The organism is Bacillus cereus group sp. BcHK124, assembly GCF_027712065.1.
Lineage (GTDB): Bacteria > Bacillota > Bacilli > Bacillales > Bacillaceae_G > Bacillus_A > Bacillus_A pacificus.
This window is the reverse complement of sequence record NZ_JAQFPJ010000026.1, coordinates 1-54,538: the sequence shown is the minus strand read 5'-3', so window position 1 is coordinate 54,538 and position 54,538 is coordinate 1. Positions and strand designations below refer to the sequence as shown.

Genomic DNA, 54,538 nt, shown 5'->3' with positions numbered 1-54,538 from the left:
GAAGCCATTAGGCTTCTGTACTTAGGAATCTCCCACTTCAAACAGTCCGTAAGGACGTTAAGTGGTGAGTAGTTCAAATTTGGTAATCCACTAAACTATAAATTTATAGAAAAAGATACCAGTGATTACCTTCATACTATAAAAGGTTATAAACAAGAAGATATACAAAGTATCACCGGAAAATATACTCCCCTTTATAATATCGGCTATTATGCAACAGTAGTATATAAAGACGAACCTTATTTTACATACTCTTATACATACGATAATAATAAAAAAATAATACAAGACAACGGCATTTTAGGAAGACATACTGAATCATTTGAGCATCTCAATTTAAACTGGTCACTGCTCGATCAACTAATACAAGCGATTCATACAAACTTACAAGAAAGAGGTTTAAGTGAAAAAAGGGATTATTCTATACGACACGTTCATTTCATTGATATAGATGATGATAAAAACGGTGCAGAAGCATACGTTGACTTTAAGAAAGATGAAAAATCAGATTATTCATACCGTATGAATAATGAAGGAAAAGCTTATCAATATAGTTGCAGTAATGGGAAATGTATTTTTAAAGAAAAATAGCGTTAGAAGGTTCCCCTTCTAACACTATTCCTCTTCATAATTCGGAATACGTACAATAAATTCCGTACCACTCCCTTCCTCACTCTCAACTTTTATTTCTCCTCGATGAAGATCGAGTACTTTTTTCACAATCGCTAAACCTAAGCCACTTCCTCCATAAACACGATTTCGTGAAGAATCCGCTTTATAAAAGCGCTCAAAAATATGTTGCTTCTGTTCTTTTGATATACCAATTCCTGAATCGCGAATACGTACTTCCACTACTTTCTCATATTCTTTTAACTGAATTGTAATCGTGCCACCATTTGGCGTAAATTTAATACTATTATGAATTAAATTTATCCAAACTTGACTCATACTTTCTTGGTCAGCAGTAATGTGCACTTTCTCTAAATTAAGTTCCAATTCAATTTCTTTTTCAGCCCAGAGCGGTTCACTATTTAACACAATTTGCTTTAACTGTTGATCTAATCGATAAGTCGCTCTTTCTGGTGTATATTCTTCCGACTCTAAAAGGGTAAGCTTCAGTAAATTTTGACTTAGTTTAGATAATCTCGTCGTTTCCGTTTCAATAATGGTAAGGTAATGCTCTCTCTTTTCCTCGGAAAGATTGTTATCTTGTAGCGCTCTAGCAAATCCTTTTATAGAAGTTAATGGTGACTGTATTTCATGAGAAACATTCGATACAAATTCCTGGCGCATTTTCTCCATCGCATTTAGTTCATCTGTCATATCATTTATACTTTTTACGAGCACACCAATTTCTCCATCATATTTCTCTTCATTTCGTATTTTTACGGAGAAGTCCCCTTTTGCAATTTTTTGTATCGGTTCAATAATAGTCCAAATCATCGCCTCTCGCTTCGGTCTCATTAATACCCCAATCAATACCCAAATAAGAACAATAAATACAAAGCCGACCATATCACTAATTAAAAAAGTAACAAAAGGTGATACTTGTATTTCAAGAGCATTTATTACACTTGATGATACATAAAAGGCTATAGACCAAATTATTGTGAGAAAAGAAAAGAGAGCTAGTACCGCTCCAATTATTTTCAATATCTTCACCTTATTCATTCGCTCTCTTCTTCTCATTTACTTACCTCTAAGCGATATCCTAAGCCTCTTATCGTTTTAATACTAAATTTCGACTTCTCTTCTTGGAACTTCTCACGTAACCGATTTATATGAACGTCTAGTGTACGCTCATTCCCTTCAAAATCATATCCCCATACATCTTCAATTAATTGCTCTCTCGAACAAGTCCTTCCCGCTTTAGAACCTAAAGTAAAGAGCAATTCGAATTCTTTTAGTGGTAACGTAACCGTTTGTTCTCCGGTTATAACTTCAAATGTTTTACGGTTTAACAGTACATTTCCAACTTGAATTGATTGCGACACAGTAATTTGATAACGTTTCAATAACGCCTTTACCCTCACTACTAGTTCTATCGGATCAAATGGTTTTACAAGATAATCATCCGTACCAAGATGAAACCCTTTTACTTTTTGAGATGTTTCTCCTTTAGCAGTTAGCATCAAAATAGGGATATCATAGTATTTTCTTAATTCAAAACATACATCAAATCCATCCATATTCGGCATCATGATATCAAGAATAACCATATCAACTTTCACTTCATTTATTTTTTGAAGTGCATCTAGACCATCAATTGCTTCATATGTTTGAAATCCTTCCCGCTCTAAAAATACAGAAACAAGTTCTCTAATATGTGGATCGTCATCTACTATTAAAATTTTTGGTAGCAAAGAAAACCTCTCCTTTCTACGTAGCATCTTTTATATAACTTGTAAAAATGAATCATCAGCGGAGTATAAGCCCCACTGATGATTCATTTTATAATACGCCCTCTTTAATTTTCAATTGTTGCGTTGCAAATTCACGATACATGTCATGTGTGCGTAACAATTCATCATGTGTACCGCTTCCTGTAAGATTCCCTTTTTCTATAAAAATAATTTTATCTGCATCTACTACAGTAGAAAGTCTATGTGCAATAACTAACGTTGTTCTGCCTTTCATTAAGTTATTTAATGCCTTTTGAACGACAGACTCTGATTTACTATCTAAACTAGAAGTTGCTTCATCTAACATAAGAATTTGTGGATTTCGAAGTAACGCTCGGGCAATGGCAATTCGCTGTCTTTGTCCTCCAGAAAGTTTCACACCACGTTCTCCAACTTCTGTTGCATATCCATTTGGCAAATCATGAATAAATGCATCAACGTATGCCATCGCCGCTACTTTTTCAATTTCTTCATCTGTCACTTCTCCCTCAACGCCGTAACAAATGTTATCCCGAATCGTTCCATCAATTAACGGACTATCTTGTGAAACGTAACCAATTTGACGTCGCCATGATTGTAATGAATAGTTCGTAATTGCATCTTTCCCTAATTTAATAGCACCGCTAGTTGGCTCATAAAAACGTTCTAATAGTGAAAATAATGTCGTTTTCCCGCTACCACTTGGCCCTACGATCGCTGTTACTTTTCCTGATTCAATTGTGAAATCAATATTCTTTAACACTTGCTCTTCTTCGTTATACTCGAAATATACATTTTCAAGAACAATTGGTTGCTTAGCATTTGTGACTTTCACACCAGTTTCATGGTCTTCTACTTCATATTCTAAAATAGTATTAATTCTTTCCGTTGCACCAATTGCCTTTTGGAATTGTGTAAAGAACATAGATAATTGACTCATCGGCATTATAATTTGAACTAAATATAAAATAAACGCTACTAGTTCCCCAGTTGTTAATGCACCGCTAGAAACTCGCATCCCGCCATATCCTACGATAATAACAAGCAATGCCATTAAAACAAACGACATAACTGGTGAAATTAACGCTTGCACTTTTCCCTCTTTCAAACCAAATTGCAATAACTTCTCGATACCTTTATTTCCAGTTTCATATTCTCTTTTTTCTGTGTTCGAAGATTTCACTAAACGAATTTCTGATAATACTTGCGTTAGCACACTTGTAAAAGAAGCTGTTTCATCTTGAAGTGCTTTTGAAATCTTATACATTTTTCGTCCTAGTGGAACTAAGATCAGTACTGATAATGGAATAACCGTTAAAAGTAAAAGTGTCATTTTCCAATCTAAAACAAATAATACAATTAATGATCCGACAATTGAAATACCGCCTGTTAATAAATTTGACAAATGCTCAGAAATTAATGTCTTCACAACACCTGTATCATTTGTCATTCGGCTAATTGTATCGCCTGTTCTATTTTGATCATAATAAGATACTGGCAATATAAGTACCTTTTTCCACAAACGTTCTCTCAGTCCGGCTACAATCTTCTGCCCGATATAATTTAGTAAATATATAGATAATCCTGCAGCTATAGTTTGCATAATAAAGAATGCAACTAGCCCAACAATTTGTCCTGTACTAATTGACGAAAGTGAAAAATTATCTACTAATCCTTTTGTTAACATCGGAATAAATAAACTCGCTCCCGTAGAAAGCAAACTCATGAATAACGCAAAAACAAGAATCCCTTTCGAAGGATTTGTATCTTGAATAAGGCGTAAAAACTGCCTCCAACTCCCTTTTTTCTTTATTTCATTTCTAACTTCCATTTCTGTCATCTCCTCGTGTTAAACAAAACTGTTCTTTCTAAAAATAGAATACAATACAAATGTAAACTGAATGTAAACACACTTTTTCTGTTTTTACAAAATATACATAAAAACTCATCTTTACAACAGATATAAACATCTGATATTATTACCTGGTACTTAATATTGTTCTATGTGAATGATAGATAACCAATTTACAATACTATATAAATCTCCAGTTATTGAAAGGAGTATCCTTTTTGCAAACAAATATACATTCTAAAAAGGAAACAATTATTTTTATTCATGGTTTAGTCGGCAATCGTCGTGCTTTCAAAAAAGAGCATAAACGATTTTCCGCCTCTTACAACATTATTACTTATGACTTATTAGGTCACGGCGATGATAAAGGAGAAGCTATCGAATTTTCATTACAGCGTCTCGTTGATCAATTATTGAATTTATACGAAAAAGAAGGCATTCAAAAGGCTCACATTTGCGCTTTAAGCTACGGCTGTTATATCTCTACCATTTTTGCACAAATGCATCCAGAAAAAGTTTTGAGCATTTGTCATATTGGTGGACATTATAATAACCCTTCCCTTTTATATAACGTATTTCAAAAGTTTTGGGAGAAGCGAGGAGACGATTACTCTAAATGGCTCTCTCAATACGCAAATACCATTTTTCCAAGTGGCATACTAAAGGCAAATCCGTTCGCAGTCATTTCAAGAAATATTTATTATCGGTTCGGATTGCAATTACATTCATCAATTATTGCTCAATCATTACGTCACCGGTTAGAATTCGATTTAAAATCTAAATTAAAATCACTTCCCCACCCTATTCTATGGGTAATGGGCGAACATGATCATCTCTATAAATCTTGTCTTTTTGATTTAAAGTCCATTCTTCCTAACGTTTTATATAAAGAAATACCGTTAGCAGGACATGCAGCAAACTTATTCCGCCCCAACTACTTTCATGATCTATACGCTCGATTTTTAAACGGGAAGTTACAGTAAAAACTATTACCTTCCAATTTATTAAACTATAAAAAGGCTTCCCAAGTTTCCCTGGAAAGCCTTTTCTCTATACGAAAAGTATATAATCTACTTTTTCTTAGTATGCTTTTGTGTAACCTAATAGGTGCTTGCTCCAGTAAGAGTTACTTACAGAACTAATACGTACACCAGTTGCATCAGTTTCTGCACTAATGAACTGACCGTTTCCTAAGTAAACACCCATGTGAGAAGGACCTGATTTATAAGTGTTTTGGAAGTATACTAAATCACCTGGTTGTGGATTGCTAGTTTTTGTTTTAGAGCTCCAGTATCCAGCAACTGTTTGACGAGCGCCTTTATGACCAGTTTGATTTAATACGTAGTGAATGAATCCACTGCAATCAAAACCAGCAGGTGTTGTACCAGCTGTTCTGTATGGTGAACCATTTAATGATCTAGCGAATCCAGCGATTGAAGATGTATCTCCACCAGTTGTTGGCTTTTGTACGTCTTTACCTGGTTGTTGAACGTTATTTGTAACGTTATTGTTATTTGTAACGTTGTTTACTCCGCCTTTTACAAACTTAACGAAGTCTGCACTTACGTAACCTGTGCGGCCGTTATGGTTAATTTTGTACCAACCATTTTCAGCGCCAGTAACGTTTAATACTGTACCGTTTGTTACACCACCGATTACAGCGTTGTATGTAGCTGGGCCTGTACGTACTTTTAAAGCACCAGTGTTAACAACATAAGAACCACCAGTTTGAACTGTAGTAGTATTGTTGTTTGTAGTTGGTTGTTGTGTTTGGTTAGATACAGCAGAACCACCTTTTGTTACGAAGTCTTTGCTTACGTATCCAGTTCCACCATTGAAGTTGATTTTAAACCAATCTTGTACTTCACCAACAACTTGTACTGTTTTACCTTTATTTACAGAGCCTAATACTGTATGAGATGTACTTGGGCCTGTACGTACGTTAAGTGAAGAAACGTTTACTGTGTAAGTACCAGTTCCTTGTTGAACAGTAGTTCCTGTTTTACCACCAGTCGTTACGAAGTCACCACTTACATAACCAGTTTGACCGTTTACAGTTACTTTGAACCAACCGTTTTCTTGTCCAATTACTTGTAGTACTTGACCTTGTTTTACTTTAGAAATAACGCTATGTCCTGTACCAGCACCTGAACGAACATTTAATACATCAGCAGTTACTGTGTATTTTAAGTCAGATTTTGTTTCTACAGTTTTTGTTTCAGTTACAGTCGTTTGTGTTTGAGTTTGTCCATTAATTTCTTTTAGCGCTTCGTTTGAAACTTGTGCATGAGCAGAATCCATACCTGGAACTGCAACACCTGCTACTGAAGCTGCTGCTAAACCTGCAATTACTTTTTTCATAAGTTGTCTTTACTTCCTTTCCCTACTATCCTCTTTAAAAAAACTTATAAACTTAATACTTTACAATATTATCAAAGTAAAATATTCATTAAGTTCCATTTTTTAACAAGAGTTTTATTTTTCACACAGAGTTCATTTTAAACGAGCGAAGTGAAATCCGTGTGAACTTCATGTGAACTTTACCATTAAACTTACTGTTTTTGCAATGCTTTTTTCATATTTCTTATGTATTTCATTGAAAATTCGACATACCATTCATTATCTTAGTATATATTTTTCTATCCACTCGAAAAATTCTATTCATCTAACACAATGCAAAGAATGTATTTCTTAGTATAGTTCCTCCCATGAAGTATACTCTTATCATGACAAAAAACACTTTTTTTATCAATAGTATAATATTTTTAGAAAACTATTTTTGATACTATCTATCGCTTTTAAAAGATTTGACGATTTGTAAGATTTAACTTCAAAAATTCTGTTCTAATTTGACGAAAGTACACATTCCGCTACCCATTTTTAACTGTCTATGGAATTTATAGGGTATTTATATTATCATATATATATAGTAGCGTTTTAAGCTATACACATTTTATTTACCCTACACGGAAAGCAATTGAATTTTAAGATGAGCGTTTTATTGCTTGCAAATAGTGGAATCAAAAGGGAGGTATATTTATGAAAAACATAATAGATGATCCTATAAATAAAAATATAGAACTGTACTATGCTTTTTTTCAATTCGTTTCAATTATTACCTTACAAAAAATATCAACTATTGAAACACGTAAAAACGAATTAAAAAATCAGATGAAAAATTCCTATCAAAAAAATCCTTACTACTTATAAAAAGGTGAACAGGTTGTATCCCTGTTCACCTTTTTATAAGTAGCAAAACCCCGATTGGTTCAAATAATAATTAGTGGGGGATAAACAATTCCCCCACTCGTTCCTACATTATTTATAAATCTTCACACGGTTTTCTAAAGGCTGGTATTCTTTTTCACCAGCATGTACTACCGGTTTACCAAATGGCATTTGCGCAATAAGCTTCCAATTTTCTGGAACCCCCCATTCTTTTCTCACTTCTTCATCAATTAATGGATTGTAATGTTGCAATGTAGCACCAAACCCTTCAATTTCCAAAGCTGTCCAAATTGCAAATTGTAACATTCCAGAGGATTGCTGAGACCAAATTGGAAAGTTCTCTTTGTATAATGCAAATTTTTCTTGCAGTTCTTCCACCACTTCACTATCTTCGAAGTATAAAACTGTTCCATAACCACTTTTAAATGCATTCATTTTTTCTTCCGTAGAAGCGAAGTTATTTTCAGGTACAATTTTTCGTAACGTTTCTTTCGTAATATCCCATAACTTATCGTGTTGTTCTCCAAGCAAGACGACAACGCGAGCACTCTGAGAGTTAAAAGCTGAAGGTGTATGTTTTACAGCATGATAAATCACTTCTTGAATTTTTTCATCAGAAACTACTTGTTCTTTACTAATTGCGTAAATAGATCTTCTGTCTTCAATCGCTGAGTAAAAATCTTTTACCATCATAATTCCCTCCAATTTTCATTTGAGGCTTTTTCCTATGTACACATCATATGCCCCTCAAAACTTATCATTAATAAGTTTCTAACTTTATAATATAAACAAACAATAATAAACTCAAATAATAACACTCACATTTTTTACCTTTTTACTTTATTAGTGCTAAAAAATAAAAGGCAATTTGTTGTTACCGATAGTACGTAACAACAAATTGCCTTTCTTATATGATGATCCAACTCAGTATTTCACTTAATTAACTAAGCCAAATGCATAAGACATTAGCTTATTCGTCTCTGTAAAACGCTTTGTTTTACCTTTTGTTCCCATAACAACTGTAATAATACGAGTATCACCTTGTTTTGCTGTACCCGTAAAACAATACCCTGCGCTATCTGTAAATCCTGTTTTTAATCCGTCTATTCCTTCTATATATAAAGCTTTATTATTTTTGTTTAACATATCATTTGTACTTATAACATTAATATTATTAAATGCTAACTGACTTTGACGTAAGTGAGTCACTTCTAATATTTCTGGGTAATCTTTTATAAGATGATACGCCAAGTTTGCTACATCACCAGCCGTCATTTTTGTTTCACTTCCATCTGGCTCTTGTAATCCAGAAGCATTTGCAAATTTAGCATGTTCCGACATTTTTAACTGTTTCGCTTTTGCATTCATAAGCTGAACGAAATCTTTCTCCGATTTTGCCATATGTTCTGCTAAAGCCACAGCTGAATTATTAGCTGACTCAATCATTAATGCATGATATAAATCTTTAACAGTTAATGTGTCATTAACTTGTACTGGGATTCTCGCTCCCTCTGTTTGTGCCGCTTTCGCACTCATTTTCACCGGATCTTCCCAGCGAACTTTCCCATTATGTACATTTTCTAATAGAAGATATGCTGTCATCATCTTAGACATACTTGCTGGCGCAAAAGCCTCATTTTCATTATGTTGATAAATAATATCTCCATTACTCGCATCAATAATCATAGCTGCTTTTGCATCAATTTCCGGTGGTATGTACTTTGGTGGGACTACTTTTTCAACTAATTCTGTTTTAGGTAGTTCTGCCACTTGTAAAGGTTGTCCCTCTATACTTGTTGCACTCTTTTGAGTTACTTGGAATAAGAACCAACATATCCCTAAAACAATGACTAATAGGACTGTCAGCCTTCCCCATTTTAACCGCTTCATTTCAAAACTCCTTTAACAAACCTTTTATACACTCACATTTAACCATAACAATTTTCCCTTTATATCGTCAAGGTAAAAAGCATATTTATTCATCTACAGTAATTATTATTTCAATGCATGTATGTTACAATAACAATACTGAAATATAAGAATATTCAATGATAAATCCTTATGAATAAAACTATTAATAGAAAGGATTCATACAAACGCCACTTCCAAAATCATTAAAATACGGAGACACAATTGGGATTTACTCACCTTCTTCTCCAGTAACCTACACTTCTCCTAAAAGATTTGAACGAGCGAAATCTTACTTACAACAGAAAGGATTTCATATATTAGAAGGTTCACTAACAGGTCGATATGATTATTATCGTTCGGGTAGTATACAAGAGCGTGCTGAGGAACTAAATGCTTTAATAAGAAATCCTAATGTTTCTTGTATCATGTCAACAATTGGTGGCATGAATTCAAATTCCTTATTACCTTATATTGATTATGATGCTTTTCTAAATAACCCTAAAATAATGATTGGGTATTCAGATGCAACTGCTTTATTACTAGGAATTTACACCAAAACAGGAATCCCTACATTTTATGGACCAGCTCTCGTCCCTTCTTTTGGCGAATTTGAACCTTTTGTTGATTGCACATACAAATATTTTGCTGAAACTTTACTACATGATCATTCTCTTCCTTATCATATAAAACAACCATTATTTTGGTCAGATGAATTTATTAATTGGGAAGAAAAGACGAAGGAGAAAGAACTTCGACCAAACGATTGGATTTCAGTAATTGACGGAAAAGCTACTGGACGTATTATTGGCGGGAATTTAAACACGATTCAAGGAATTTGGGGTAGCCCTTATATGCCACATATTCAAGAGGGTGACATTCTCTTTATTGAGGACAGTTCAAAAGATTCAGCTACTATTGAAAGAAGCTTTTCATTCCTTAAAATTAACGGTGTATTCGATAAAATTTCAGGTATCATTCTTGGAAAACATGAGCAATTTGATCATTGTGGTACAAATCGAAAACCTTTTGAAATACTATTAGAAGTACTTCAAAATCAAAGAATTCCTTTTCTAGCAGACTTCGATTGTTGCCATACACATCCAATGATTACCATACCTATTGGTGTTCAAGTAGAGTTGGATGCAACAAATAAAACGATACATATTATAGAATCTTGGAAAAAATGAATACACGGCTTTTATTGTTTTACAATAAAAGCCATGTTACTATATAATTTGGAATGTGAAAGATTAAACTAAATACGTTTCAATATCTATCATTAGAAAAATTAGGTATAAATATATATTTATATGCAAAAGAGAGTGAATAAATGAAACCAACTATTAAAAATTACTTATTTTTACATGTAGCTTTTTTGATATATTCTATCATTATGGTTTACATGAAATGGGCGGCTAAATTTCCCATTGCTTCCATCTCATTTTTTATTGCTTATTTCGGACTAGTTATACTTTTATTTGGATATGCAATTTTATGGCAACAAGTAATTAAACATTTCGAAATATCAAAAGCATATTCACATCGCGGGATTATTATACTATGGTCAATGCTTTGGTCAGTATTTCTATTTGGAGATACGATTCAGTGGAATCATTTACTTGGTGCAGCTATTATTATCGTCGGAATTGTGGTGGTGACAAAAGATGAATAGTTATATGTTATTATTTATTTTCGGGATAATTTTAGCTAATTACTCACAAATATTATTAAAAAAAGCTACTTTGCAACAATACGATTCTAGAATAAAAGAATATGTGAATCCTTATGTTATTATTGGCTACTCTTTATTTGTAATTAACGCTGGATTAAATGTTATCGCCATGAAGGGAATGGCATTAAAACAAGCATCAGCATTAGAATCCTTAAGTTATATCATCATATTAATTTTCGGTTGGTATTTCCTAGGGGAAAAAATAACGAAACGTAAACTCATCGGCAACATGATTATTATCGTTGGTGTAATCGTTTATTGTATCCAATAGTAAAAGGCTCCGTTTGTGATAAACGGAGCCTTTTACTATTGACCTAAATTTTGCACCTTATCTTTCAAATCTCGAACTTGATCTACCGTCTGCATAAGCTCAGAGTTTTTAAACTCTTCTACATTCACTTTCCCTTCTTCTATCTTTGTCATCGCCGTATCAATTAACATATTTAACTTTTCGTTATATCCGACGATTTGCTGATGAAGATCCTTTGCTACATCAGGCGGTGTTAATTCATTAAAAACGGGTATATCTTGTTTAATTTCACTAAGCTTCGCTTCTAATTCTTTTCGAGCTTCACTATCATTAACAGCCTTTTCAGCTAATGCTGGTGCATCATTTGCAAATGCACTTATTTCATTTACATAATCTGTCGCTTTTTGAGCATAATCTATGGAGTTCTTTCCTTGTTCAACGAGTGAACATCCCATCAAACCAATTGTAACTATAAATACTAATAAAATTGATTTTACTTTCATTTTAGGCTCCCTTCGTCTTTATAATTGTCTGTAAGTTTCTCTATCCTAACTTCTAGCTACATTACTTATAACCTTTTTTCAAATAGCTATTTACCCTCTTACATGCCCGATTACCGTTACAACATCTACTTCTATATGTACGCTAATAATATCTTCAATTATATCCGTATATCCTTGTCCTATAGCTGTTCCATAGTGTAATGTAAGCCCCTTCTTTTCATACACTGACTTTGGTACTGAAAAAATAAATCTCCTCAAATTTCTTTCATCAGCCGGTTCCATAATTAAAACAATCCCATCCTCATCAAACATATACGCTCGCCCTCCAACTTTACATTCACTATAGCTCAGTATTGCCTTGGTCAGCAAAATTTAAAACATAATACGTTTATATACACACTCTGCTGCACCATAAAAATAAAAAACATTCCTTCTTTTTGTTAAGAAGGAATGTTTTTTAAAAAATCAATTTCTAACTCTAGCATCTTTCTTTGACGAGGTTTTATTTTTCTTACGGGAACTCCAGCATAAATATACCAATCTTCTAAACTCTTTTTCACCATACTCATCGCACCTACTGCCGTGCCTTCTCCTATAGTTACATTTGGAAAAAGAATAGAATTAGCACCAATAATCGCATGTTTTTTTAAAATAACTTTTTCTGTTTTCACATTCCTATATTGATTCGGGACGGTTGGCCCCATTAATGTATTCCCACTGAAATCATCTAGTACTGCATATACTAAGGTTTTAGCTGAGATATTTGCAAAGTCATGCATTTCAATTCCAACTTCCCCTCCATATAACGCTGTATACGCTGATATATGCGAATAACTTCCAATTGTGATTTTGCCACTTAAAATGCAAAAATCATCAATTCTTACATGATTACCAACTGATATAACACCTGGATTATATATACTTGCTTTTTTACTAATCAATACATTTTTCCCAACAGATAAAAATCCAATTTTCTTTAGCTCTTCTTGACTATAAAAACTATTCATCTGCCGACACCACCCTTCTGTCCTAAACAGATTACAATTTGTTCTACTATTTCTTTCGTCATTCCTTCCCATAAAGGCAAACTTACTATTCGTTTTGCTATTTTATTCGTTCTTGTTAAATCTGTAGACTTATAGTTTCTAAAAAGAACTTGTTGGTGGCAAGAGGGCGAAAAGTATAATCTAGCTTCTATTTTCTGTTTTTTCAGTTCTTCTATTACTTGTTTGTTGCGAACTTCTTCCGGACAAAGAATAGGCATAAATTGCTGAACAACTGCTTCTGTCTTTTGGAGTTGCCACCCTTTTTTCATTAACCCATTACTTTGTAACAATTGTTTATACCATTCAGAAATACGGGTGCGTTCTTTTAATTTGTCATCCCATTTTTTCATAGTTGCAATCCCAATCGCGGCTGCGTATTCAGACATTTTACAATTAAACCCCATCATCGTACATTCACGATTTGTATCAAATCCGAAATTCCCCATTCTTTTAATACGTTGTATATCTTCTTCATTTTTACTATATATGAGCCCTCCTTCACCAATTCCGAAAGGCTTTGTTGCATGAAAGCTATATATGATCATTCCACTAAAATCTTGACCGTAATGCATCCCTCCATTCATTAATCCAAATCCCGGTGCCGCATCTACGACAACCGGAACACCTTTTTTCTCTAATTCTTCATATTCTTCTAAGTTCATCCATGAGCCAAAAGTTGCGTACGGGACAACAATCGCAACCTCTTCTTTTAATTCTTCAATCTTATCCCAGAGTACTGTTTTATCCATATACCAATCATCTATTGAAATATCAATAAAATAAGGTTCCAACCCACACCAAATAGCCGCTAATGGAGTTGCAGGGAATGTAAAACTAGGCATGAGGGCATACTTTCCTTTTTTTCTTTTCTTAAGTTGAATGGCCGCCATTAACCCTAACGTTGCGTTTGCTACTGTTGTAACAGCTCCCCTGTTCTGAAAAAATCCCGACATAATTGTTTGTTCAAAACGTTGATTTAAAGGTCCATAATTCGTATATATGTGCGATGCATCAATTTCCTTCAATTCATCTAAATACTCAATTACTGGTACAGTTGAAGCACGTAAAAAAGGAATATTCTCCATATCTATTTATTCCTTCCTATCATTTTCGGACAATATAGAGCATATCTGTTTCAGATAATCCAAATTTCCTCGCACTTTTCATTCCTTGTCTTTCAGCTATGTTATATAATTCCACCTTAAATCCTGCATTCGTTAATCGTTGAATGAATCCCGATTGATTATAAATTCTCACATGATCTTCTTGACCAAAAGCTAATTTTCTCAATTGTGGTGTTACAATTAATTTATTCTCTATAATAGAATCTACATTCATTACGATTGGTACTTGAATAATTCCCCATCCATTTGGTTTTAAAACCCTATATAACTCTCGCATTGCTTTATCATCGTCAAGAACGTGTTCTAATACATGGCTACACAAAATTACATCAAACGTATTACTATCATATGTAATACTTGTAACATCAATTTCCTTCATTAATGGATCCTTTGGTTCTATATCCCCACATACATACGTAATATTTTTATACTCGTTAAACCAATCCCTTAAATTCGCTTCAGGTGCAATATGAAGCATAGTATATTTTCTACTTAACAAGTCCGTTTCCGTTTCAATGTACGCACGATACAATCTTTCACGATCCATTGAACTACAAACTGGACATATCCCTGTATCTTTATTCCACATCTCAAATTTATATTTCGGAAAATCATAATCTGCTGGCCAAGGTAAAAATTTTTCAAATTGTTGATTGCAATATTGACAATAACAAGGTTCTTTCTCAAACATATGAGCAACTAGCTTGTTTAATCCTTTTTTAATCTTTTCATTATAAATTTGATCTAGTTCTCCATTTTTTACTGCATCCTTAACTATAAATCCCGCATTTTCTAAACAATAAGATAGGCTCTCCTTATAATCCCTCTCAGAACTTAAAAACCCACTATTATATGCATCTATAATTAATTCAATCCACTCTTCAATTGTCATTAAAATAAAATGCATTTGTTTTTGATTTTGTCCACTATGTTGTCTAAAATAACTAAGAGGCTCTTTTATATAAACTACTTTCCCTTTCCTCATCATATCTAACCAAGTTGCAATGTCATTAATAGCAGAATAAGCCTTCCCTTTAAAATACCCAAACTTCCCTTCAAACAAGTTCCGATTAAACAGAACAGTTGTCGGCTCACCCACTATATTTTTTAAATTTTTCAATATGTAATTCCCTAATTCTTTTCCTTCAAAAAGTGTAGTTTCTTTCGCAATTTTCATATTCAAAGTTGAAGGTGGTAATATCTCACCGTTCTCATCAATCAGTTCACGATAAGACGTCACAAATGAAATATTTTCTAACGTCAAAAAGTATTTCATCATTCTCTCGATCTTTTCATGATGAAATAAGTCATCATCTAATAAAAAGTTTATATAATCCCCGTTCGCAAGTTCTATACACTTATTAAAGTTTTCAGCAACTAACGGAGTTTCATTTTTAACATATGTAATACACTCATATTCACGTAAATACGGTTGAATCATAGCATTGACTTCATTATTTGTACTGTCGTCAGAAATAATAATTTCAATATTTTCATATGTTTGATTCAGAGCGCTGTTAAGCGCCAATTCCAAGTAATACGGCCTATTGTACGCAGGAATAAGTATACTTACTTTCGGTAAAGGCGAATTATTATTTATATGTTGTTTTTTCTTTTCTATGTTTATTTTCTTTTCTTTAATTTTTTGATAATAGTCTAATGTATATAATATTGATGGTGGAACTATCCTTCTTGCATAATCTAGAAAATTAGTTATCGCTTTATCTAACTCTTTTTCGTTAGATAAGAAACCATATTTTTCTCCTACTAAAATACTATGTGAAAAATCTTCTAATCCATCCATCATTTTATTAGATTCATTTAACTGTTGATCTGGATGTAATCGAAAGTAACTCAGTGTCTCTGCTATATATACTGCTTTTCCTTTACTTAATAAAGATAACCATGAAGCTATATCTACGTTACAAAGATACCTCCTCTTATCAAAAATCCCATACGGTTCTTGTAAATCATTTTTACGAAATAAAACTGTTGTCGGTTCTCCAATATAATTTTTTTGATCGACAATTACCCTATTTGCTAATTCTGTTCCCTCTATAATCGTATCCTCTTTAAATAAACGGACAGTTGAATAAATATGTCGTAGTTCTTTCCCTTTTTCATCAATTACTTGACGATGGGATGTTACAAGCTTAATTTCATTAGCTAGATCATTGAAAAAATACTTCATCATTTTTTCAATTTTATCCACATGAAAGATATCATCGTCCATTAAAAAATTTATATACTCACCGCTCGCTTCATTAAATAACATTAGAGCATTTTCAAACTGCCCGAGAGTTGACCTGTTTTTTATATAAGTAATATTTGAATGATCACATAAGTATTTTTGTAACACCTTTTCTGTTTCATCATTCGTACTATCATCTCCAACTATAATTTCTATATTAGGGTACGTTTGTTCCAACACACTACATAACGCCTCTTCAAAGTAGCGTGGACGATTATATGTAGGAATTAATACACTTACCAACGGAAGTTGATCTACCACCTCTTCATTTCTTTCAATACGAGTTCTCATTTTACTCTCTCACCTCTTCGCATATTATTTATATACGCGACACAAAAATCACATTATTGTAAACGAATGGAGCCTATATACTTTTATGCAGACATGAAACGAAATATCATACTTTTCGTTCCTGAATAAACATATTTAATAACACGGACATTTTATTTGCACCTTTTTTATTCATATGATCACTATCATAAAAATCATCATCGCAAAATAATGGCGAATCAAATAAATCTATAATTTGAAAAGAATATTGAGATTGAAAATCTTTTATAACGTTATAAAAATCTTCTTTTAATTTCTTACTACTACAATTGAAATAATGTGAAGTAACAGGAAATACAACAATTAGTGGTTTTATATCATGTTTTAACAATAGTTCTAAATATTTTTTGAAAATCGTTTTATTTTCAACTAAAGTATGAGGATATGACAATTTAGCATGTGAAGCTGCTCTTATTTTCCCGTGTTCTTCAAAAGGAATGTGAGGAGGAGTGGTATTCCATTCAGCGTGTATCCAGGGCAGTATCAATGATTCATCTTTTAGTTCATCTAATAAAATATACTCAAAATGCATGTTAAAAATAGAAAAAAGCGGTTTCGGCGTATCTAGGTGTGAGAACCCATCAGTGGGTAGATGAGAATGAACGACAGTATGATGACCGTCCTGAAACAATGGATAATATACTTTGTGAATTCTATATGATTCAGATGATAACGACATGTCGAAATAAAACGAGAAATAAGCTATTCCTATTAAACAATATTGAAAGGAATGATTGTTTGATAGAAGTTGTGATGCTATTAAATAATCATAGTATAAATCTTGCGATGGAAGTGTTAGTTTTATTGACTTTTTTGAGAGGAGCTCCGTACTTATGCCACAATGCGGATAAGATAAGCCCGTCGCAAATAATTCATACGTCGGATCACCCTTTGCTTTTTTCATAGAAATGTATAAAGACATAAGATCCGGATTTATTTGATAGATAGAAATTAATTTATTCCTCCATTCATACATGTATTTTGTTAAATTAATAATTTTTGTACTTTGCACGCCCCTATTTATCAATTCATTTGTAATTTTTTCTGCATCCATTCTCCAAATGACTATATATTGAAAAGAATTTTCTATTTGAACAATAGCTGACACGTCTACAAGATGAACGATTGTTTTACATTTATTTTTGTCTAATGTATTTTGAATCTTCTCCTTTGATAATTCATCACTTAAAACAATAATTTTATACTGCTCCTTCACGTATATCCCCTCCATTATATGTATAATATGAAATTCATTTTTCATTCGTAACGATCATATACATTTGCCATCCATCAAAAAAAGAATAGAATATTTATTTCAAAACAAAAAATAGCTCCACCATTAGGCGTAGCTATTTTTCCATTACATACTTAATAAAGTGAAGCTTTAATCAGTGGGGGGGTTCTTCATCCCCCACTGATTATTAGTTGAACCAATCGGACTTTTATGGGCAGTTGATCCCCCACCTAACTTCTTTGCTTTCACTGCATTTTAAGGTGGGGGTCTTACTGCCCATTAAAGTCGGATAAAATTATATTCCTTTGTCTAACTCATAAAGCATACGATACTTCTCATTTTCTTTCAGAAGTTGTTCATGACTACCTTGCATCACAATTTGACCACGATCAAGGAATATTACTTCATCAACATGCTCCATTCCTACAAGATGGTGCGTAATCCAAATTACTGTCTTTTCTTCCGTTGCAGAAAACATCGTTTCTATTAAAGATAATTCTGTCTTTGGATCTAAGCCGATTGTAGGTTCATCTAGTACAATGATTGGTGCTTCTTGCATTAGCGTTCTTGCAAAAGCAACCCGTTGTCTTTCCCCACCAGAAAATCTTTTTCCCATCTCATGCATTTTTGTTTGTAATCCATCTGGAAGAGAAACAATATGAGAAGCTAATTGTGCTTTCTCTAAAGCTTTCCATATCTCTTCATCTGTTGCCTCTGGTTTGCCGATTCGCACATTATTTCCAATTGTCGTATCGAATAAATGCGGCTTTTGATTCAATACAGAAATATATTTTGATAAAAGATTCGTGTGAGCATGTTCACTATTCAATAAAACTTCACCATGTAACGGGCTTAGCGCACCTGTTAACAATTTTAACAAAGTAGATTTTCCGGTTCCGCTTCTTCCTAAAATGGCAATTTTCTTTCCTGCTTTTATTTGTAATGATACGTCTTTCAATATCATTTCATTACTATGTGGGTAACTATACGATACATGATTTAATTCAATGTCTATATGTTTAGATGCAATATAATCTTTATCTACATGTAATTCCTTTTCATCCTGTAAAACACCATTACCTTCTACTTGATTGAGACGATGGGCAGATTCTACATATGATGGAATTCGATCGATAGCATCTGACAGAGGAATTAACGCGTTTGTGACAGATAACGTCATTAAGACGAAAGCCGCAATAACGGTAGGAGCAATCTGTTCACTCGCAGCCTCATTTCCAGTCCATATAATCATTGAAATAACTACAATACCCACTACTAATTGAATAATACTGTCCCGAATATGATTCCAACGCTTCATTCTTTTTTCCGTTTTTAACAACTGATCATTTCGCTCTACATACTTATCAATGAATTCATCTTTTCTACCACTTGCTTGCCAATCAGATAATCCAAAAACAGCATCTGTTAGTTGTTGATACAAACGATTTCTTCCTTGTTTTAAAGTAACATGATGTCGCTTCATTAAAAGTAACGATACAAATGGAAGCAGAAAAACGATAATAGCTAGCATACCCCCTGCAATAAGTGCAAACACTACGTCAAATGTACCGATAACAAGTACGAATATGCTATATACAACTAATGCTAATATGCTAGGAAATATTGTACGTAAATATAGGTTTTGTAAATGCTCTATATCTTCAGATAATACGCCTAACATATCGCCCGTTTGAAATCGTGAACGGAAAAATAACGCCTGTGGTTCTACTATCCCATATAGTTTCGTTCTCATCTTTTCTAATATGCGTAATACAACATCGTGTCCAACTAAACGCTCTACATAATGAAATACCGCTTGTCCTATACTAAACGCACGTGTTGCAACGATAGGAACATATACAGCCATTACATTTTCTGGTCTAAGAGCAGATTTAGAGATTAAATAACCTGAAATGAAAAGTAGCATCGCACCTGAACTAACTCCAAGAAGACCAAGGAAAATAGTTACAGTCATTCTACCTTTATTTTGCTGTATATACGGTTTAATCCAGTTACTCATCTCTATCCCCTCTCTTTCCTGTGAACATGTAATGCCTCATTCTTTACAAGTTCTTCATACGTTCCACTTTCTATCATTTTCCCTTTATTTAAAATAAGAATATGATCCATTTGTTTCATCCAGTGAAGACGATGTGTTGCAAGAAATACTAACTTACCTTCAAACAGACGTAACATCGCTTGCTTTATTTCAAATTCAGTTTCAATATCAAGATGTGCCGTAGGCTCGTCTAATAAAATAATTGGCTTTTTGCTTAAAAGGGCTCGCGCCATTGCGACACGTTGTTCTTGTCCGCCACTCAGCATACGCCCACCTTCTCCAATTCTTTCATACATTCCATTTGGAAGCGATGTAACAAGTGAACGAAGACCGACTTCATTCATAACTCTTTCCACTTCTTCATCAGTTGTATTTGTTTCATAGAAACAAATGTTATCTTTTAATGAAAGCGGAAAAATATAAGGTTGCTGTGGAATATAAGCAATATTCTTTTGCCACTCTTCACGAGTAGATCCATCAATTTCCACACCATTTACAATCATCTTTCCAGCTGAAGGAGTTAAAAATCCTGCTAATACGTCGATTAACGTTGATTTCCCTGCCCCACTTTCACCAATTACACCTATGGCGCCAGTGCCTTTCCAAGTAAAGTCCATTCCCTCTAATATAGCTTTTTCAGATTCATTACTATTTACTTTTACATCATGTAATTTCAAGCTACTAGTTGAATTCCATATTAAGTCTACATTAGATTCTTTCTTTCCTATTTCTTTTTGTTGCTGTAAAATCTCTTCTATTTGCTCCATTGCCAATTGTCCATCTAATGTAGCATGATAATTCGCTCCAACTTGTTTAATCGGTAAGAAGTATTCCGGAGCTAAAATTAAAATCGTAAGGGCCGGCAATAGGACAATCGTCCCGTCTATTAAACGTATCCCTAATCCGACTGCCACAAATGCGATTGATAAACTCGTAAAGAAATCTAATGCAAAAGAAGAAAGAAAAGCAACTCGCAAAGTACGCATCGTTGCTTTTCTATATCTTTTACTTACTTTTTCAATCTTTCCTTCGTGCTGTTCACTTTTACCTAAATACTTTAATGTTTCTAACCCTTTTAACGTATCTACAAAATGATTAGAAAGTACACGATATGTCTCATACTGACTATCCGCCATTTTCTGCGCTGCTAATCCTAGTAGGATCATAAAAATAATTACGATAGGAATCGTTACAACTAAAATGATTCCAGACTCAATATCTAGTGTAAAAACATATAGTACAATTAGTCCTGGTACGATACTACTTCTAATCATTTTAGGAATTGTTAATTCAATATATGTTTTAAATTTCTCAATACCCTCTATCGATAAGGTAACCAGATGACCTGTTCCAACAGTTTGAACATATCGTGGACCTAATGTGAAATACGCCTCTATTAATTGTTTTCTCAGTAGCGATCCTGTTTTTTCAGCGAAACGTTCCACTAATATTTGTGACATTCGAACTAGCAAGTGACGTACTGCAAACGTGATTCCGAAATAAACTGTTTCATTTAACACAGATTGCACTGCTTCTCCCTGAAATAAAAACGTAATAGCTCGCGCTAAAAACACCGTTTGTGCAATAATACTAAAAGCTTCTAACATGCTAATGATTGTTAACACTACATATAAAACTCGGCTACCAGGATACGACGGAAGTCCTCTTTTTCTTTTCATTAGTACTCCAAATCTTTATCTGACTTAACAGGTTGTCTAAACACATAGAAACTCCATATTTGACTTCCCAAAACAAATGGCAATATAGCAATTGAAAAATACGTCATCAGTTTTAGTGCATAATCTCCCGATGCTGCATTATAAATTGTCAAATCGTATATTGACCCTAACGAGCTAATTAAGACACGTGGGAACATGCCAGCAAACACACTCGCACTTAGTAAAATGATTGTTAAACTTGTCATAAAGAAAGCCCAACCATCTCTTCTTCTTTTATTTAATAATGTTGACGCACATAACGCTACAAAAGCTCCGATTGGAACCATAATCCACTCTGTACCATGACCAGTGAAAATATCTGTTTTCCATAATCCTACACCGGCAAAAATAAGAAGTGCTATAATTGCGAGTGGTGCAATTTTCAACGCGGCAATACGTGCACGTTCTCTTAACTTACCTGTTGTACGTATAGTAAGGAATTGCAATCCATGAACAATACATAACAGAAGGAACATAACTCCTCCAAGTAATGCAAATGGATGAAGTAATTGTAAGAATCCACCTACAGCATTTTTCGTCTCATCAATTGGAATACCTACCATAAAGTTAGCAATGGCAACTCCCCAAAGGATAGGCGGTAGTAAACTTCCTAAAAACATACCCCAATCCCAAAAGCCTTTCCATTTATGATTATCTATTTTCGCACGGAATTTAAAGGAAACACCTCTAATAATTAAAGCAAGAAGCATAAATACAAACGGAATGTAAAACCCACTAAATAAAGTTGCATACCAATGCGGGAATGCCGCAAACATAGCGCCACCTGCACAAACAAGCCATACTTCATTCGCGTGCCAAAATGGACCAATTGTATTTAAATATATTCTTTTCTCTAAATCGTTTTCCCCCAAAAACCTTGAAACTATACCTACACCGAAATCGAAACCTTCAAGTACAAAGAAGCCAACGAATAAAACTGCAATAATAATAAACCACAACTCATTAAGAGATAACATACTCATCCTCCTTATCAAATGGATCATGGCTTTGAGAATCCTGTTTCGCTTTCTTATTCTCATGTCCTTTAATAATACGAACGAATAAGTAAACTGTAATTCCACCTATAATTAAATATAATGATGTGAACGAAACTAAAGAGAATAGCACTTCTCCGAACGTAACATTTGGAGATACAGCATCTTCCGTTTTCATAACACCGAAAACTACCCAAGGTTGACGTCCCATTTCAGTCATAATCCATCCTACTGTATTACCGATAAACGGTAGTGAAATTGCATACACCATTAATTTTAAATACCAAGTTTTTTCAGCTAAACGATCTTTTCTTGATAAGAACCATCCGTACGCTCCTAGAAGAAGCATAAATGTTCCACTCATTACCATCGCTCTAAAGCTCCAGAACATCGTGTGTACTGGTGGAATATAATCTCCAGGCCCATATTTTTCTTCATATTGCTTTTGAATTTGATTCATCCCTTCTACTTGGCCGCTAAATTTATCATATGATAATAGACTTAGCATATACGGGATTTGAATTTCAAACGAATTTTCTTTCTTCTCCGCATCAATTTTCGCAAATACTGTAAATGGCGCTGGATCTTCGCTCGTATTCCATAACGCTTCAGCTGCTGCCATTTTCATTGGGTGTGTCTTAATTAATTGTTGTGCTTGCGCATGACCGAAGAATAATACTAGCGCGGTTGTAAGTGTTCCAACAATGATAGAAATGCGGAATGATTTTTTAAACACTTCAGTTTCTTGTGCTTTCGTTATTTTCCATGCACTCACACCGGCAATAAAGAATGCACCGGTTGCAATTGCCGCTGTAATGGTATGCGGGAATTGTACCCATAATTGTGGATTTTGAATAATTGCTAAGAAATCATTCATTTGTGCACGTCCATCTGCTGCCATTTCATATCCTACTGGCGATTGCATAAATGCACTTGCAGTTAAAATCCAAAATGCTGATAACATTGTTCCAATTGAAAGGAGCCAAATACATAAAAGATGAATGCGCTTCGGTAATTTATCCTCACCGAATACCCATAAACCTAAAAATGTAGACTCAATGAAAAATGCTAATAAACCTTCAATCGCAAGTGATGGACCAAACACATCGCCTACGAAACGTGAATAGGTTGACCAGTTCATGCCAAACTGGAATTCTTGTAGAATACCAGTTACTACACCTACTGCAAAGTTAACAAGGAATATTTGCGTCCAAAACTTTGTCATCTTCTTATAAATTTCTTGTCCCTTTACCACATATAACGTTTGCATTAACGCAATGATAAAAGCTAAACCAATAGACAGCGGAACAAAAAAGTAATGGAAAATCGTTGTTGATGCGAATTGTATTCGTGCCAATTCGAGCGTTTCCATACTACAATCACTTCCTTCATAGTTTTTATAATAAAAGTTAATTGAGCAATCTTATCAAACTCAATTATTAAGAAATACGAAAAGACAAAAACATTTTGTATGTATTGTCGAAAAATATGAAGTTTCAGTTTTTCAAACTATTGTAATGCTATTTTTTACCTTTTCACTATTTCTGTAGTGTTTTATTCGTTAATCGAATTGTATAATATACCTGCATAGTAAATTCAGCTGATTTTTGACGTATTATTGACATCATTTTGTCTGAAATATGTCTTTTGGTATTTTTTTGAATTATATTTTCCTCATCGATAAAATGTGTTTTTTTAATATGAGACTTATCTTTGCATCAATAAAATAATCGTTTTTCTCTTTATACACTTGACTTTTCTACGAAAAAATGTCCTATTAACCAATGGATAAATTCGTTATTTTTTTGTCAAGAGAAAAATGTATTTCTAAAATTCAAACACGAAACAATGTTATTCAAAAATAGAAAATACACTCCCTCTTTCTAGACTAAAAATTCATTTTATTGTCATTTTTCTAAACTAAATTCATACATAAAAAAATACCGAGAATCGATTAGACTCTCGGTATTTTTTAAGTTATTTTGCTGTATGTTTTCTAATAGCCGGTAAAATTTCAGTAGCAATTAATTCGATGTTTTTCTCAATTTTATCAAATGGTACACCACCAAAATCAATTTCTGCCATAAAACGTTGTTGCCCAAACAATTCATATTGGTAAAGCATTTTTTCGATAATTTGTTGCGGGCTACCAACCATTAACGCGTCACGGTAATCTATTGCATTTGTAAATTGTTGTTTCGGATACCCACCACCGCGTAGCGTAAGCATACCAGCATTAATGTGAGGATAGTATTCACTAAGTGCATCTTGTGAATTTTTTGCTGTGTAAAATAAACTCGTTGTTGCAACTGGCAAACTCGCTGGATTAAATCCACTTTGCGCAGCCGCCTCACGGTAAGCATCTACTGATCCTTTAAAGTTAATAGCTGGGCCACCTAGTGTTGTTATCATCATTGGTACACCTGCACGTCCTGCTTTAATCGCACTAGCTGGTGGGCCACCAACTGCACGCCAAATTGGTAAGTTATTATTTTTAGCTCTTGGAATAACCGATGCATGCGCAAGCGGTGCCCTGAACTGTCCATTCCATGTTACATGTTCCTCTTTATTAATTTTTAATAAAAGATCCATCTTCTCTTCAAATAACTCTTCATAATCATTCACATCATAACCAAGTAAACTATATCCCCCAATACGAGACCCACGACCAGCCACAATTTCTGCACGTCCATTAGAAATCAAATCAAGTGTAGCAAAGTCCTCGTATACTCGTACCGGATCAGATGTACTTATTATCGTTGCTGAACTTGCAATTTTTATATTTTTCGTAGCTTGCGCAATCGCTCCTAAAATAACTGTATGAGCTTGCGTTGTAAAGTGCGTTTGATGACTTTCACCGACAGCAAATACATCAAGTCCAGCTTCATCCGCTAACTTTGCTGTTTTAATTAATTCATGAATTCTTTGTTCAGCACTAATTTTCTCTCCGTTATGTGGATTTAAAACATGATCCCCAATTGAATATAATCCAAACTCCATTCCTTTACTTGTATTCATACGGTATTTTTCCATCATTGCTCTCTCCTTTGATGAGGTGTTATTATTTTCTCTTTTAAAAACATTTGTAAGTCAAATGTTTTTCCCTATTGCTTACACCATCACTTGATTAGTCAATTGATAGTGTAAAAAAAATTACTCTTGCGGTAATTCTTTTTTTTCACTATGCTTATGAACTTTCGTCATTAGCTCGTATAACATTTTCTGCTCTTCTTCATTTAATACATCATCAAAAAACGATGATTGAAATGCAAGCTGCTCTGGCAGTGCTCTCTCTAAGGCCGCTTCCCCTTGCTCTGTCAGACTAATTGTTTTCGTTTTCCAATCTTGTTTTCGTACAATATATCCTTCTTTTTCAAGACGTGTTAACATTCGAGAAATACCGCCTTGTGTAACAGTTACCTTTTCAGCTAACTCCATTTGTGTTAGTGGTTGATACGTACGTATTTGCAAAAGCACATCAAATTGAGCAGTCGTTAAATCAAAGCGTTTTAAAAACTCATTTGACATCTGATTACTTTGGTTCGTAAATCGTATTAAACGTAACCATATTAATGATCCTATTGTATTATCACGCATGTTTGATCACTTCCTATCGTGAATCTTACTATCACTTTACTACGCAAGTGATAAAAAAGCAAGAGAAACCGTGAAAAATATCTCATTAAAGTATTGCATACATAACGATAAGAAAGAATTCATGTTTAAACGAATTCTTTCTTATCGTTATTCTTAACTTTCCATTTCATTCATTACTATATGTAAAGTTCCCGCTGCTTTGGGCCAACCAACATAAAAAGCCATATGTGTTATTAATGCAACCAACTCATTCTCCATAATCGCATTTTGTTTAGCTAGCTTCAGATGAAATGGTAATTGTTCTGTATTACCAAGACTGATTAGTGCTGACACAGTACATAAACTTCTTTCTCGTAATGTTAAAGTGTCATCTCGCCACACTTCCCCGAACAGTATCTCTTCACTATAATGTGCAAATACAGGTGCCATTTCTCTCATTTTCTCTTGAATACAATATTCAATGGATTCATTCATCATTTCACTCCCCCTTCACTTTTACCAATTGTGCCATTCCTTGACCAAATGACCAATTTTCTGCAGATGTCTCATTTACCGTAATAAAAATATTTGCACTTTTTATACTAGAACATTCAGAAACCTTCGAGGATATCGACTGATATAGATCACTTTTCTGTTTTATCGTTCTTCCCGGTCCACATGTGATAGAAACATACATCATATTCTCTGTTCTCTTTTCTCCTCTTTCTAATAAATAATATGGATTATATAAAAAGTGATTTTGTTGATAGGGTAAAAACATTTGAAAGAAATCATTTTCAGGGATGTTAAAATGTTCAATTAATGAAAGATGAATACATTCACCTATCTTTTTAATTTCTTCTTTATTTAATTTATTTTCATGATAATAAACGTTCACAAAGGGCATACATTGTCATTCCTTTTTCTTAATTTAACTTCAACAAGTTTTCATCGTGAAATGTGCAAAATCTCATATACTGTAACACCTTTATTCGCTGTAATATCAGGCTTCTCTTCATAAAAATTAAACTGGCTATATCCCCATTTATCTGGATTATATACTATTACATTTCCTAAACAATTTTCTACCTTTTGATCCACAATGATAGATTGAATCCCACTCAATGATTCACTTGGAGAAATACTTCCTTCATATTCCACAACATATCTACATTTCTTAAAATCACCCTTTACATTAACAACTAATGGAACACCTATATTTATTTGTTGCCATCCAAAAGATTGTAAAATATTATCGTAATACCCTTCAAAGATAAATTTGTTCATTCCTTCATGACCATTCCAAATATATAAAGGTGCATAACAGTTATAGAAATTTCCGTCCTTATCTGCCTCAGTAATTAAATAAGCTTTAAAATTCAGGTCTTGAAAACCATCCGTTTTATACCCATTATCCTTTACCCTTTTCTTAATAATCTCCATATCATAATCTTTCGAAAAAATGACCTTATATTGCATTCCAATCATGTTTATCACTCACTTTCCATCTTATATACACAATGATAAACCGATGATTGACTAACGTAAAATAGGTATAAATTATGTTTGGTATCATTTATAATGATATCGTATAAGGGGCTGTGATAAATGGAAATAAATGATCTTATTATATTCAAAACTGTGGCTAGCGAAGGCTCTATTAGTAAAGCTGCGAAAGAGTTAGGGTATGTTCAACCGAACATAACTGAGCGAATTAAAAAATTAGAACAAGAGTTAGAAACTCCTTTACTACATAGAGATAACAAAGGCGTTTCTTTATTACCTTCTGGTGACATTTTATTAGACTACACAAATCAAATATTAACGCTAGTAGAAGAAGCAAAAGATAAAATTAAAACGAGTGGGTCTTCTTATATAATCGCAACGTCACAATCTATTTTGACTAATTATGTAAGCAAGCGCATTAAAGAAAATTTTAGGAGTTATCAAATATATGTAGAAAATAGTAGTCATTTGCAAAAATTACTGCAGCAACAAAAAGTTGATATGGTCATTACTTATGAGGATTACCCAGACATATCGTTCAAAAAAGTATTTTCCACTTCAATTTCTATCGGCTTATTAAAACCGAAAGAAAAGTGTACCATTGACTTTTCAAAGGGACTCTTCTTCGTTAGTAATGACAAAAAGTGCCCTTTTAGGAATAAGACGATACAATTTCTAAAAGAAAATAATTTATCTCAGCGTCAACTTCAACAATTAGATTCTTATTCGCTTATAGAAGAGTTTATTCAGGACGGAAAAGGAATAGCCTTTTTACCGATTAAAAATGATAAATTAGTACCAATTGAAAATGTTCCAATTGAGAAATTAGCTGTTCATTTCTTTACGAATCAAAATTCTTTCAAACAAATCCCTGATGAACTATTTGATTAATATAATAGCTATAAACGAACTAAATTTACATACAGCAATAAAAATCCCTCCTTTCCGAATCTAAAAGAGGGATTTTCATATTCTATACAATTGATTTTTCACACATTTTGCTCCACTTCTGCACTTTTCTCCTTCTTATTCCGTTTCATATTCTTCAGTCCCTTAACCGTGCCAACTAATCCTTTCGGGAAAACTAGCAATACGATAATGTACAATACACCAAGAATAATCGTCCATCGTTCAAAGATCGGATACTCTGTAGCTAGTTCTGATAAATAATATTTTAGGGATTCAATAATTCCAGCTCCTGCAATGGCTCCTATTAACGTTCCAACGCCTCCAATCATAGTCATCAATAATGCATTTAATGTCATTTCAATTGAAAATACAGTTGTATTAACAAAACGTAAAGTGATAACAAATAAACCACCGCTAATTGCAGCTACTACTCCTGCAACAATGCTAGCAATAATTTTATAATGAAGAACTTTATATCCTAGTGCTTCAACACGTTGCTCATTTTGTGAAATTGCCTTTAATACTTTTCCAATAGAAGATTTGGTGAAAAGACGTAACAGAACAAAAATGATAAGTAAACATATAAGTGTTACATAATAAAACGTAAAACGATCACGGAATACTTCTGGTACACCAAATGTAAAACCATCTCCTCCGTGAGTGAGCCCACGCCATTTTTCAGCAAGTACGAAAAACAACTGTGAAATAGCAAGTGTTAACATCGCATAAAAATGACTTTTCAGCCGTAAAGAAAGCAAACCAATTATATAACTAACAATGGCTGAAATGATAATTGCAGCTACTATCCCTATTAAAAAGTTCGTTATGGATACTCCTTGTCGATCAAATAAAAGTGCTACGCCATATGCTCCGATTCCAAAGAACATACAATGGCCGAACGATACAATTCCGGTATATCCAAGCAATACATCAAAACTCATTGCAAAAATAGCAAAGATGAAGATTTGAGTGAACAAAATTAACAAGCTCCGTGAATCATTTACGAATGGAAATACACTTAAACAAATGAGCATACATACTCCGAAGTATACTTTAATTCGATTTGATGTGCTGTTCACCATTTCACCCCTTTTCACCAACAAGTCCATTTGGCTTCACGATTAAGAAAAATAGTAACATTAACATATTGATTGCAAGTGATAAATCCGGTATAAAATACGCTGTAAAAGCACCAGCTAATCCGACAATTAAAGAAGCGATGGCTGAACCTTGTACGCTTCCTAGCCCTCCAATGATTACTACTATGAAAGCTAAAATCGCATACTGCATACCCATCTCAGCGAAAATAACGCCTGAGTATGGTGCTAATAAGAAGCCACCTAAGGCAGCCATCCCTGCTCCTAATAAAAAGACGAAAGAAAATATCGCTTTTACGTTAATACCGAGCGCTTGAACCATCTCTTTATCCATTACACCTGCGCGTATCATAAGACCTATCTTTGTTTTTTTGAGCAATAATAGTAAGGCGATGTATATGATAATCCCAATTATAATAACGAACAGACGATATTTAATTAAGATAACGCCTCCGAATGTAAAACTTCCTTGTAGCCATAATGGTAATTTTGCACCAATTGGATTAGGGCCCCAAAATACTTTAATGCATTCACTTAGTACAAGCATTCCTCCAAGTGTCACAAGAAGCTGGCGAACATGATTTCCATACACCGGTCTAATAAGGAATCTTTCTAAAACGAAGCCAAGAAACATCCCCATAGCTATTGCTCCAATTAAAGCTAACACATAACTCCCTGTCATATTAAATAGCCAAACACCTGTAAATGCTCCCCACGCAAATAAACCACCATGTGCGAAGTTTAGAACACTCATTAAACCGAAAATAAGTGAAAGACCTGATGCTAATAAAAAAATGAGCATCCCTGTTGAAATCCCATTTACAAATAAATTGATTAACACATCCATCCTTCTCACCCCGGATTCATGTTAAGAGATTCCTAAATATTTGTGACACATTTCCTTATCCTCTTTTAATTCATGCATAAAACCGTTATGAACAATTTTTCCGTTATCCATAATATAAAAATAATCACCAATTTGACTAGCCATCATAAAATTTTGTTCAACGAGTAAAACTGTTGTTTTCTCCTTCATTTTCAAAATAGCTATCATTAATTTTTCTATCATAATAGGAGACAAGCCTTTACTCGGCTCATCAATAAGTAATAAACCATCACTATTAATAAATGCTCTTGAAATTGCTAACATTTGCTTTTGTCCCCCGCTTAAGAGTCCACTTTTTTTGTGCCAAAATTGCTTTAAATCTGGAAATAGTTCAAGCATCCATTCTATTTTTTCTTCCGCTTCTTCGCCCTTACCTCTAGCAAGAGCGAATGTTTCTTCTACTGTCAGATCGTGAAAAATACCTTGATTTTCTGGTACATACCCTATCCCTTTCCTTGAAATTAAATGTGTAGATAATCCATTTACTTGTGTACGATCATAATAAATTTCACCATGTGCGATATGGTGAAACCCCATAACCGAACGTAACGTCGTAGTCTTCCCTGCCCCATTTCTTCCAAACAGTACAGTAATCGTTCCTTTCTCAACAGTAAGAGATACCCCTTGTAAAATATGAAACTGATCTAAATACGTCTCTATATTATTCACTTGTAATAGTGCCACTATATAATCCCCCTAAATAAGCACTTTGTACACGCTCATCTTTCATAATTTCTTCGGGTAAACCTTCAGCCAATAACTCTCCATGAAATAAAACGATTAGATGGTCTGACAAACCTAGTACCATATCCATTTTGTGTTCAATAAGTACAATTGTACTATCTGGATGTTTCTTAATATTTTCAATCACTTGTAATATAGCTGGGACTTCCTCAACCGAAATACCTGCCGTCGGCTCATCAAGTAATAACACATCCGTTTTTAAAGCTAATAACATCGCAAGTTCTAGCTTTCTTTTCTCTCCATGTGCCAAATCTTTTGCTAATACATTCTCTTTCTCCTGAAGTAATACTGTTTTTAAGAAACGTCTCGCCTCTCCAACTTGTTGCTTTAATTTTGCTGGACTCGGGAAAAAACTATAGTAATCTTGTACGAATGATTGAACACTTAAACGGACATTTTCAAGTACCGTTAATTCTGGGAATATGTTTGTAAGCTGAAAAGAGCGACCGATTCCTAAGCGTGTTCGATCTGAAATCGATAGTTTTGTAATATCTTGCCCTTTAAAATACACTTCACCTGTTGTGGGTGAAATCTGTCCACTTAGTAAATTAAATAATGTTGTCTTACCCGCACCATTTGGCCCGATAATAGAAATGAGTTTTCCTTTTTGTACAGTTAAATTTACATCTTTAATAACATGATGCTCGCCAAAAGATACACTAAGATTTTTCGTTTCTAGCAAATGTGTCATGAAATCCCCCCTTTAAAGCTTTCAGTATGAAAAAAATACGTACAAAGAGGGGATCCCCTCTTTATACAAAAGCAACAGAAAATTCAGTCTATTTATTCTGAACTGGTGGCTCTGTTTCTTTCATCGTTAATTCTCGCTCTAATACTGGCACTGGATAGTCAACACCATCTTGCTTTTTCAACGTGATAGAATAAAGCGTCTGCATCGCTTGGTGATCCTTTTCTCTAAACTTCATCTTTCCTTTCGGTGTATCAAATTCCATTCCTTCCATTTTCTTAATTAATGTATCTACATCTGTATCACCTTTTGTTTTCTTTAACGCTTCTACAATAGAAATTGCCGCTGACATTCCCCCTGCTGTAAATAAATCTGGCACCGCACCATTAAATCGTTTTTTATGTTCTTCTACTAACCAATCATTCACCTTATTTTTCGGGAGTGTATGATAATATACCGAAAACCCTTGCATTCCTACTAACGCATCCATCGTTTTTAATGCCGGAATATCTGGTGCACCAGTAGAAATTTTAATACCTTGCGCTTCCACATTCATATCTTTCAACTGTTTCCAAGGTGAATTTGCCCCTGCCCAAACAATAAATAAATAATCTGGTTTTGAGCTAATGATATTTTGAATATTTGCAGTGAAGTCAGTCGAATTTGTATCAGCATATTGCTCGTTCACAATATTTGCACCTAATTTCTTCGCTCCAGCTTTAAATGCAGCAATCCCTTCACGGCCAAATGCATTATCCGGGGCAAATGTCGCAATCTTTACATCTTTTTTTGCAATTGCAGCTGCTCCTGCAATTGCATCTTGCGAAGAGCTTCTTCCTGTTCTAAAAACATACTTATTCCAATTCTTTCCGGTAATACTATCAGCAACTGCCGGTTCTACGACCATTATTTTTTCATATTCTTCAGCTAATGGTAAAACTGCTAATGTATCACTTGAGCTAGACGATCCGACTAAAAAATCGACTTTCTCTTCTTCTAATAACTTCGTAGCTTTTTTAACGGCTACCTCTGCTTTTGTTTCCGTATCTTCTACAACAAACTTAATCTTCTTCCCTTCCACTTTCCCAGTTCCACCGGTTGCATAGTCTAATCCTAATTCAAATCCGTTCACTGTTTGTTTTCCATATGATTCTAATGGACCTGTTAATGAAGCAAGAACCCCTACTTTAATCGTCTTTTCATCTTCTGTACTTGCCTTCTTTCCTGAACAAGCTGCCGTTATGAATAACGATCCTAAAACACAACCAGTAGCCATCATTCTTAGCCATTTACGTTTTTTCATCGACATTGTGATCCTCCCCATATTTTACTTTCTGATAGAATCAAACACGCCAAAGTCCCCTGTCCGTAATCATGACTAACTATAAGATAGGTAATGGAAAACTCTTGTAGTATCCTCTACATTCGGCACAAATCTATAATCACCTTCCTATTTAATGGAAACGGACATACAATCAATATATATTCTACTTTCCAATTGAAAATACTGTTTCGTTGCAGTATTAATCATGAAAAAAGCTACAATAATTAACTTAAGTTCTTAAGTCAATTATTGCAGCCTATGTAAAAAACACTTAATTATTTTCCACTTCCTCTAACCCTTCAGCCAATTGCTTCTTATCTAGCCCTTCCCCTATTACTACTAAGTTCGTTGGGAAACCGAAGTCTTGTTCCAGTAAAGTCGGTACTCCGAACGAGTATTGGAATAAGTGAGGATATTTGTCCCCATGAAATTTCACAAAACCTTTTACGCGATAAATACTATCTGGTAAATTTGAAAGCCATTCGTATAATTTATCTTGATCAATCGATTTCGTAAATTGATACGTCATCGTTTGTATATGTAAATGCTGTTTTACATGTAGTGTCTCATGTTCCGCGTTATTCGTAAATTCAGCTTCTTCTATGTCTTCTAAAGATATATTACAATATTTTGTTTCAAACAATTTCGCATGATTATTTATCACTTTCACTTCTTCTATTACTTTGTTCTTATCCGCACCTGTTAGTAAATCTGATTTATTAATTAAAATGTGACTACCAAACTTCAGTTGCTCATGCAATAATTGCTGAACGTTTGCACTTAATACACTTCGATTTAACCATCTTACTGCATCTAAAACGACTACAATGGATTTCACTTCTAAGAAAGGTGCTAAAATTGGTGATACACATGCATCTAACACTTCAATTGGATGCGCAACACCTGTCGTTTCTATATAAATGACATCTGGGCTTTCTTGCTGATATAACGAATGCAACTGTATTTCAAGCTCTTCTTTTAACGTACAACAAATACATCCTTTCAGAAGTTCCCTTAAAACATTCTCTTTTCCAATAATATCGGTATCTACCGAGTATTCACCAATTTCATTCATCAATACTGCAACTTTTCTATTCTTCTTTTTCTCCGCTAACAATAAATTTTGTAATAGCGTTGATTTTCCACTACCTAAAAAGCCACCTAATATATGAATTTCTACTTTATTCATTTGATCGACCATCCATTTCTTTATTTCAAACGTATTCAAAGCGTAATAATTACGATTTATATTTATTATTTTATTAAAAGAGTCGTGATTTGTAAATATATCTTCACTGTTCGTTTACTTCATACGCAACTCTAATTCCAGACTCTATTGCTCCTTGCATCCATCCATGTGTTAATGTCGTATGCTCTCCTGCAAAATGTACTTTCCCAGATGGTGGTGTAATATACGGAAATAACTCGAGCTCTTGGCCCGGTTCGAACGCTGTAAATGCGCCGCAAGAATACGGATTTTGACTCCAGCTAAAAGAGGTTCCAGTGACAAACTCACTATAGACGATGTCACCGTATATTTCCGCTAAATTTTTTAATGCGTAACGAATACGATCTCTTTGCGAGAGACTATCCCATGTTAATGCCTCATCTGCCCACGTATAACTTGCTATAACGATAGCTGGTCCTGGAGTATGAATGCCATAGCTCGGATAGTATGTAAAACGTATAGGTAAATCTGTAATAGATTTACCACCACACTGTCCCGCTTTCTCCCAAAATCTACTTTTAAACTCTATCGCAATTTTCGTTGCAGCAATATAATTTAATTCACGAATTGCTCTTCTTTTAAAATAAGAGAATAAATAATATGGCCGAACTTCTACAAATCGTAACGCTGAAAATGGAATTGTAATAATAGCAAAATCACTTGTTATTGTAAATTGCTCTAACGTTTGTTCATGATTTCCTTGTAACATTACTTTATTATCTTCTTGTATGATTTTATCAACCTTATACGGCATTAAAATATGTTCTCTTAATTGTGGTAAGAATGCATTCGATAACTTATCCATTCCACCAGTTATTTCATAATATTTCGTTGTTGAAGTAAAGAAAATCATTTCACGTAATACTTCAATTAAGGACATTCCCATATAAGCTTCCATATCAAGAAGTACCCCAATCATATCTATTGCACCATCTGAATAATACTCCATTAAAAATGAACCAAGCGAATACGTTTTATACTTTTTTTCAACGATAAGCCAATTTTTATCAGGATCCTTCTTAATGTAATTTAGTATTGGTTCTAATACCTCAAGCATTAGCTCTTCTGCCGTTTTTCCTCTTTCCTTATCCAAAACCGGATATTCAAGTACACTTGGATCATTTTCAAACACATTCAATCTTGTTTGAATGTTATTCGTGTAAATGATATCTGCAAAAGTTTTATTTATAAAAAGGTTTAAAGGTAGTTTAAATTTATGAATATACGCTAAGGTTAACTTATGGGTATCAGGGATTCTCATCGGTCCAGCATTAAAATATAAACCCACACTAAATGGTTCCCGAATTGTATACACCCTGCCACCTATTCTGTTATTTGCTTCTATAATCGTTACTTCATGCCCAGCCTCTTTTAATAAAGAACCTGCAACTAATCCAGAAATCCCTGCACCGGCAATCGTAATTCTTTTTGGGTTATTCTTTTTAACAAGCCCTGCATGAATAATATGAAGCATTTCTTCCATTGCTAATGGGTTTCCCATGCCATTTCCCCTTTTACAAAGGATTTTACTGAATTATATTCGGTTCACTTACTTCCTATGTTTCATGCAAAGAATTGCACGGATACATTTTCAATTACTTGAATATCTTTTATAAAATGTAATAAACTAGATATGACTCTATAGAAGTAAGACGTATTATCTTACATAATAAAATCAATGAAATTGCGAGGAATTTTGAAATGAAAAAAGGGATTAACCGTGTTGTATTAGTAGGAACAGGAGCAGTGGGATGTAGTTATGCTTACTGCATGATTAACCAAGCTGTGGCTGAAGAATTTGTTTTAGTTGATGTAAACGAGGCAAAAGCTGAAGGAGAAGCAATGGATTTAAGTCATGCAGTTCCATTTGCTCCAGCACCAACTAGAGTATGGAAAGGTAGCTATGAAGATTGTAAAGATGCTGACCTTGTAGTCATTACGGCTGGATTACCACAAAAGCCAGGTGAAACACGTTTAGATTTAGTTGAGAAAAACGCTAAAATCTTTAAACAAATCGTTCGCAGTATTATGGATAGCGGGTTTGATGGCATCTTCTTAATCGCGACAAATCCTGTAGATATTTTAACTTACGTAACTTGGAAAGAATCTGGTTTACCGAAAGAACGTGTAATCGGTTCTGGTACAACGCTTGATTCTGCTCGTTTCCGCTATATGTTAGGTGAGTACTTCGATATTGGCCCACACAACATTCACGCCTATATTATCGGAGAACATGGCGATACTGAACTTCCAGTTTGGAGCCACGTTTCCGTTGGTATCCAAAAACTACAGACACTGCTTGAAAAAGACAACACGTATAATCAAGAAGATTTAGACAAAATTTTCATAAACGTTCGTGATGCAGCTTACCATATTATCGAGCGAAAAGGTGCAACTTACTACGGTATCGGTATGTCACTTCTACGTGTTACTAAAGCGATTTTAAATGATGAAAATAGTGTATTAACTGTATCAGCTTACTTAGAAGGTCAATACGGTCAAAAAGATGTGTATATCGGTGTACCTGCTGTTTTAAATCGCGGCGGTGTTCGTGAAATTTTAGAAGTAGAATTAAGTGAAGACGAAGAATTAAAATTCGATCACTCTGTTCAAGTGTTGAAAGAAACAATGGCTCCGGTTCTTTAATTAAGATAAAAAGCAATCCAATTTATTTTGGATTGCTTTTTGCTTTATTTTCTATTTTTTAGCCAATTCCTCATTATTTACATCAAGTACATCTAATAAAAAGATGAAGATCGGTATCCCGATAATAAGTCCCCATATTCCAAGGAAATGTTCTGAAAAGATGAGAATCATAAATGTATAAAAGATTGGTAAATTCGTTTTCGCAGACATAAACTTCGGGTTTAAGAAATAACTTTCAAGAGCATGGATTACTGTAATGAAAATAAGTATGTATACCACGTACATAACTCCGCCTACGTTATATGCAATAATACAAAGTGGAAACAAGGAAATAATTACCCCCGCAACAGGAATTAATCCAAGTAAAAAAATCATAACAGCTAATACGAGAAGCTGCGGAAATCCTAAAACAATTAATGCAATGACAGTAAGAATACAATTTACAACCGCAATCAAAAACTGCGCTTCAATTACTTTACCGAACGATCTTGCAAACCTTTCGCCAAAATATGCAATCTCCTCATAAAAAATCTTTAGCTTACTCTCTTTAAATTTAGAAGTAAATGTAATAATACGCTCTTTTTCTAATAAGAAAAATAAGCTTAATATGAGAGACAATAATATTTGTAAACTTACCTTCCCTATATTTGCTATCGATTGATAGATGACATCTACACCTTGTTCTATATACTTTGATACTTCCATTCCGTTAATTGTCGAAAGTGCATATCTAATGATTTCATTATCAGGCGGGTTTTGAAAAAACAATTTAAATTGATAAATCAATTGCGAAATTTGTATCGTTAACACAGGTAAATATTTATACAACGTCGTGCCAATAAAGGAAACTAATATGATATACAAACAGGCAATAACAATTTTCCGGTTCACTTTCAATTTCTTTGAAATAAAACGTTGAAATCGATCCATTAAAAATGTCAGTATAAACGTAATTAATATTAAATTGATCATACTTTTTAATCCATATAATACTAACGCTACTATTATTAAAACGAGAAACCGTTGAAACCCTCTACTTCGAAAGAAATTTTTCACTTCATTCATTAAAATTTAACCTCCCCCTTCAATGGATGGAAATTGAATATATTACATTTTATGAACTTCTATAGACAATCTTTCTTACTAATTAGGAAGAATCCTTTTTTTCTTTTTATATTGTTAAATTCTATTTATATTAGCCTACTTACTTCAGTTGAGCTCTTTTTTTCGTTTAACCTTTTACAATTTAGGTGATTTTCTATTTCTAGACTGCTGCTCATACGCATATCCAATATTGAACAGTTCCTTCTCACCGCATTGCTTCCCGACAAACACTGCACCTACTGGCTCTCCATTGTTATCATATCCTGCTGGCACCGCTAATTCTGGATAGCCAGCTACAGCGGATAGAAGAACTTCATCGTTATTAATCATAACTAGAGCATCCAAACCTTTTTCTACTAAATATCTATCTAGCTCTTTTCTTGCATTTTCTTGACTCGTTTGCACTACTTTTTCAAACTCATCTTTCGTTATAGCAGATTTTTCAGATCCCTCAATTAATGTTTGTCCATATTTTATTCGTCTATTACTATCCTTTTTATTAAACGCTATAATCTCTTCTAACGATTTTACCGGTACATTTTTTTGCTTTGAAAGAAAATCGTTAACATTATGTTTGAATTCATATTCTAATGTTTGTAGATTATCTACACCCTCAGCGTTTAACTGAATATCATCGGTCAATATTGCACCTGCATCTTGAAGGTCTTTTCTTATCTTTTGCGCTACTTCTTTTCTATTGTCATCTTGTCGATCTATTGAAAATAGTACTCCTACTTTTTTCCCTTTCAAACCGTCTATTGATAAGTCTTTCGTATAATCCATTCTTTCTTTATCTTTCATTTTTTCTGTCATTGCATCTTTTTCATCATAACTTACCATTATGTTAAATAACGTTGCAGCATCCTTTACCGTTCTTGCCATCGGTCCTGCTGTATCAAGTGTTTCAGCTAATGGAATAATGCCTGATCTACTCACCATACCTAGTGATGGACGTAACCCAACTACTGATTGCTGCGCCGCTGGTGCAACAATCGATCCTGTCGTTTCTGTTCCGACTGCAAGCGGTGCAAAATCTGCTGCAACTACTGTAGCAGATCCAGAGCTTGATCCTGATGTATCAAACGTAATCGGACCATACGGATTCAAATTTTGTCCTTTTTTCCCGCTATATCCGCTAGGCATTGTAAAGGATAAATAATTTGCCCACTCAGACATATTCGCTTTTCCTAAAACAAAAGCACCTTCTTCTTTCAACTTTTTCACAATCGTCGCATCCTCATCTGCAATCCAATCTTTTAACACATACGTTCCTGCACTAGTCGGCATCACTTTTTCCGTCTGTACATTATCTTTTACAATGACAGGAATACCATATAAATTCGATTTTTTATTTCTACCTCGCTCTTGATCTAACTTTCTTGCTTCCTCCATCGCATTAGGGTTTATCTCTGTAACAGCATTTAATGTTATTCCATTTTGATCATGTTCTTGTATTCTAAAAAGATAAATACTCGTTAATTCTTCATATGACAACTTTCCATCATCAATCATTTTTTGAAGCTCATCTATAGTCGCATTTACGACTTCTTTTTCTTTTATCTTTACATTTTCTATGTTAATTCCTTTTAACTGGTTATGTATCGGTTTTAACACTCTATCTTTATCATATACGATACGCTCAGGTTCCTTTGGAAAATAATTTTTATATACGTAATATCCGCCAGCACACGCTAATAAGACAATGCCTCCAGCGATAGACAGCGTTACCTTTACCCATTTCTTCATGTTGCTTCCTCCACTCTATAAGATGCTTAGCTATAAGAAAAAGAGAGTTACCTTTTACTTAACTCTCTCCAATCAAAATGCTAAATGAAAAAATGAAAGATTTCAATCTAATTACTTCTTTTTTTGCATTTGCTTTGCTAACATTTCTTTTACTTGATTATACGTTAACCCTGAATTTTTATTTAAACGCTTTACTTCCTCAACATCAGTACCTACTACTGTATATTTTTTCTTATCATTCATTTTTCTAATTCCTTTCTCAACGGATTATTTCTTATATTTCTTCCCTAAATGCATATAAATTAACATCACTACAAAAAAAGAAGCTGTTTTTAAGCACAGCTTCCTTCTCGTTATATATTGGATTTCTTAATAAAATTTCACTACATCTTCAGTAGGCAAGAACGTTCTTTCTGCTGGTTGTTCGTTTGGTTCACCAAATGGCATTTGTCCTACTAAGCTCCACTCAGCTGGAATATTCCAAGTTTCTTTCACTTCAGCATCTACGATTGGATTGTAATGTTGTAATGAAGCTCCAATTCCTTCAGCTGATAATAACATCCACACAGTATGTTGTAACATCGCATTTCCTTGATGAGACCAGAATGGGAACTGATCTTTATATAATGGTGCATTTTCTTGCATTTTTTCTACAGTTGCTTGATCTTCAAAGAATAGTACAGTCCCTACACCTGCATGAAAACCTTTTAGTCTTTCTACAGTTGCTTCAAAGTTTTCTGCTGGTACGTGGGCTCTTAGTGTTTCTTTCACAATATCCCAAAACTTTTCATGCTCTCCATCCATTAATACAACCATACGACCACTTTGCATATTGAAAGATGTTGGTGCATGTAAAGCTGTTTTTAACACTTCTTCAATTCTTTCTTTCGTAATTGCATCGTTTTTTGTTACTTTACGAATCGAACGGCGGTTCACGATTGCTTCTTTTAAGTTTGTTGTAGTTGCTGACATTTTCATTCCTCCAAATGTTTGTTTTATAATTTATTTTGTTATTTCATAACAAGCGAATTAGCAATATCCATCGGTATTACATTGCATACCTTCAAATGAATTTGTTTTATCCTTTTCAATTTCTTTATCAATGACTCTTTGTAGCGTTTCTTTACTAGCAAGCCCTTGAATAACTTCCTCTCCAATCATGACAGTTGGAACAGCCATAATATTCGCTTCCTCATATGCGTGCTGAATTGCTTCTTCATGCTTTTCTTTATATTTACGAGTTACTAAAGCATCTTTAAATTCGGCTTCAGGAAGACCTACTTCTACCGCTAATTTTGTTAAAACATCAATATCTTCAATGTTTTGTTCTTCTTGGAAAAATGCTGTGAATACGCGGTGATGATACTCATTTCCAAGTCCACGTTCTTTCGCAAATTGACACCCTTCGAAAGCTAAATGTGTATATGGGTGCGGGGAAACACGTGGTAAACGCATATCAATTCCTAATTTCTTCGCAGTTGGAAGAATGAAAGCATCCCATGAACCTAATTTTTCTGGCTCATTCCATGGATCTATTTTTGAATATGGACTTGGACGTAATTCAAATGGCATCCATTCGATCTCTACATCATTCTCTTTCGCTACCTCATCTAATGGACCTTTTGCTAAAAAACAAAATGGACATATAAAATCTGAGTATACTTTCATTTTTACAGTCATAACTTTTACACCTTACCTTTATAGTTGTAATCAAATCAGTTACATTAATGATAAAAAAATATAAATATGATTTAAGCATTCATTTTTTCTTGCAAAGTTTCAAACAACTTCTTCCATCGCAGATTGTGCTTGTATTAATATAACTTCTAATACCGCTTGAATATTTGCTCCAATTGGACAATCTGGATTCGGTTGTTCATGAATATGAAATAGCTTGTCTTCTTCCACTACATTTACTGCATGATACACATCTAACAATGTGATTTCATGTAAATCCTTTAGTAATCCCGCGCCACCCGGTCCACGATTTACGTAAACAAAGCCAGCTTGTTTCAAGTACGACATCATTTTACGAATGACTACCGGATTCGTATTTACACTTTCAGCCATATAGTCTGAAGTACAAAGTGAAGATGGATTGTTTTTCAAAATAGATAAAATATGAACAGCTATGGAAAAGCGGCTACTAATTTTCATCGTAATCACCACCTCGATGTAATCATTATAGTTACAACCAAAAAATAAGTCAATCCTTTTCACAGATTTTTTATAAACAAATTAAAAAGTGTCCCATTATAATATACGAGACACCTCTTTTTATTCTGCAAATAGCGCCTGAAATTCTTCAATAAATAGCTGCACAGCGATTGAAGAATCCCTTAATGAAGGAACAGCTAAAGCAATTTCTCTCCATACTTGCGGTTCTAATTCTCTCGTTTGCACATTTTTTGGTAAATTCGTTAAAGATAATTCAGCTAATATTGCAATGCCTAACCCTTCTTGAATCATATTTAAAGCGGTAGTAACGGTCGAAATTACATACTCAGCCCGAAGTGGTACGTTGGCTTGTTTAAACATATCAATGATGGGTGGTTCGTATCCGCCCTTACATAATATGATCGGTTCATTCTCTAAATCACTAATTGCAATAGAGTCCTTCTTACAAAGAGGATGATCCTCTCTTAAGATAGCAACCATTTTTCCCTTCATTAATGGGACAATCTCCATCTCTTTATTAGGCAAAATTACAATTCCTATATCAACAACCCTCGATATTAACCAATCTTCAACTTCTTTAATTGTTCCTTCGCAAAGAACGACCTCTAAGCTCGGATACTTCTCCTTAAAATGGTTGATCATTTTCGGTAAGAAATGTGCAGAAGCACTCGGAAAACTCCCAATTCGAATCGTCCCCATTTCGTGTCCTTTCTCCATCGCAACTTCTTGTTCAATCTTCTCTACACCGTTCAAAATCTCTCTAATATGTACAAGAATTCTGTTTCCTACATCCGTAACGAGTAATCCTTGTCGTTTATCACGTATAAGAATCGTAATTCCTAACTCTGACTCAATACTTGAAATGGCATGACTTACAGCTGGCTGTGTCATATTTAACACCCTGGCAGCCTTCGTAAAACTACCTAACTCAACGGTTTTTATTAATACTTGTAGTTGTGTAATGGTCATAACTAATCACTTATACTCCTTATAAAAAAGATTCATTTTATTTATTACATTCGATATCATATCATAGTGAAATGAATAACAACAAGGAGGTCTTACCGTGACACAGCTTTCTCGAACTAAGACGGCCATAATCCTTACCTTCCTCGTTTTTATGTGGGGAATCAATTGGCCTTTATCTAAGTTTGCCCTGCATTATACACCACCCGTTTTATTTGCAGGCGTTCGAACTTTAATTGGAGGATTCATTTTACTCCTTTTCGCTCTACCCAAATATAAAGAATTACATTTAAAAGAAACGTGGCATTTATACGTTATTTCTTCTTTACTTAACATCATTATATTTTACGGGTTACAAACTGTTGGTCTTCAATATATGCCTGCTGGTCTATTTTCCGCTATCGTATTTTTACAACCTGTTTTACTTGGTATTTTCTCATGGATATGGCTTGAAGAAGCAATGTACGGTTTAAAAATTTTCGGGCTTGTACTCGGATTTATTGGTGTAGGTGTTATTAGCTCTAGTAGTTTAACTGGACATATTTCTGTCATTGGCATTCTTCTTGCATTAGGATGTGCGATTGGCTGGGCACTTGGAACAGTATTTATTAAGAAAACTGGTCACCGTGTGAATGCCATTTGGATGGTAACAATTCAGCTTCTTATCGGTGGTCTTTGTTTAGTCGGATTTGGCTCAGAATTTGAAAGTTGGTCTAGTATTGCTTGGAGTATGCCATTTGTTAGTGTACTACTCTTTATTTCATTCTTTGTTATTGCAATGGGGTGGCTTGCATACTTCACGCTTGTTGGAGCTGGTGAAGCAAGTAAAGTTGGGGCTTATACATTTCTTATTCCACTAATCGCTATTATTGTAAGTTCAATTTTCTTACATGAAGCCATTACGATTAGCTTATTCATCGGACTATTATTTATTGTAGTGAGTATTTGTTTCGTAAATATAAAGCCAAAAGCACTTGCTGTAGGGCAGCGGGTTGAAGTGAAATAAATATGAAAAAGAGCCTACTGTTTGTAGGCTCTTTCTTATATCTTACTTTTTACGACGTACTACAAAAACACACGCACCTACCGACGATACAATCGCTAAAATAGATAAGACTATCGCTATTACTTGTATTTTACTAGTACCTTCATTCTTTTCTACATTAGATACTTCACCATGTTCTCCTGTTAATGACGTACCTTTTGCAATTGTAGTAAGGGAATGTGGTTTTTCAGCTTTTTCATCGCCCGTCCATTCCACAATTTCTCCGTCTTTATATTGTTGGTATGCATCCCAAGCTATTTTTTGCTCTTTATCCGGATTTTTAGCGACGAAAGTAAATCGCTGAAACTGACCGGGTAAAATCCCTTCTCCTGTTGCTTCCCATACTACAGTTTTCACTTTTCCAACATTATCTTTTTGTTCTTCCACTTTCCATCCTGGCACTGGTTCATACTGTTGGAACTCTACTCCAGACGGTATTTTCAATGTAACTTTTGTTGTTGCTACATTCTTTTCAACTGGTACTTTTATCGTGTAAGTCTCCCAAGAACCAATGTCAGAAGTTGCTGGCTTTACAGTAACGTGCGCACTTACAGGTAATGAAAAAATCACCATTACAATTATTGTTGTGATCATTGTTGTACCCAATTTTTTTATTCGTTTCATTTTCTATTAGCTCCTTTTTATCTATACGTTTTCTTTATCTGCCGCCTACTATAAATTTATAATCCGTATCAAAGCTATCAAGAGATTTTGTTAATCCGTGCACTTGTATATTCCAGTTTCCTGTCATGTTAATATACATACCTTCTGCTTCATATTCTCCCTGTGAAACTGCCGAAACTTTAAATGATCCTTTTCCCATATTCATATCTAACGATTGAGTCGTTAATATAATTTGTTCTATATCAGTAACCGGTTGTCCGTTCTCATCCTTTAAAGTAATATGGAATGTATTTTGTCCTACTTTATTAGGACTTACATTTAGCGTCATTTCATATCCATTATCTAATTGTTTACTCTCTGTAAAAGGTCCAGTAGGAGGCATCGGTGGTGTTTGTACGTTTGTCATAAAAGCTACGATTACGAAAATGATAATTCCAATGATAAACTCTACTTTCACCGTAGCACCTAATCCTTGCTCCGCTCTCATTCTCCCTTTCACATAATGAATAATTCCCAATATCCCCATGAAAATGAATAAAAGTACCTTTGCTAATAAAACTAATCCATACTTCGTATCAAATAACGAGTGGATTGTTGGAATAAAAAATGTACTGTTAAAAAGACCTGTTATTAAAATCACAATGACAGCACATGTTGCCCACGGTGAAAAACGCTTAATCATATCCCAATACATATTCCATTTGTTATCCTCTTTACGTAACAGAAGAATAATAGACGATAAACCACCAATCCATAATGAAGCTGCGAGTAAATGTAAAAAATCCATAACGACAGCAATGTCTTTAAACTTTAAACCATATGCGTGACTATTAAATGCTTTCATAACAAGTATCCCGATAAACAATACTATTGGAATACTCCATACTTTAAACGACGATAGTTTCTCACGCCTCATCGCAAAATACGTAACGATTATAAGCAAACTAATTAAAGCCATTTGAGTGACCCATACATAACTAAAAACAGAAAGTTGTAACGTTTCTTTTAATAGTAAAGGATTGAATACTTCTAACCATGAAACATCAGCATTTATTTTCGCTTGCAGTGGTAGATTGAATAACAAGCTAATAAATATCCCTAATAAGGAAATCCATATTATGTTCTTACTCCTTGATCGAACCGAGATTGCATTCCCTTTATACATAATAAGGTTAAAAAATAGCACTCCTATAAATAGCGAGAAACTTGTATATAAAATTCCACGTTCCATAATCATGTCTATTTGCGGAACATATCCCATCTCTTCTACTTGTATATCGTCTGCTCCAGCTTCCGCTAATCCAATTCGGAACGGAATAACTCCTTGAATAGGATGGCCGTCAGCAGAAATCACTTTCCACTGAATAGAGTAGAGACCATTTTTGATATTCTCTTTTAATCCAGCTTCTAATAGCTTTTTATTTTTTTTATCAATATGAGCATCTTTTAAATCGACCCTTTTACCTGATGTATCTCTCACGTACAATGTATTAAAACTTGAGACTTGTATGTCCTCATCAAATTCAATTTTCACAACTGCTGGTGCTTTCTTCAACGTTTCATTTTCAGCAGGGTTTGATTTCACAATATACGCATGAGCAGATGCACTTTTTGGTATTAACATGATAAGCACACATGCAATGAATAGCCATGCTCCTAACCTTTTCATTACTTTCACAATCATTTCACTTCTTTCTTCCTCATCACTCTATTTTCATTACTTTAACTTCCCAAGTCTGAGTCTCAGGCGAAATATTAACCTGATTAAATATAAACTTCTATACAATATAACTCTTTATTTCTCTCTCGCCTTTAAACTTCTAATACAATAGTAACTACCTTCATAGATACAACTTACATTTTTAAAGTCGATTGTTATTATATCATAAAATATATTTACGTAAGTTTTCGAAATAGAAAAGTTATCGTGAATCATTTGTGAAGAAAATGTGAAATACATAAATAAAAAAGGTATTACGTTATTACGTAACACCTTCTTAAAAATATCCTTCTTCTATTTCTCTTCCGGATAATCACAATACTCTATGATTGTTCCCTCTGTATCCGCTGGATTAAGATAGATTAATCTTCTGCCGTGTTTATTAATTCGAAGCGTATGCTCTAACGTTCGAATGCCTTGTTCTTTCAATTCCTCTAAAGCTACATCTAAATCATCTACTCGATATGCAACGTGATGAACACCTTTACCTTTTTGTTTTATAAATCGGGCAATTGGTGAAGTGGTGTTATTTGTCGGCGCAAGCAATTCAATTCTATCTCCATCCACTTCAAGAATGGCTACTTCACTTTCAACACCAGGCGCTTCACTTACGTAACGATCTATTAAAGTTCCTGACAACACTTTTTCATAAAAACGTATCGTACTATCTATATCTCGAACTGCGATGCCGATATGATCAATTGTTTTTTTCATTTTATTTCCCCTACTACTTTATTTTCTTTCATTATTAATAGTAACAAAAAAAGCTATAGAAACAAGTTCTATAACTTTTTTATTTAACCTATTTTCTTATTCGTATTTGCTGCTGGTTGAATTTGATTTTTTACTTTTAAAACGCTAATGCCATATCCGATAAATCCACCGATAATCGCTGGGAAGATCCAGCCTAATCCTACTTCCTGCATCGGAAGGAAATTAGTGAACACTTGACTTACTACTTCAACGTTAACTCCAGCTGCACTTAATCCATCGAATAAACTGATAATAAATGTTACAGTTAAGCTCACTTGATAAACTTCAGCTCTTCCTTTGAATAATGAATGGAAGAATGTTAAGAAAATCAATACGATTGCTAGTGGATAAATTGCTGTTAATACTGGAACAGAAACTGCAATTAATTGTGTTAATCCTACATTTGCAACAATTGCACTAAATACACATAGCGTGATTGCAATTGCTTTGTAAGGAACATTTGGGAATAACTTATGGAAGAATGAAGAACATGCTGATACAAGTCCCACACTAGTTGTTAAACAAGCTACTGTAATCATTAATCCTAATAATACTCCGCCATATGATCCAAAATAGTAGTTAGAAACTTTCGCTAATACTTCTCCGCCGTTCTCTAAATGTCCAAGCTTTGCAACACTTGAAGCACCCATATAAGAAAGTGCTGTATAGATAATTGCTAAAATAGATGCGGCAATGATTGTTGCTTTCGCACAAACGACCATAATTTGTGTTTTCGTTTTTGCACCTTTTTCTTTAATTGCATTAATGATGATGATTCCGAATACGAATGATGCAAGCGTGTCCATCGTTAAGTATCCCTCTTGGAACCCTTTAAAGAATGCATGTGATGTATAAGCTTCAACTGGTGCTTGCATTTCTCCAATCGGATGAATAAAAGCAACGATTACTAAAATACCGATGAAAGTTAACTTAATTGGCGTTAAGATTTTTCCAACAATATCGACAATTTTCGCAGGATTTAGCGAAAAAAAACAAGTGATGCTAAAGAATACAATTGTGAAAAGAATTAAAGGTGTAGAACCTAATCCCTCTGGCATAAACGGTTTAAGACCAATTTCATAAGAAACATTTCCTGTTCTTGGTATTGCAAATAACGGGCCAATCGCCAAGTATAAAACTGTTGTAAATACAATCCCGAACACCGGGTGAGCACGACTTGCTAATGACTGTAAATCATCTTTACCCGAAAAACCAAATGCTAGTACACCTAATAACGGTAATCCAACACCTGTTACTAAAAATCCTGCATTAGCAATCCATACATTCTCCCCTGCCGATTGACCAAGCATTGCTGGGAATATTAAATTTCCTGCCCCAAAAAATAGTGCAAATAACATTAAACCAATAACAACTATGAACGAAAACGGTACTTTATTCGTCATAATATAACCTCCATTCAAAATAAACTATGTCATTTCCATTTTTAACTAATTGAATTTTCTGAACATTTAATTTAAGTATCAACTATTCTTGAACTCATTATAGTTTGCTATATAATATTTTGCAATACTATTTTCAAACTTTTCTTTTATTTTATAAATATACATTTTTTAACATGAAAAATAGACTAAAAAACCAACATGGTCATCCATGTTGGTTTTTCCATTTTACTATCAATTAATTAAAATTTCGCCGCTACTTTCTTAACGTTCTCTAGACCTTCTTCAACAATTTGTTGTGAGCGATCTGGATATTGGTTGTGCCCTTCAATTACAACAGTCTCTGGATTTGTAATGCCCCAGAATCCAAGTACAGTTGTTACGTAATTAACTGCCATTTCCATAGGAGCCACTTGTTCTGAAGAGTAATCTGAACCACGAGCACCTAACACAACTACTTTCTTACCACCAGCTAAACCTTCTGGGCCATTAGCTGTATATTTAAACGTTTTTCCAGCTTGAGATAAGTATGAAATATATGTGATTAATGGTGCTGGTACTGTAAAGTTCCATAATGGGAACGCAAATACAACTTTATCAGCTTCTAAAAACTGATTTAAATATTGATCTACTGTAGCAACTGCCTTCTCTTCTTCAGCTGTTAACTCCATACCTTGGCTACGTTTATATCCACCTGAAATAGCAATATTTCCGTAATAAGGAAGATCTAATGCAAATAAATCTAACTCTGTAATTTCTGTATTCGGATTTGCTTCTTTATAAGTACTTACAAATGTTTCATACATTTTTGAACTAACTGCTTGCTCCGCTGGACGATCGTTTGCTTTTACAAATAATATTTTTGACATTGTTTTATTCTCCTCTACTTTTTGATTTTCTTCTTTTTTACCAAATAACGAGCTAAATAATCCCATTTTCTTCACCTAAACTTTCTTATCATATTCATTATTCATCATCACAAAAATTCTTATTCTAATAAAGTGAAACTTTAATCAGTGGGGGGTCTTCATCCCCCACTGATTATTAGCCCTCACCAATCGGGCTTTTACGGGCAGTTGATACCCTATTTACAGTTAGTTAAAACTTTTTGTTATTTAATTACCTTATGTAAGTGATTGTATTACACCTACTTACTTTAGTCAAGTAACTTTAAATAAAAAATATTATCTCGAATTAAAAATAATGATTCCAATACAATTAAAACATCCATTATAACTTTATTGTTTGTATAATAGATGTAGAGAGGGAAATTCATATTTAGAAAGGATTTATTCATGAGCACTATAGAAAAGATTCAAACTTTTATTATTCTTTTTGCTGTTACATGCGGCATCGTACTCGGACAATTTAATTTCATACATATGTATTCAGACAAATTTATTGTTCCCTTCTTATTTTTCATGCTATATGGATTATTCCTCAGCATCCCATTAAAAGAAATAAAAAACGGATTTCACAATTTAAAATTTGCGGGAACAAGTCTTACTATTAACTTTTTATGGACACCTTTACTCGCTTGGGGATTAGGTGCACTATTTCTTTCAGATCATCCCGCACTTTGGGTTGGATTTATTATGTTAATGGTTACTCCGTGTACAGACTGGTACTTAATCTTTACTGAAATAGCGAAAGGAAATGTAGCACTTTCTACTGCGATTTTACCTGTAAATTTAATTTTACAAGTACTACTCCTTCCCATTTATTTATTTTTATTCGCTGGTGTTATGAAGACTGTAGCGGTTTCTGTTTTAGTAGAAAGTATTGTTATCGTAATCGTCTTACCATTTTTACTTGCACACGCTACAAAATTCATTATGAATAAACTGAAAAAAGCTGAAACGCTCGAGAATACACTCATTCCGTTTTTCAGCTCTGCCCAAATTGTATTTTTAAGTTTAGCAATCGTAGCAATGTTTGCATCACAAGGTAAATATTTACTACAAAATATGAATGTCGTTTTATTATTACTCATTCCTGTTCTATTGTTCTTCATCATTAATTTTGTACTAGGACAATTTATCGGGCGCGTTATGCGTTTATCTTATAAAGATACAGTAAGTCTAAACTTAACAACGTTAGCAAGAAACTCACCTGTTGCACTTGCTATTGCTGTAACAGCTTTTCCAAATGAGCCTCTTATTGCACTTGCACTCGTTATTGGACCGTTAATTGAGCTACCAGTACTTGCTTGTGTTTCACAGGTGTTGTTACTTATTAAGAAAAAACAACAATACGCATAATAAAAAACGTCCCGTAATAGGACGTTTTTTATTTTTGAAAAATTTCATACAACACTTATTTCTTATGTATCAATACAAATGAAATAACCGAAACTACAAACGTAATAATCCCAATAATAATAAATATAATAGATGCGGAAATTGACTCTAGGGAATATCCCGTTATTGCAATTCCTATCGGAGTTGATACTAGTAATAACGAATTTAAGAAACCGAAAAATCTTCCTTGCACTTCATTTGGAATTAACTTTCTATACAACACTCCAAAATATACATTACTTACTCCAAATGCAATTCCTGACAGGAAATAATAAACTGAAAATAATATCGGATTTAACGTCGTACCCATTGCCGCATTAAAAATTCCCATAATCGCAGTACATATAAAAGCAGTCGTAATCGTTTTATATGTACGAATCTTTTTCGTAATAAATGCTCCTATTAAAATCCCTATCGGTGATGCCGCAAAAACTATACTATACCATCGCGTAGAAAGATTCATTTCTCTAACAACTATTACTTGCAGTGAAAGTATACATGCTGCTCCAAGTAAATTAATGACCGCAGCGCTCATTAGTAATGTCTTCAACGATTTGTTACTATTAATAACAGAAAATCCCTCTTTAAAATCTTCATAAAAAGGCTTCTTCTTCTCTACTTTTAATTCACGTGGAAATTTGATTCTCATTAAAATTAAAAATGATACAACAAATGTAATTGCATCTAATAAAAATACTCCATGAAAATTAAAAATACTAATTAAAAAGCTAGCCATTAAAGGAATGGCGACCGATATGATTTGTATTGATATTTGCCTCAGCGTAATCGCCTGTTGAACATGCTTTTCTTCCACATATGTTACTAACGCTGCATTTGAAGCTGGAGTAAATAAAGCACTCCCAATTGAACGTATGATAAGTAAAATTAGTAACGGAATGTATAGCATTTTATTATAAAATGCTATAACTGCAATTAAAATCATAACGATACATCTCATAACATCCGCAATTATCATAAGCTTTCTTCTCGACATTCGATCTGCTAACGTTCCTGTTACAGGTGCAAATAAAATCGCCGCCGTTGCAATGGCAATGTTTACTCCCGAGACAAGTAATGGTGAATTCGTTAATTTCATTACCCATAACGGTAAAATGAGCGTAACCATAGAATTACCTATTAAAGAAATACAACTTGCCAAGAAAAAGTACGAAAAAATTTTATTGCTCCAAATACTTGTGCTATTCTCTTTTAAATCCTCAATTTCATTATTCACTGAGTCCTCCATTCTCCTCTTGTATATTTTCTTTAATTCTTCCTCACCACCTTTCAAAACCTCTATTTAAATGAGAAAAAACCTTCTTCAAAATAAGAGGAAGGTTTACTTATAACCGTATTCTTATCTATTAGGACTTTTAGATCCTACAGGATTTAGCACCTTTATTTAACATTAGGTTGCTGAGGCTTCGAAGGGCCAGTCCCTCCACCTCTCTTAATAAGAAGTTTTTATTTAATTATCTAAATTCATTATATTTTACATCAAAATAAATTCAATATGTTTTTCTATACAGTTAAAAGAAGATGACATCTATCATCTTCTTTTAACAATTTTGTCGTTACGTTAACAAAACCTTTCTAATTAAAAATGATAGGAAAAGTAAATATAACAAAAGCTGCCCAAAGTCCGTAAATTGGCAAATACTTCGTAACGGCATCTTGGATAGCTGTCGGTCCTGATTTGTTTTGCAAGAAACGCATATAGGAAAACATAATCCAAATTAAATTTGCCCAGATCAGTATGTTTACCCCTAAAACAGCAAGTCTATTAGGTGTAATCCCGTAAGAAGAAAGTCTGAATACAATAGCTGATAAAGCGACAGTGTCAATAATAAGTGCCAAAACAATTAAGGCAAAATTTATATAGTCTGAAATGTTCTTTTTCTCATCTGAATCACTCTCAACGATAGAAAATATAGTAACAGCCAATACACCAAGGAGTATTCCGTTAAAGGCCATTAGGAAATTTCGGTCCAAGAATGGATTTTTCCCGACCCAAACTACCGTTATTAGATAGATAAACAATGTAATCAAGACAAGCGGACTAAAAATTTTAGATATGTATGGTGTAATATTTTTAGCAAGTTTAAGATTCAATGATACTAAGTATGCAGCCACTACAGCGAGAGCGGCAGCTCCAAATAAAACAACATTACTAAAATAGAACTCTCCTATATCCAAGTCAACAAAGCTAAATAATCGCATGGTGAATACTGCTAGTATCATTCCGCTCACTGCCATGCTCGCGTAGAGAAGACCATATTCTAAATTAAATTTAATATAAGCTAATCTTGTACTACCTTTTGAATATTCATTTCCCGTAAACGCAAGTCCCAATAAGACCCATAACAATATAGGAAGATGTAAATACGCAAGGATACTGCTGTCTTTATAATTTAATGGCAACATATTAAGATACACCCCCGCAATTAGGAACAACGCTGCAAGGAAATAAATATTACTTTTTTTCGGGGTATTATTGTAAACAAAATAAGCAGCGATAAAGGGAATTACACCAAAAGCTAGGTTAATTGGAGCAATTGCTTCCTGCTCGACAAAGTGGAAAATGATTCTAGTACTTAGCCCAGCTAGAATAGCTAACATGCTCATGAATAAGAAACCTTTTTGAAACAGTGATATTTTTTCTGCATTTGTCTTTCCCTTGAAATGTAACCTTTCATACCAGGCAGCTAGCACCTGAGAATCAGAATTTTCATCCCATGCTTGTGAGAATGACTTTTTAAAAGCTTTCGGGTCTTTTCTATACATTCTCTCCAACTCATGAGGGTTATCCATATTTTCGATAATCAAATTTTGATTGTTCATAGTTTTACCTGGTTTGAAATTCTTATAAAAATCTATAAATTGTTGGCGAACCAAGTCAAATGCCAACTACCGAAAAGGAATCTCACCTTTTTCCTGTCCGTAAGGGGTGTGACCTTTTCATCCACCTATTGTGAAAGAATGACGGCAGGTTCCTGTTAGGAACGGTCTTTTCTTGCATACTACCATTCATCCAAGTCAGTAGTATGCAAGAGGTTATAAGAAATAAACCAGTACCTCCCTTCTATATTTAAATTTTAAATAATAATTGTTGATTGCTCATATAAACAGTTTTGTGTAGAATACTCCACAATTTCCAATTGTGATGATCTTTCCATGTTTTAATCGTTTGTAGCCATTTTTTATATACTTTTTTCGTATTCGTATCCTTTTCGCTTTCTTCCATGGAAGCAACAAGAATACGGAGTTTTGTTGTAATTTTGTTTTTTAATAATAGAACAACATCTTTAGGTAATCTTTCTTGGAAACCTAATCCACGTCTTGCGATTGTGAACGCAGCGGTTTCGTGAACACTAATACCAAACTTTTTACTATATTTTAATTTTCCAATCACACTTGTATAAGCGGGGTTTACTGTTTTAACAGAAAATCCGTTACGAAGAGCCATACGAATTAAACTGTTCAA

50 protein-coding genes, 3 pseudogenes and 1 riboswitch are annotated in these 54,538 nt (G+C 33.9%); of the genes and pseudogenes, 10 read left to right on the top strand and 43 right to left on the bottom strand.

What is annotated here, in order from left to right; genetic code table 11:
* Positions 1-72: 72 nt before the first annotated feature.
* Positions 73-591, top strand: a pseudogene (locus PDK19_RS24410) (DUF3139 domain-containing protein); the annotation flags it as partial.
* Between the two features lie 24 nt (positions 592-615).
* On the opposite strand, the gene hitS reads toward PDK19_RS24410, so the two are convergent.
* From hitS to PDK19_RS24395, 3 genes are all read right to left on the bottom strand, one after another.
* Positions 616-1,689, bottom strand: a complete 1,074-nt coding sequence (hitS, locus tag PDK19_RS24405; RefSeq protein WP_001254315.1) for an envelope stress sensor histidine kinase HitS — start codon at positions 1,687-1,689, stop codon at positions 616-618.
* A complete protein-coding gene (gene hitR, locus PDK19_RS24400; RefSeq protein ID WP_000937028.1) occupies positions 1,686-2,363 on the bottom strand; it encodes an envelope stress response regulator transcription factor HitR in 678 nt (225 codons plus the stop codon). The genes hitS and hitR overlap by 4 nt, the downstream gene beginning before the upstream one ends.
* An 88-nt stretch (positions 2,364-2,451) precedes the next feature.
* The gene (locus tag PDK19_RS24395) at positions 2,452-4,212 is read right to left on the bottom strand and encodes an ABC transporter ATP-binding protein (protein ID WP_000453870.1); all 1,761 of its coding nucleotides are present in this window, start codon (positions 4,210-4,212) and stop codon (positions 2,452-2,454) included.
* Between the two features lie 239 nt (positions 4,213-4,451).
* On the opposite strand from PDK19_RS24395, the gene PDK19_RS24390 reads away from it, so the two are divergent.
* Complete coding sequence (locus PDK19_RS24390; protein ID WP_001194311.1) at positions 4,452-5,216, top strand: alpha/beta fold hydrolase; 765 nt, start codon at positions 4,452-4,454, stop codon at positions 5,214-5,216.
* A gap of 97 nt (positions 5,217-5,313) precedes the next feature.
* Here the strand turns inward: PDK19_RS24390 and entFM are convergent, their stop codons facing one another.
* Positions 5,314-6,594, bottom strand: a complete 1,281-nt coding sequence (gene entFM / locus PDK19_RS24385; protein ID WP_000755519.1) for an enterotoxin EntFM — start codon at positions 6,592-6,594, stop codon at positions 5,314-5,316.
* A gap of 678 nt (positions 6,595-7,272) precedes the next feature.
* Here entFM and PDK19_RS24380 point away from each other — a divergent pair.
* The gene (locus PDK19_RS24380) at positions 7,273-7,443 is read left to right on the top strand and encodes a hypothetical protein (RefSeq protein ID WP_011040231.1); all 171 of its coding nucleotides are present in this window, start codon (positions 7,273-7,275) and stop codon (positions 7,441-7,443) included.
* Positions 7,444-7,551: 108 nt separating this feature from the next.
* Here the strand turns inward: PDK19_RS24380 and PDK19_RS24375 are convergent, their stop codons facing one another.
* Together PDK19_RS24375 and PDK19_RS24370 are read right to left on the bottom strand one after the other, a co-directional pair.
* Entirely contained in the window at positions 7,552-8,154 is a 603-nt protein-coding gene (locus PDK19_RS24375; protein ID WP_170932393.1) for a nitroreductase family protein, read from the bottom strand.
* 243 nt (positions 8,155-8,397) lie between these two features.
* The gene (locus tag PDK19_RS24370) at positions 8,398-9,351 is read right to left on the bottom strand and encodes a D-alanyl-D-alanine carboxypeptidase family protein (protein ID WP_270708156.1); all 954 of its coding nucleotides are present in this window, start codon (positions 9,349-9,351) and stop codon (positions 8,398-8,400) included.
* 200 nt (positions 9,352-9,551) lie between these two features.
* Between PDK19_RS24370 and PDK19_RS24365 the strand changes: the two genes are divergently transcribed.
* The 3 genes from PDK19_RS24365 (at position 9,552) to PDK19_RS24355 (ending at position 11,375) form a co-directional block, all read left to right on the top strand.
* The gene (locus PDK19_RS24365; RefSeq protein WP_270708157.1) at positions 9,552-10,559 is read left to right on the top strand and encodes a S66 family peptidase; all 1,008 of its coding nucleotides are present in this window, start codon (positions 9,552-9,554) and stop codon (positions 10,557-10,559) included.
* Positions 10,560-10,702: 143 nt separating this feature from the next.
* On the top strand, positions 10,703-11,044 hold the full coding sequence (locus PDK19_RS24360; RefSeq protein ID WP_000805122.1) for an EamA family transporter: 342 nt from the start codon (positions 10,703-10,705) through the stop codon (positions 11,042-11,044).
* Positions 11,037-11,375, top strand: a complete 339-nt coding sequence (locus PDK19_RS24355) for an EamA family transporter (protein WP_001089868.1) — start codon at positions 11,037-11,039, stop codon at positions 11,373-11,375. Before PDK19_RS24360 ends, PDK19_RS24355 begins: the two co-directional genes overlap by 8 nt.
* Positions 11,376-11,410: 35 nt before the next feature.
* Here PDK19_RS24355 and PDK19_RS24350 read toward each other — a convergent pair whose 3' ends face one another.
* From PDK19_RS24350 to PDK19_RS24280, 15 genes and pseudogenes are all read right to left on the bottom strand, one after another.
* A complete protein-coding gene (locus tag PDK19_RS24350) occupies positions 11,411-11,857 on the bottom strand; it encodes a DUF6376 family protein (protein WP_014893825.1) in 447 nt (148 codons plus the stop codon).
* A gap of 90 nt (positions 11,858-11,947) precedes the next feature.
* The gene (locus PDK19_RS24345; RefSeq protein ID WP_000459104.1) at positions 11,948-12,169 is read right to left on the bottom strand and encodes a hypothetical protein; all 222 of its coding nucleotides are present in this window, start codon (positions 12,167-12,169) and stop codon (positions 11,948-11,950) included.
* Between the two features lie 128 nt (positions 12,170-12,297).
* Entirely contained in the window at positions 12,298-12,864 is a 567-nt protein-coding gene (locus PDK19_RS24340) for an acyltransferase (protein ID WP_016717225.1), read from the bottom strand.
* Positions 12,857-13,988, bottom strand: a pseudogene (locus PDK19_RS24335) (aminotransferase class I/II-fold pyridoxal phosphate-dependent enzyme). The gene PDK19_RS24340 and the pseudogene PDK19_RS24335 overlap by 8 nt, the downstream one beginning before the upstream one ends.
* 19 nt (positions 13,989-14,007) lie before the next feature.
* The gene (locus tag PDK19_RS24330; protein ID WP_270708155.1) at positions 14,008-16,569 is read right to left on the bottom strand and encodes a glycosyltransferase; all 2,562 of its coding nucleotides are present in this window, start codon (positions 16,567-16,569) and stop codon (positions 14,008-14,010) included.
* Between the two features lie 106 nt (positions 16,570-16,675).
* The gene (locus PDK19_RS24325; RefSeq protein WP_014893827.1) at positions 16,676-17,824 is read right to left on the bottom strand and encodes a hypothetical protein; all 1,149 of its coding nucleotides are present in this window, start codon (positions 17,822-17,824) and stop codon (positions 16,676-16,678) included.
* 313 nt (positions 17,825-18,137) lie between these two features.
* A complete protein-coding gene (gene cydC, locus PDK19_RS24320) occupies positions 18,138-19,862 on the bottom strand; it encodes a thiol reductant ABC exporter subunit CydC (protein WP_000073482.1) in 1,725 nt (574 codons plus the stop codon).
* A gap of 2 nt (positions 19,863-19,864) precedes the next feature.
* Complete coding sequence (gene cydD, locus PDK19_RS24315; RefSeq protein ID WP_000824087.1) at positions 19,865-21,580, bottom strand: thiol reductant ABC exporter subunit CydD; 1,716 nt, start codon at positions 21,578-21,580, stop codon at positions 19,865-19,867.
* Positions 21,580-22,596, bottom strand: coding sequence for a cytochrome d ubiquinol oxidase subunit II (cydB, locus tag PDK19_RS24310; protein ID WP_000950072.1), 1,017 nt, complete (start codon positions 22,594-22,596; stop codon positions 21,580-21,582). Before cydB ends, cydD begins: the two co-directional genes overlap by 1 nt.
* The gene (gene cydA, locus PDK19_RS24305; protein ID WP_000448882.1) at positions 22,583-23,986 is read right to left on the bottom strand and encodes a cytochrome ubiquinol oxidase subunit I; all 1,404 of its coding nucleotides are present in this window, start codon (positions 23,984-23,986) and stop codon (positions 22,583-22,585) included. The genes cydB and cydA overlap by 14 nt, the downstream gene beginning before the upstream one ends.
* Positions 23,987-24,591: 605 nt before the next feature.
* Complete coding sequence (locus PDK19_RS24300) at positions 24,592-25,647, bottom strand: LLM class flavin-dependent oxidoreductase (RefSeq protein ID WP_000417590.1); 1,056 nt, start codon at positions 25,645-25,647, stop codon at positions 24,592-24,594.
* Positions 25,648-25,767: 120 nt separating this feature from the next.
* Positions 25,768-26,211, bottom strand: coding sequence for a MarR family winged helix-turn-helix transcriptional regulator (locus PDK19_RS24295; RefSeq protein WP_001205526.1), 444 nt, complete (start codon positions 26,209-26,211; stop codon positions 25,768-25,770).
* Between the two features lie 153 nt (positions 26,212-26,364).
* The gene (locus tag PDK19_RS24290) at positions 26,365-26,688 is read right to left on the bottom strand and encodes a carboxymuconolactone decarboxylase family protein (RefSeq protein ID WP_074615116.1); all 324 of its coding nucleotides are present in this window, start codon (positions 26,686-26,688) and stop codon (positions 26,365-26,367) included.
* Between the two features lies 1 nt (position 26,689).
* Positions 26,690-27,097 (bottom strand): tautomerase family protein, encoded by a 408-nt coding sequence (locus tag PDK19_RS24285; RefSeq protein ID WP_014893828.1) that lies wholly within the window; start codon positions 27,095-27,097, stop codon positions 26,690-26,692.
* Between the two features lie 41 nt (positions 27,098-27,138).
* Positions 27,139-27,678: a DUF4865 family protein gene (locus PDK19_RS24280; RefSeq protein WP_074615117.1), complete on the bottom strand. Its 540-nt coding sequence runs from the start codon at positions 27,676-27,678 to the stop codon at positions 27,139-27,141.
* Between the two features lie 120 nt (positions 27,679-27,798).
* Here PDK19_RS24280 and PDK19_RS24275 point away from each other — a divergent pair, with 120 nt between their 5' ends.
* On the top strand, positions 27,799-28,587 hold the full coding sequence (locus tag PDK19_RS24275; RefSeq protein WP_074615118.1) for a LysR family transcriptional regulator: 789 nt from the start codon (positions 27,799-27,801) through the stop codon (positions 28,585-28,587).
* A gap of 98 nt (positions 28,588-28,685) precedes the next feature.
* Here PDK19_RS24275 and PDK19_RS24270 read toward each other — a convergent pair whose 3' ends face one another.
* The 7 genes from PDK19_RS24270 to PDK19_RS24240 form a co-directional block, all read right to left on the bottom strand.
* Positions 28,686-29,639, bottom strand: coding sequence for a branched-chain amino acid ABC transporter permease (locus tag PDK19_RS24270; RefSeq protein WP_049110655.1), 954 nt, complete (start codon positions 29,637-29,639; stop codon positions 28,686-28,688).
* Positions 29,640-29,688: 49 nt separating this feature from the next.
* On the bottom strand, positions 29,689-30,549 hold the full coding sequence (locus PDK19_RS24265) for a branched-chain amino acid ABC transporter permease (protein ID WP_000382799.1): 861 nt from the start codon (positions 30,547-30,549) through the stop codon (positions 29,689-29,691).
* Positions 30,550-30,570: 21 nt separating this feature from the next.
* A complete protein-coding gene (locus PDK19_RS24260) occupies positions 30,571-31,272 on the bottom strand; it encodes a branched-chain amino acid ABC transporter ATP-binding protein (RefSeq protein ID WP_001196704.1) in 702 nt (233 codons plus the stop codon).
* Positions 31,250-32,023 (bottom strand): ABC transporter ATP-binding protein, encoded by a 774-nt coding sequence (locus PDK19_RS24255; RefSeq protein WP_049110645.1) that lies wholly within the window; start codon positions 32,021-32,023, stop codon positions 31,250-31,252. The genes PDK19_RS24260 and PDK19_RS24255 overlap by 23 nt, the downstream gene beginning before the upstream one ends.
* 88 nt (positions 32,024-32,111) lie before the next feature.
* Positions 32,112-33,329: a substrate-binding domain-containing protein gene (locus PDK19_RS24250; protein ID WP_000062013.1), complete on the bottom strand. Its 1,218-nt coding sequence runs from the start codon at positions 33,327-33,329 to the stop codon at positions 32,112-32,114.
* Positions 33,330-33,615: 286 nt separating this feature from the next.
* Entirely contained in the window at positions 33,616-34,533 is a 918-nt protein-coding gene (locus tag PDK19_RS24245; RefSeq protein ID WP_270708154.1) for a CobW family GTP-binding protein, read from the bottom strand.
* A 103-nt stretch (positions 34,534-34,636) separates the two neighbouring features.
* The gene (locus PDK19_RS24240; protein WP_049110643.1) at positions 34,637-36,073 is read right to left on the bottom strand and encodes a flavin monoamine oxidase family protein; all 1,437 of its coding nucleotides are present in this window, start codon (positions 36,071-36,073) and stop codon (positions 34,637-34,639) included.
* Positions 36,074-36,273: 200 nt separating this feature from the next.
* On the opposite strand from PDK19_RS24240, the gene PDK19_RS24235 reads away from it, so the two are divergent.
* Positions 36,274-37,218, top strand: a complete 945-nt coding sequence (locus PDK19_RS24235; protein ID WP_000715321.1) for an L-lactate dehydrogenase — start codon at positions 36,274-36,276, stop codon at positions 37,216-37,218.
* A gap of 51 nt (positions 37,219-37,269) precedes the next feature.
* Here the strand turns inward: PDK19_RS24235 and PDK19_RS24230 are convergent, their stop codons facing one another.
* The 7 genes and pseudogenes from PDK19_RS24230 to PDK19_RS24200 form a co-directional block, all read right to left on the bottom strand.
* Complete coding sequence (locus PDK19_RS24230) at positions 37,270-38,283, bottom strand: AI-2E family transporter (RefSeq protein WP_049122624.1); 1,014 nt, start codon at positions 38,281-38,283, stop codon at positions 37,270-37,272.
* A 174-nt stretch (positions 38,284-38,457) separates the two neighbouring features.
* Complete coding sequence (locus PDK19_RS24225; protein WP_270708153.1) at positions 38,458-40,068, bottom strand: amidase family protein; 1,611 nt, start codon at positions 40,066-40,068, stop codon at positions 38,458-38,460.
* A 111-nt stretch (positions 40,069-40,179) separates the two neighbouring features.
* Complete coding sequence (locus PDK19_RS24220) at positions 40,180-40,311, bottom strand: hypothetical protein (protein WP_014893830.1); 132 nt, start codon at positions 40,309-40,311, stop codon at positions 40,180-40,182.
* A 126-nt stretch (positions 40,312-40,437) separates the two neighbouring features.
* Positions 40,438-41,040: a nitroreductase family protein gene (locus PDK19_RS24215; RefSeq protein ID WP_014893831.1), complete on the bottom strand. Its 603-nt coding sequence runs from the start codon at positions 41,038-41,040 to the stop codon at positions 40,438-40,440.
* 57 nt (positions 41,041-41,097) lie between these two features.
* Positions 41,098-41,748: a DsbA family oxidoreductase gene (locus PDK19_RS24210; protein ID WP_014893832.1), complete on the bottom strand. Its 651-nt coding sequence runs from the start codon at positions 41,746-41,748 to the stop codon at positions 41,098-41,100.
* Between the two features lie 71 nt (positions 41,749-41,819).
* Positions 41,820-42,225, bottom strand: a pseudogene (locus PDK19_RS24205) (Rrf2 family transcriptional regulator).
* A 120-nt stretch (positions 42,226-42,345) separates the two neighbouring features.
* A complete protein-coding gene (locus tag PDK19_RS24200; protein ID WP_074615121.1) occupies positions 42,346-43,215 on the bottom strand; it encodes a LysR family transcriptional regulator in 870 nt (289 codons plus the stop codon).
* 97 nt (positions 43,216-43,312) lie between these two features.
* On the opposite strand from PDK19_RS24200, the gene PDK19_RS24195 reads away from it, so the two are divergent.
* On the top strand, positions 43,313-44,218 hold the full coding sequence (locus PDK19_RS24195) for a DMT family transporter (protein WP_074615122.1): 906 nt from the start codon (positions 43,313-43,315) through the stop codon (positions 44,216-44,218).
* A gap of 42 nt (positions 44,219-44,260) precedes the next feature.
* Here PDK19_RS24195 and PDK19_RS24190 read toward each other — a convergent pair whose 3' ends face one another.
* From PDK19_RS24190 to PDK19_RS24170, 5 genes are all read right to left on the bottom strand, one after another.
* Positions 44,261-44,881: a YcnI family copper-binding membrane protein gene (locus tag PDK19_RS24190; protein WP_074615123.1), complete on the bottom strand. Its 621-nt coding sequence runs from the start codon at positions 44,879-44,881 to the stop codon at positions 44,261-44,263.
* 34 nt (positions 44,882-44,915) lie between these two features.
* Positions 44,916-46,565: a copper resistance CopC/CopD family protein gene (locus PDK19_RS24185; protein WP_139302987.1), complete on the bottom strand. Its 1,650-nt coding sequence runs from the start codon at positions 46,563-46,565 to the stop codon at positions 44,916-44,918.
* Between the two features lie 330 nt (positions 46,566-46,895).
* The gene (locus tag PDK19_RS24180) at positions 46,896-47,315 is read right to left on the bottom strand and encodes a VOC family protein (RefSeq protein WP_029440907.1); all 420 of its coding nucleotides are present in this window, start codon (positions 47,313-47,315) and stop codon (positions 46,896-46,898) included.
* 83 nt (positions 47,316-47,398) lie between these two features.
* Positions 47,399-48,757, bottom strand: a complete 1,359-nt coding sequence (gene brnQ / locus PDK19_RS24175; RefSeq protein ID WP_270708152.1) for a branched-chain amino acid transport system II carrier protein — start codon at positions 48,755-48,757, stop codon at positions 47,399-47,401.
* Between the two features lie 239 nt (positions 48,758-48,996).
* Positions 48,997-49,689, bottom strand: a complete 693-nt coding sequence (locus tag PDK19_RS24170; RefSeq protein ID WP_270708151.1) for an FMN-dependent NADH-azoreductase — start codon at positions 49,687-49,689, stop codon at positions 48,997-48,999.
* 360 nt (positions 49,690-50,049) lie between these two features.
* Here PDK19_RS24170 and PDK19_RS24165 point away from each other — a divergent pair, with 360 nt between their 5' ends.
* Positions 50,050-51,015, top strand: coding sequence for an arsenic resistance protein (locus tag PDK19_RS24165; RefSeq protein ID WP_049111821.1), 966 nt, complete (start codon positions 50,050-50,052; stop codon positions 51,013-51,015).
* A 55-nt stretch (positions 51,016-51,070) separates the two neighbouring features.
* On the opposite strand, the gene PDK19_RS24160 is transcribed toward PDK19_RS24165, so the two are convergent.
* From PDK19_RS24160 to PDK19_RS24150, 3 genes are all read right to left on the bottom strand, one after another.
* Positions 51,071-52,300 (bottom strand): MFS transporter, encoded by a 1,230-nt coding sequence (locus tag PDK19_RS24160; protein WP_392387486.1) that lies wholly within the window; start codon positions 52,298-52,300, stop codon positions 51,071-51,073.
* A gap of 108 nt (positions 52,301-52,408) precedes the next feature.
* Positions 52,409-52,514, bottom strand: a riboswitch (SAM riboswitch).
* A gap of 133 nt (positions 52,515-52,647) precedes the next feature.
* Complete coding sequence (locus PDK19_RS24155) at positions 52,648-53,895, bottom strand: DUF4153 domain-containing protein (RefSeq protein WP_049113894.1); 1,248 nt, start codon at positions 53,893-53,895, stop codon at positions 52,648-52,650.
* Positions 53,896-54,142: 247 nt separating this feature from the next.
* Positions 54,143-54,538: transposase (locus PDK19_RS24150; protein ID WP_270708150.1), on the bottom strand; the 396-nt coding region annotated here is incomplete at its 5' end.

What these genes read in the sequence shown, in the direction of transcription:
- hitS (WP_001254315.1), bottom strand. Translation starts at nt 1,689, where the DNA reads ATGAGAAGAAGAGAGCGAATGAATAAGGTGAAGATATTGAAAATAATT.
- PDK19_RS24395 (WP_000453870.1), bottom strand. Translation starts at nt 4,212, where the DNA reads ATGGAAGTTAGAAATGAAATAAAGAAAAAAGGGAGTTGGAGGCAGTTT.
- entFM (WP_000755519.1), bottom strand. Translation starts at nt 6,594, where the DNA reads ATGAAAAAAGTAATTGCAGGTTTAGCAGCAGCTTCAGTAGCAGGTGTT.
- PDK19_RS24380 (WP_011040231.1), top strand. Translation starts at nt 7,273, where the DNA reads ATGAAAAACATAATAGATGATCCTATAAATAAAAATATAGAACTGTAC.
- PDK19_RS24375 (WP_170932393.1), bottom strand. Translation starts at nt 8,154, where the DNA reads ATGATGGTAAAAGATTTTTACTCAGCGATTGAAGACAGAAGATCTATT.
- PDK19_RS24370 (WP_270708156.1), bottom strand. Translation starts at nt 9,351, where the DNA reads ATGAAGCGGTTAAAATGGGGAAGGCTGACAGTCCTATTAGTCATTGTT.
- PDK19_RS24360 (WP_000805122.1), top strand. Translation starts at nt 10,703, where the DNA reads ATGAAACCAACTATTAAAAATTACTTATTTTTACATGTAGCTTTTTTG.
- PDK19_RS24355 (WP_001089868.1), top strand. Translation starts at nt 11,037, where the DNA reads ATGAATAGTTATATGTTATTATTTATTTTCGGGATAATTTTAGCTAAT.
- PDK19_RS24350 (WP_014893825.1), bottom strand. Translation starts at nt 11,857, where the DNA reads ATGAAAGTAAAATCAATTTTATTAGTATTTATAGTTACAATTGGTTTG.
- PDK19_RS24345 (WP_000459104.1), bottom strand. Translation starts at nt 12,169, where the DNA reads ATGTTTGATGAGGATGGGATTGTTTTAATTATGGAACCGGCTGATGAA.
- PDK19_RS24340 (WP_016717225.1), bottom strand. Translation starts at nt 12,864, where the DNA reads ATGAATAGTTTTTATAGTCAAGAAGAGCTAAAGAAAATTGGATTTTTA.
- PDK19_RS24330 (WP_270708155.1), bottom strand. Translation starts at nt 16,569, where the DNA reads ATGAGAACTCGTATTGAAAGAAATGAAGAGGTGGTAGATCAACTTCCG.
- cydC (WP_000073482.1), bottom strand. Translation starts at nt 19,862, where the DNA reads ATGAGTAACTGGATTAAACCGTATATACAGCAAAATAAAGGTAGAATG.
- cydD (WP_000824087.1), bottom strand. Translation starts at nt 21,580, where the DNA reads ATGAAAAGAAAAAGAGGACTTCCGTCGTATCCTGGTAGCCGAGTTTTA.
- cydB (WP_000950072.1), bottom strand. Translation starts at nt 22,596, where the DNA reads ATGTTATCTCTTAATGAGTTGTGGTTTATTATTATTGCAGTTTTATTC.
- cydA (WP_000448882.1), bottom strand. Translation starts at nt 23,986, where the DNA reads ATGGAAACGCTCGAATTGGCACGAATACAATTCGCATCAACAACGATT.
- PDK19_RS24300 (WP_000417590.1), bottom strand. Translation starts at nt 25,647, where the DNA reads ATGGAAAAATACCGTATGAATACAAGTAAAGGAATGGAGTTTGGATTA.
- PDK19_RS24295 (WP_001205526.1), bottom strand. Translation starts at nt 26,211, where the DNA reads ATGCGTGATAATACAATAGGATCATTAATATGGTTACGTTTAATACGA.
- PDK19_RS24290 (WP_074615116.1), bottom strand. Translation starts at nt 26,688, where the DNA reads ATGATGAATGAATCCATTGAATATTGTATTCAAGAGAAAATGAGAGAA.
- PDK19_RS24285 (WP_014893828.1), bottom strand. Translation starts at nt 27,097, where the DNA reads ATGCCCTTTGTGAACGTTTATTATCATGAAAATAAATTAAATAAAGAA.
- PDK19_RS24280 (WP_074615117.1), bottom strand. Translation starts at nt 27,678, where the DNA reads ATGATTGGAATGCAATATAAGGTCATTTTTTCGAAAGATTATGATATG.
- PDK19_RS24275 (WP_074615118.1), top strand. Translation starts at nt 27,799, where the DNA reads ATGGAAATAAATGATCTTATTATATTCAAAACTGTGGCTAGCGAAGGC.
- PDK19_RS24270 (WP_049110655.1), bottom strand. Translation starts at nt 29,639, where the DNA reads ATGCTCATTTGTTTAAGTGTATTTCCATTCGTAAATGATTCACGGAGC.
- PDK19_RS24265 (WP_000382799.1), bottom strand. Translation starts at nt 30,549, where the DNA reads ATGGATGTGTTAATCAATTTATTTGTAAATGGGATTTCAACAGGGATG.
- PDK19_RS24255 (WP_049110645.1), bottom strand. Translation starts at nt 32,023, where the DNA reads ATGACACATTTGCTAGAAACGAAAAATCTTAGTGTATCTTTTGGCGAG.
- PDK19_RS24250 (WP_000062013.1), bottom strand. Translation starts at nt 33,329, where the DNA reads ATGTCGATGAAAAAACGTAAATGGCTAAGAATGATGGCTACTGGTTGT.
- PDK19_RS24245 (WP_270708154.1), bottom strand. Translation starts at nt 34,533, where the DNA reads ATGAATAAAGTAGAAATTCATATATTAGGTGGCTTTTTAGGTAGTGGA.
- PDK19_RS24240 (WP_049110643.1), bottom strand. Translation starts at nt 36,073, where the DNA reads ATGGGAAACCCATTAGCAATGGAAGAAATGCTTCATATTATTCATGCA.
- PDK19_RS24235 (WP_000715321.1), top strand. Translation starts at nt 36,274, where the DNA reads ATGAAAAAAGGGATTAACCGTGTTGTATTAGTAGGAACAGGAGCAGTG.
- PDK19_RS24230 (WP_049122624.1), bottom strand. Translation starts at nt 38,283, where the DNA reads ATGAATGAAGTGAAAAATTTCTTTCGAAGTAGAGGGTTTCAACGGTTT.
- PDK19_RS24225 (WP_270708153.1), bottom strand. Translation starts at nt 40,068, where the DNA reads ATGAAGAAATGGGTAAAGGTAACGCTGTCTATCGCTGGAGGCATTGTC.
- PDK19_RS24220 (WP_014893830.1), bottom strand. Translation starts at nt 40,311, where the DNA reads ATGAATGATAAGAAAAAATATACAGTAGTAGGTACTGATGTTGAGGAA.
- PDK19_RS24215 (WP_014893831.1), bottom strand. Translation starts at nt 41,040, where the DNA reads ATGTCAGCAACTACAACAAACTTAAAAGAAGCAATCGTGAACCGCCGT.
- PDK19_RS24210 (WP_014893832.1), bottom strand. Translation starts at nt 41,748, where the DNA reads ATGACTGTAAAAATGAAAGTATACTCAGATTTTATATGTCCATTTTGT.
- PDK19_RS24200 (WP_074615121.1), bottom strand. Translation starts at nt 43,215, where the DNA reads ATGACCATTACACAACTACAAGTATTAATAAAAACCGTTGAGTTAGGT.
- PDK19_RS24190 (WP_074615123.1), bottom strand. Translation starts at nt 44,881, where the DNA reads ATGAAACGAATAAAAAAATTGGGTACAACAATGATCACAACAATAATT.
- PDK19_RS24185 (WP_139302987.1), bottom strand. Translation starts at nt 46,565, where the DNA reads ATGATTGTGAAAGTAATGAAAAGGTTAGGAGCATGGCTATTCATTGCA.
- PDK19_RS24180 (WP_029440907.1), bottom strand. Translation starts at nt 47,315, where the DNA reads ATGAAAAAAACAATTGATCATATCGGCATCGCAGTTCGAGATATAGAT.
- brnQ (WP_270708152.1), bottom strand. Translation starts at nt 48,757, where the DNA reads ATGACGAATAAAGTACCGTTTTCGTTCATAGTTGTTATTGGTTTAATG.
- PDK19_RS24170 (WP_270708151.1), bottom strand. Translation starts at nt 49,689, where the DNA reads ATGGGATTATTTAGCTCGTTATTTGGTAAAAAAGAAGAAAATCAAAAA.
- PDK19_RS24165 (WP_049111821.1), top strand. Translation starts at nt 50,050, where the DNA reads ATGAGCACTATAGAAAAGATTCAAACTTTTATTATTCTTTTTGCTGTT.
- PDK19_RS24160 (WP_392387486.1), bottom strand. Translation starts at nt 52,300, where the DNA reads ATGGAGGACTCAGTGAATAATGAAATTGAGGATTTAAAAGAGAATAGC.
- PDK19_RS24155 (WP_049113894.1), bottom strand. Translation starts at nt 53,895, where the DNA reads ATGAACAATCAAAATTTGATTATCGAAAATATGGATAACCCTCATGAG.